We start from the raw sequence: 48,016 nt of genomic DNA, 5'->3' as shown, positions 1-48,016 counted from the left end.
CATTAAAGATTGCTACTGCCAGAGCAAAATCGGAAAGCTGCTTGATCAGCTGTACATCCATTTCAATGATCAATCCAGCATCGCTTTCAACACTCCGAACCAGGACCCCATTTGCATTGTAAAACCGAACGCCTGTGATGCATGCTTCGAGAGTTCCAATCCTTCGGCCATATTCTGGCTGCTGGGTTGTTGCCGATTCGGGAAACTCGGCGGCCCGTTCTTCAGCTTTTTTGCGAAGGAGCTCCTGATAAAGTTCTACCGCTTGGTCCGCCCTGGAACGAATCTCCAAACGTCCCTCTTCCAATACGATGGCTTCATCGCAGGTCTTTTCGATTTGACCCAATTCGTGTGACGCAAGAATCAGAGTCTTTCCGGCTCTGCGAAATTGATCGAGCCGGCCCAAACATTTTTGGCGAAAATTCTCATCGCCAACTGCAAATACTTCATCGATGATCAGAACATCCGGATTCATGTAGATCGCCGCTGAAAAGGCCAAACGCAGGCGCATTCCGCTCGAATAGGTCCTAACAGGCTCATCAATGAAATCTTCAAGCTCAGCAAACTGAATCATCTCTTTTTCCAGACGTTCCACCTGACGCCTTGTAAGGCCGCTGAGAAGTCCAGCTGTACGGATATTTTCCCTCCCGGTCATCAGCTGGTGGAATCCGGAACCCAATTCGAGCAATCCACTGACTTCACCATGACGATGAATGGTTCCGGAAGTCGGGCGCCCGATCCCACAAAGTAAACGCAGCAATGTGCTTTTGCCTGCTCCATTGCGTCCGATCACTCCCAGAGTTTGGCCACCGGACACTTCGAAGCTGACATCTCTAAGCGCCCAAAGACTCCGCCCGGGATCATGTTGCCCGGTCATTCTACGGACCAGCGATTCCCTTAGAGTACTTGGACGGCTGTGATGAATGCGAAATTGCTTGGAAACAGATTCCGCCGAAAGAACTACGGACATCTCATTCTCCCAACATCACAACGCGTCAAACACATCGTCCAACTGCCGAACATAAATTGTGTATCCCAGAATCGCTATTACCAAACTGAAGACCACCGTGTACAGGAATGGTCCCCAATCCGGTGGGCGCGAATAAAACAATATGTCGCGATAACTTTTTACAAGCACCGACATAGGATTGATTTCAAATAGAAACTGATATTTTTGGTCCACGGCATGAGGCCTGTAGAAAACAGGAGTGATCCAGAACATCAAAGTCAGCAGCACGCTTGTAATCTGCTGCACATCCCTGTAGAAGACGTTCCAACTTGCAATCATCAGACCAAGCCCGAAAATCAAAGTGCTTTCTACAAGTATGAGCAGAGGGAAAAGCATCACTGTCCAGGAAACATGATGTCCGTACAAGAAAAGCATCACAAACACCAATGGCAATACAGCTAGGTAAAGTAGAAGATTTGAAAATGTGCTGACGATGATCAGGAAAAAAGGTGGAAAGTTTGGTCGTCTTACCAGATCACGGTTGTTCAAAAACAAACCGCTTGCCGTGGTCAGCGAACTGCTAAACCAGCTCCATGGTAACAATGCCGTAAATACAAATGCCGGATAAGCATCGATTTCCAGCGGAATCACGCGTTTGAATACAAAAACCAGCGTCATCAGCTGCATGAGAGGCACCACGAGAAGCCACAGGGCGCCTAAAATCGAGCCTTTATAGCGCAGGTTAAAGTCGCGCCGCACCAGATGCCAGAGTAAATCAAAATAGTAGCGCCTGGAGTGAGCGATCACGCGCTTCATTTCAGTCATTGCAGTTAAAGTGATAAGAATACCATCAAAGCAGCGACTTAAGCCCAAGAGTGCAGTGTGATATCCAAGAAAGGTCAAGAAAAAAAACGAAATCTGAGCAATAAAGTTGAAAAAAGGAGCCCTCTCCCTTCCGCTGTGGAAGAGTCAAATTAAGTTTTCACAGAGAAAAGCAGTGGGAGGGAGAGGGTAGGGAGAAGGTAGGGCGAGCTACTTGTTAATACTCCTTCGATTAAGTTCTTCACATGCACGTTCGTAAATCTCAAAATAGTAAAACCGCGCGATTCCAGATATCGCTCTCTTTTTTGATCAAGGAGTCTCTGTCTATCAAAATCATGGACGTCACCGTCTATTTCAACAATTAACTTTTTTTCAGCGCAATAAAAATCAACAGCATAATTGTCGATACTAGTCCGCCTGTGGAACTTATGTTTTCCTAGGCGTCGAGATCGTAATTTCACGCATAGTGTTCTTTCCGCCACAGTCATGCGTCTTCTCAGTGATCTTCTTCTGTTCTTTTGGAGTGGGTCGTTAATCATCAGTTACATCCTATCGCTCTCATTAGCCTACCCTCACCCTTCCCCTCTTCTAGGCAACTCGAATCGCGCAGCGTCGAGAGTTGCCATCCTGTAAAAAAAACCAAAGGTTTATTGATGCTCCCTTCCGCAGACACGCTTTTGCTAAAAAGCAAAGTATGTTGACTACGGAAGGGAGAGGGGCTCGCGGACTGACCATTTCAATCAAATGAAAATCTCAGTTACCCATACTTTTGGGACGTTATGAACAAAGTCGCTACTCCGAGCCCGTGCATACCAACATCGTCGTAGTCGGGCTGGTAGTAGCGACTTCAGTCGCTACTTGATAAACTTTCTGTTCGATGAAGTTTCAAGTTGTAGTCGCTTCGAGTTATTGGAGCCTCAGTGGCGTTAATATTTTTTCTGAAAACCTGGTCAGAGGCTTGAGAAGAATTGGGGTCGACGCCCATCTTTTACTGACCGAGCAGCACTCAAATCTTGTCACGATCGGCGATTCGCTGATGCCCCTGCCCTCCGATATTCCCGTTGAGTTTCTTCCCGTAAAGCCGAATGAACAATGGGGATCTCATTGGGGAGCCATGATTCGATACCTTGAGGACCGCGCTCCCTGCGTTTACGTCCCGAATGCCGATTGGCGCCATTCGTGCATCTGTCCAAGATTATCCAGGCGTGTGTCGGTTGTTGGTGTTGTGCACAGCGATGATCCATTGCATTACGACCATGTTAGAAGACTCGGCGATTACTGGGATGCAGTTGCCACTGTGAGCAAAACGGTCGCGCAAAAAACCGCAAAAGTTAACGATTCGGTCAAGCACCGCATTGTGACCATTCCGATCGGAGTGGAGAGTGCTAAGAATTACCCTGAACGGGATTTTTCAAAACCTCGACCTTTGAGACTCATCTACCATGGCCTGCTGATACAAAGACAAAAAAGGATTTTTGATTTACCGCGCATCCTGGAAGCGTTACAGCGCGCTCAAGTGCCATTCGAAATGACAATCGCAGGAGCCGGCGAACAGCAGGACCAATTGTTGAATGATTGCAAGAGTTTTGTAGAAGACGGTACTTTGCATTTTTTAGGTTTGGTGCCCCACAGCGAGATGCTAAAGATTCTGGAGGAACAGGATGTTTTTCTAATGACTTCAGAATTTGAAGGAATGCCCAATGCATTGCTGGAAGCAATGGGACGGGGATGCGTGCCTGTTGTAACAGATATCCACAGTGGTATTCCAGAACTGATCAGGCACGAATCGAACGGATATCTGGTAACTGTTGGAGATATCCGGGCTTTTGCGGAGCATCTCACCTGCTTGCAACAGAATTCCGATTTGTTGGAGAAGATGTCCCGGAGTGCCTATCGAACGATTGAATCGGGACCCTTTAATGTGACTCACATGGCGAAGGAATATCACGCGCTTTTCCGCCGCGTTCTCGTGAAATCAAAATTTCATCTGTACAGAAGGCCGGTGGGACCGATGGTAAGCCCTCCCGCAAGCGTTGATGGCGTTAACATTTTTCCGGTGAAGTACTACAAGAAAGTGAAAGGTGTTGGACAATTCCTATCCGATTGGGACTGGGATGATTTTCGTCGCACGATGTATTTGATGGGAGAAAGTCACAAACCAGAATGGAGAAAGACTCTCCCGCGGTTTCAGGTCATCGCAGCGGTTCCCGGCACAAACCTGTCCGGGATCCCCGTCTTTTCTCAAAATCTTGTAGCCGGTTTGAATGAAAGGGGAATTCAATCCAGGGTCCTTTTGACTGAGCCTGATTACAATTTTCCTTTCGAAGTTCCTGTGGATCGTCTTGCGCTCGAATCCTCTGATTCTCTGGGCGCTCGATGGGGATCCATGATTCAGTATCTGGAGCATGCGGCTACATGCGTTTACATTCCTAACAATGATTGGCGCAATGCTTGCGTAGTTCCAAAATTATCCAACAACATTTCTGTGGTTGGAATTGCGCACAAAGACGACGCTGAATACTACGAGAATGTCACGCGTTACGGACGCTACTGGAATGCAATCGTTGCAGTAAGCCGCAAAATCGCAGCAAGCATTCGAGAACAGAATCCGAATCTTGCAAACAGAATCATTACTATATCCTACGGTACGTCCATTCCGCCAGCTCTGCCGGTTCGAGAATGGAGGAACGGACAGAAACTGAGGATTGTTTATCATGGAAGTCTTTTGCAAACACAAAAACGGATTCTGGATCTTCCCCGGATCTTGGAACGACTCAATCATCAAGGGACCTCGGCCGAATTGATTGTGGCGGGGAACGGTCCCGATATAGAAAGTTTCGTGGAAGCATCGAAAGTTCTAATTGAAAAAGGATGGATACGATTTCTGGGCGCGCTTCCTCACAAAGAAGTGTTACCGCTTCTTGAACAGCAGGATGTGTTTCTGATGACTTCCGAGTTTGAAGGGATGCCACAGGCTCTCCTGGAAGCGATGGGGCGCGGATGCATTCCAGTTGTAAGTGAAGTTGCTTCCGGTATTCCCGAACTGATCAAGAATGGAGTGAACGGTTTTACAGCGCCTGTTGGCGACATTGATACGTTTGTAGAACGTCTTGCCGGTTTAAGCAGAGAACTCGGTTTACGACAGACGATGTCACAAAGGGCTTATGAGACGATCAGGGATGGTCCGTTTCAGACCAAAGACATGATCAAGGATTACGTCGAATTATTCCAGACTACTCTGTATGATGCAAAGTATAAATTCTACCGGCGTCCTCGCGGGACCATTTTCGCGCCTGAATTTCACGCTGCATCATCATCCTATAAAGTTCCGCGGGTTGGAGTATTTCCGTCCCGCGCTGACTATGAGGATTTTTATAACCGCGTTTGGATTGGAACAGAAAACAAACATTTTCACTGGCTGAAAAGATATAGGAGAAAAACAAGAAATCTATATTGGAGAGAAACTCGTAGATTCCGGAGTTCATTTCACGACGTTCAAAATGCATTTTCCAAAATAAGCGAATCGCTGCAAAGAGATAGAACCCGCTTTAGCGAATCGTTCACCGAGTCCAAACGGCTGCTGAGAAAGCGGGTCAAGAAGGCGAGACGTCTCGGTTTCAGCCGGGAACTCTTGAATGCTTTGAAGTCAAAAGGCAGATCCCTTCGCCATCGCCGGCACAAATCTCGCGCGCGCAAATAGGATGAACTACAGATCTCTTTTTATCCGTGTTTCTGCAATCATTTTTGGTCTATCTCTGGGCCTAGGATTCGTTGTGGTTTTGAAATCCAGTCGCGGAAATAACCAACTCCCAACCGTTCATCCTGCTTCGAATCGAGTTCAAGGCCAGATCACCAAGTTCATTTATCACCAGACCCCATTTTATTATCCATTCAAGGCTAGAAGTACTCACATGCACACCCAAGAACCCTTCAGCGAAGTGTCTGAATTTGGAGCGCGGCACAATTCCCAGGGATTTCGCACCCCGGAATATACTTTGGCCCATCCACGAGATACATTTCGAATTCTGGTTCTGGGAGATTCCATTACGTGGGGGCAGGGCGTTAGGCAGGAAGAGACATTTCCACAGGTTTTGCAAGGATTGCTTCGACAGAAATGTCCGGACATCCATTTTGAATTGATCGGATTGGGCGTTCGCGGTCACAGACTTGTCGATAACCTGATTAAACTTCTTGTTCACGGCCAGTCTCTAAAGCCGGACCTGGTTCTCATTCAGGTCTGTGTGAATGACCTGGACTTCTACGACTACGTAGGCATATCGCGTTTTCAAGGCGTCACTGCCAGTAAGATCAAACCGGTACAAATACAAAAAGAGATATGGAAGGAAGGATCACTGGACTGGACTATATTCTCAGAATGTCTCGAAGCAATTGGCGATTGGTCTCGAACAAATTCAGTACCCGTAGGTTTTCTGTTCTTTCCAGTTGTCGATGTCGGCAAGGAGGGACACAACTTCAAACATTATAACATCCAGAAGTTTCCCTGGCTTACCGATTTTGAAAAAGTCATTGCCGAGGTCCGCTCCCGCAATTTTCCCGCAATTTTTCTTATGGATTACTTTCGAGAGAAAGCAGGAGATAACTTTTTGGCTGTTTCAAAAACGGATGGACATCCCAATGTCTATGCGCATCAATTGGCAGCAGAAGCAATCGCTCCGTTTCTTTACCGCGAAAAGCTTGTGCCATTTTCCAGATCCGGTCTCCAGGAAGCTGGCAATCACTGGGAGGTGGAAGAGAAGCTCCGTAAACAAGCAGCCAGGGACTGGTTACAATTTAGTGCCAGTTACGAAAAACAACTGGAATTCTTCAAGGCCTTAAAAAAACTTTATCCGAACGACCCCTGGATTACTATGGAACTTGCACTTGTCTATCATGGACTGCGGAGATGGGACGAAGCATTCCAAACTTATCTATCACTAACCGAGTTCGCTCCTTCGTTCGCGGCACCATGGTATCATATGTCTCTTTGCATCCAGGATCGCGCACAAAAAAAGAATTTTCTTAAACGAATGATTCAAATAGTGCCTGATCATAATTTGGCCATGCAGGATCTTATCCAGCTTTATCTGGCAGAGAATCAAGTTGCACCTGCGTGCGCCCTTTTGAAACGCCTCATGGAGATCCCTCAGAGTCAGGAACTATTCGATAGAAGTAAAGACTTGTATGAAAAAAACCGGTGTCCTGAGCGCCGGTAAAGCGATGGATCTCAACAAAAAATGACCTACAAGCGTTTTTCTCTTGTTGCTTGTGTGTTGTTCCTTGTGCTGAGTATCACTGCTGCCGTACTTACATTTGTGCGAGCCAGTGCCCAGCGTGGCGTGCAACGGAAGATTGGTCCTGTTGAAAAGGAAAGTCGCCGTCAGGCGGCTTCCTACACGGTTTACGAAACGACCTTTCGTTTCCCGTATCAAGCCAGAGCCTCTCTCAATATGATTATGACCTTTCCATTTACAAGAAACTTTGGATTTCATGACAAGCAAAATTCACAGGGATTCTGGACGCCGGAATACACTACCGCTCATCCGCCCAATACGTTCAGGATCCTGGTGATAGGGAACGGAATGACCTGCACAGTAAATTTGCCGCTGGAAGAAACTTACCCGTATTTATTAGCCGGCCTCTTGAACCGGAAATGCAAGAACTTCAAATCTGAAGTAATCTCGCTCTCCATAAACGGTCACAAGATGACAGACGAGGTCGTCAAGCTGTTTGCGCACGGTCAATACCTGAATCCGGATTTAGTTATCTTTCAGGTTGTTCCCAGTGATATTGAGTTTTACAGCTATCTTAGATTTTTTCACGTTCTGCAAAGGGAAAAGGAACACGAGCTTTATACTGCCAAGCAAAATGAAGTTTTTAGTGATCAATCTTTGGATTGGAAAATATTTTCCGAATCTCTGGCTGTGATTAAGAGCTGGTCGGACAAGAATTCGGTACCTGTTGGTTTTATGGTGTTTCCTCCAATTGATACGGGAAAAATGGGACGTAACTTCAATCACTATGACTCCCGGACTATGTCTTCCGGTCCGGTGTTCCAATTTTATCCAAAGTTTGTGACACACATTCAACAGAACGGTTTTCCTACACTGGATCTGCTTGTAACTTTTCGCGAGAAGGCAGGAGATCGATACCTCGCTTCTTCTCAAGTTTTTGGTGGCTTGAATCCTTACGCGCACCGGTTGATCGCTGAAACATTGATGTCTTTTCTATCTGAACAGAATATGTTCGGTTGTGATGCGAAAATACGGCCTGGAGATGGTAACTGGCCAAAGGAAAGTACACTTCGTGACATGGCAGCGAATGATTGGCTGAAATATAACGTGAGCCATGTTGAGCAGCTGAAGTTCTATCAGGAACTGCATCGGATTTATCCAAAGAATCCGTGGATCACCGCCCAGTTGGCGGATGTGAACTTCTTACTTCGAAAACGGGAAGAAGCCTACAATTTGTATAATTCGATGAATGAGATGGCGCCCGGTATTGCGGTACCCTGGTACCAAATGGCTGCCTCTACCCGTTTTCCCAAAAGAAAGGTTGACCTGATGCAAAAAATGCTGCAGACGGCGCCGGATCATGTCCAGAGCATGCAGGGTTTAGCCAGTTACTACACGGTCGATAAGGCCTGCGTGCTTCTAACCAGACTTTTGGAGATTCCGGTATCGAAGGAACAGCATAAAACGAACAAAATTCTCTACGAAAAAAACCAATGCGCACAGGTTCTTTCCTCAGTTAAATGAACGGACGCAACACTGTTCTTATTTTGCTTGCTATAATCGCGGCCGTTTTCCTGTTCCTGATGAATCTTTCCCCTTCTTCCCGTGACCTGGAATTCCTTCCGCAAAAATCACCCCGTTCTCCGCGATTTGTTCTCTTGTATGCGACCTGTTCTCTGAATAAGGACCTCCTGGCTCCCTATAACGGCTCGGTTCGGTATACGCCGAATCTAAAGTCCTTTGCAAAAGGCTCCACAGTTTTCCTGAAACACGAAAGCGAGTCCGGATTTTCAGGAGCGGGCTATGCCGGTCTTTTCTCCGGAACCTATATGTACAGGCATGGAGTTTATTACCATCCGCAAACCCTGGCGGACAGCAATTACTTGATTGCTGAAGCATTTCAGAAAAACAGCTATGAAACGTTTTTCTGGAACGCTCATACCCTGGCTTCCGCTGAACTGAACTTTGCGCAGGGCGTTCTTTCCCGGAATGTGATCCACCATGATCCAAGAATTGGGGCGTTAACAGCAACGGATCAAAGGTTCATGACCATTTTAAGACGACTTCGATCGCGGAAGACCTACAATGCCTTCCTTCAGGTCAACTTTTCGATGACGCATGCGCCTTATTCGGAAAATTCCAGTATCGCTGTTACAACATCATTTTGCGCAGAGTTTCCTGAAGAATGTAGCGGCGTTTCACGAGAGGATCTGATTCGCTATGTTCCCATCTATGCAAAAAACCATATGGATTTGCAGCTACAATTTGCAGCCACAATTAAATCGCTTGGCCTTGCGCCGGCCGAAGTAAAAAAACTGATCGATGTGGTAAGAGTGACTTATGAGTCGAGCGTTCGCATTCTTGACAGACGTTTTGGAGAGACAATTGATCTGATTCGGAAAGAGAAACTCCTGGATGAAAGCCTGATTATCTTCACGGCTGATCATGGCGAAATACTCTATCGCTCTGATTCTCCGTTTCAGTGGACACATGGGGGCCTGGAGCCGGAGGCGCTGGAAATACCACTGATGATTCGCGCGCCTGCTGGAACCGTGTTGCTCGATTACTATCCGAACGTTACCCGGGCCGTTGATGTGTTTCCAACTGTTGCCGGGCTCAGTGAAATCAAAATTCAGACCAGTGAAAAATTGGACGGCCAGGACCTCTCTGACGCGATGCAAGGAAAGGCAAATCCGCCTCAACTGATCGCGCTTGCTTGCACCGGTCTTTCTCATCCAGCTCAAGGAGTGCATAACGATCCGTACAGAATGGGAGTCCAGGCCAGAGAAGAGGATGTTTTTTACAGGCTGTTGACGATGCCAAACGGTTTATCACACATGTTTCCATTTCGTATGGGAGAGTTTCAGCTTGTCACTGAACGTTTTAATCCTGACAACCAGAATCATCGAAAGATGAAGAGTCAATTGCATGAATACAAAGACAAGCTCACGCGCGCGTATAAAGCTCCGACGGACGAATCGAACTGGGATCAAATTCGTGAGCAACTTCGCAATCTTGGCTATCTGAATTAGAATTATGGAGCGCGGACGTCCCGTCCGCATTACGGACCGCAGGCGTCCTCGCCTGCTAACCGAGGAGGCTGAAACATGAAGATCCTTGCATGGCTTTTCGGACTAGGTGGAATTTTTGCCTTTTGCCTGAGTGTGTTGATCAGACTGACGAACCAGAACCCCATTCTCAATGCAAATGCAAGCGGATGGTGGAGATCTTCTGTTGCGCTTATGGCAATCGCTATTTTCTTTTCTCTTCAGATGCGGAATGGTTCGTCAAAAGCCTCGCCCGATTCAGCGAAATAGAACTCAGCTACGTATTCTTGTTGAGCGTCGCTTTCAGTTTTTTTGCAATTTTTTCCGCAGCTGACTTCGTCAACGGCCTTTGGGGGTCGCCATGATAAACGCCCTTCGCAGGAATTTTTATTTGCGCTGTCGTGCCGGCATCTGCATGTTCATAGGTGGCAGTATAGTAGCCACCCGTTGGACCCGTTATGGATTTGAAACCCCAATGTCTTGACATATTCCCCTCCTTTGACACTAGTCAGTGATCAAACGTCACTATATCATTATCCCCTATGAAGATCGTAGTAATTGGTGCAGGTCCGGCCGGCCTTTATTTTGGGATTCTGGCGCGGAAAGCTCTTCCAAATTCAGACATAACAATTCTGGAAAAGAATGCTCCGGATGTGACATGGGGCTGGGGTGTCGTTTTCTCCGATGAGACTCTGGAGAATTTTGAGGAAGCCGATGAGGAGAGTTACCGTCAGATCATAGAGACATTTGCGCGGTGGGACGATATCGATGTGCATTTCAAAGGCCGGATGATCCGGTCCGGCGGGCACAGCTTCTATGGAATCCGCCGCACACGGCTGCTCGAAATCCTCCAGAACCGCTGCCGCCAGTTGGGTGTCCAACTGCTGTTTAACAAAGAAGTGGACCGCGCGGACAACAACGCCGATCTCGTTGTTGCAGCGGATGGAATCAACAGCAAAATTCGCTCGCAATACGCTGAATTCTTCCGTCCCAATATCCTCAACGGTAAAAACAAGTACACGTGGCTTGCCACCACAAAGATCTTTGAATCCTTCAAATTCTTTATCCATGAAAATGAACATGGCCTTTTCATTGTTCACGCTTACCCGTTTGATAAGGACATGAGCACCTTCATCGTGGAAACAGATGAGTGTTCCTGGCGCAAAGCCGGTCTTGCAAACGCAACCGAACAGCAAAGCGTTTCCTATTGTGAAACGTTATTTCAAAATGAGCTGGAGGGGCATTCCCTTCTTTCGAACAAATCTGCCTGGATCAGTTTTCGAAGGGTAAAAAACGAAGCATGGCATCATGAAAACATTGTTTTAATCGGAGATGCTGCGCACACCGCGCATTTTTCAATCGGATCGGGAACGAAGCTCGCGATGGAAGATTCGATTTTGCTTGCTCAATCGTTGAAAGAAAACAGCTCCATTCCCGAAGCGCTGCGCGCTTACTATGATCGCCGCTGGCTCGACGTTGCCAAACTGCAGAGAGCCGCAGAAGTAAGCCAGACGTTTTTCGAGGATCTTCAGCGGTGGAAAGACTTCGATCCGGAGCCATTTGCGTTCAAATTACTCTGTCGCAGCAAACGAGTCACGCATGAAAACTTACGTGTGCGTGATGAGAAATATATTGCGCGCGTGGATCAATGGTTTGCGGACCATAACGGATGCAAAGATGTCAATCCTGCGCCTCCGCCCATGTTTACTCCCTTTCAATTGCGTGAATTACGGTTGATGAACCGGATCGTCGTTTCACCGATGTGCCAGTATTCGGCGGATGATGGGACTCCGGACGACTGGCATCTGGTGCATCTGGGAACCAGAGCGATCGGTGGAGCGGCGCTGGTGTTCGCAGAAATGACAGACGTTTCGCGGGAAGGAAGAATTTCTCCCGGATGCGCCGGAATGTATCTTGCGGAACATATTCCTGCGTGGAGAAGGATCGTAGATTTCGTACACAAGAATTCGCGCGCGCACATCGGTATGCAGTTAGGTCACGCGGGACGGAAGGGCTCTACAAAATTAGAGTGGGAAGGAGGGGACCAGCCTCTGGAAGGGGAGAACTGGCCGTTGATGTCGGCGTCGCCACTTGCCTGGGCGGATTGGAATCAGCAGCCGCGTGAAATGAATCGTTATGATATGGAGCTGGTCATCGGGCAATTTGTGCGCGCTGCAGAAATGTCAAACGAAGCCGGTTTTGACATCCTGGAACTGCATATGGCCCACGGTTACCTGCTGGCTTCTTTTATATCTCCGTTGACCAACATCAGGACCGACGAATATGGCGGCACTGTGGAAAACAGGATGCGTTTTCCGCTGGAAGTTTTTGACGCCGTCAGAAAAGTCTGGCCCGCCGAAAAACCAGTTTCTGTGCGTATTTCCGCTCACGATTGGGTTCCAGGTGGAATGGATCCTGCGCAGGCTGTGGAAGTCGCGCGGCTGTTACGACAACACGGCTGCGACATCGTGGATGTATCGAGCGGGCAAACCTCTCCGTTGGCACAACCTGTTTACGGGCGCATGTATCAAGCTCCTTTTGCGGACCGGATTCGCAATGAGCTGAAAATGCCAACCATGAGCGTGGGGAACATTCAGAACTGGGATCACGTGAATACGTTACTGGTTTCCGGCGCGTGCGATTTATGTTGTCTGGCCCGCCCTCATTTGTATGATCCGTATTTAACGTTGCACGCAGCAGCTGATCAGAATTACGATGTGCCGTGGCCGAATCAATACCTACCCGCCAAACCCGGCCGAAAGAAGATGTAGTTGCAGAGCATTTGCCAAACGAATGTAGAAAACGCTGCTTAGTTGAATCATGCTTCTATCGAAAGCATTGTATGTTTAAGGTGGCAAATGCTCTGCCACTACGGTTATTCATATCTCAATGAAACCAGCGGATCGACTTTCGATGCGCGTACTGCGGGAATATAGCAAGCGAGAGCGGTAACGGCCAGAATCGCCATGGTAACAACCACCAATGTGAGTGGATCTCCGGGCCGGACCTCGTAAAGAAGTTTTGTCATCAATCGACTGAATCCTATTGCGCCGGCCAGACCTGCAGCCGCGCCAACGATCGCTGGAAGCATGCCCTGATTTAACACGAGCTGAATCACATCTTTTTTCTGCGCCCCCAGAGTCATTCGGATTCCAATCTCCTGTGTGCGGCGCGCAGTAAGATAAGAAACGACACCATAAATTCCTGCCATCGCAAGACACAATGCGAGCAGCGCAAATCCACCGAAAAGCATCATCGATAAGCGCCGTACTGCAATGCTTTCTTTTAACACTTCCTCCAATGTGGCAATTTTGAACACTGGAAGTTCCGGATCGAGACTCAATATTTCCTTCCGAACATTTCGAATGAGTGAATCCACCATGTTTCGGTCGGAATAGCGTATCACCAGCGTTACGTAAATCGCATGGAACTGAGCCTGCGGAATATAAAACTGCATCGGGGAATCTGTATCCAGTCCATACTGTTTGACGTCGCGCACCAGTCCTACAACCGTCCGCCACGGAGTTTCCTCATCAGGACCAGGACCGTGGTAAAGACGGATTCGCTTGCCGATTGGATTCTGGTCTTTCCATAATTGTTTTGACATCGATTCACTTACAAGAACAGCGAGCGGCGCTGTTTCAGAATCATTCATCGTCAAATAACGGCCGGCGACCAAAGGAATCTGCATCGCTTCCGTGTAGCGGGGCGTGACCACATACATGTCCGCAGATGGCTGATCGGCTGCTGCGCGGGGTTGTCCATCAACTGCTATGGTTCGCCCATCAAAAGCGGAGCTGAGCGGCAAAACGGTCGTTGTGCCCGCAGCCACGACTCCTGGTAAACGTTCCATCCTTTCAATCATTCGATGAAAAAACTTTGTGCGCTTCAGCTCTTCTTCATATTTGAAACCGGGAAGCCACACGTTCATCGTTAAGACGTTGGAAGTCTTAAATCCCGGATCCACCTGATACAATCGCGCGACACTCTGAATCAACAATCCGGCTCCCGCCAGCAACAGCAGCGCCAATGCGACCTCAGCACCAACCAATGTGTTCCGCATGCGTCCTTGAAAACGCCCGCTTGTTCCACCACGCCCACCTTCTTTTAACGCTTCCGTTAAATCAAATCTTGAAATTTGAAATGCAGGCGCAAGTCCAAACAGAAGACCTGCAATCAAAGAGGTCACAACGGTAAAAGTGATGACCTGAGAGTTTAATTGCGTGTTTTCAATTTGGGGAATGATTTCGGCGCCGACGTTTTTGATTGCATCCATGCCCCAATAGGCGAGAAGGATTCCGCAGATTCCGCCGGCTACGGTTAGAAAGGCGCTCTCGGCTAAAAGCTGGCGCACGAGGCGCCACCGCGGAGCGCCGAGGGACGTTCGGACAGCAATTTCCCGGTGACGCGTCGCGGCGCGGGCGAGGAGCAGATTGGCGAGATTCGCGCAAGCGATCAACAAAACCAATCCTGCTGCGCCGGTCAATAGAAATAAGGACGTGCGAAGATTTCCTACAGTATCCTCCGATATGTTGACAACATTAATTCCACGAGCGGTGTTGTCATCGGGATATTGTTTCTCCAAACGCGACGCGATGGCGTTCATCTCCGCCTGCGCTTCGGAAATAGAAACACCTTTTTTTAAACGTCCGATTGCGCGCAGGTGTCTTGCGCCGCGCTGAGTCTGATCATACGGTTCGGCAACGGGACGGTACAACTCAGCCTTTGAATCGATCAATGTTGTAGGCAAGGAATGCACTTCAGGTTTGAGAACTCCAACGATTGTGTAAACACGCAAATTCAGTTTGACGGTTTTACCGATGATGTTCGGATCACTTCCAAATTTGCGTTGCCATAAACCATGACTGAGAACAACAACGAAGTCTTTTCCTTCGTTTTGTTCCTCCGGCCGGAACACACGGCCCAGAACGGGTTCTGCTTTCAACGCTTTGAAATAACCGTCACCCACCTGCATTGCAGGAACGCGTTCCACTCCGTTGCCTGCGCCCGAAATAATCGGACGCCACCCTGTGAAAGTGCTGATTTCGTCAAAACTTTTGTTTTGCGCGCGGTAATCGGCAATGTCCGTTGCAGATACCTGATTTCGCAAGTTCAGAATCCCGCTTTTCTCCGTTCCCCAGACCACAACCAGCGTTTCAGGATCCGTATAAGGCAAGTCTTTTAAAAGAACGGCATGGACGATGCTAAAGATTGCGCTATTGGCGCCAATTCCAAGAGCGAGGATTACAATTGCAATCCAGGTAAACCCCGGATTCTTTTTGAGCATCCGAAAACCGTAACGAAAATCTTGCAAGATTCCATTCATGTCTGGTTAGACTCCGCCTTGATTCAAATGGTAGTGGCAGAGCATTTGCCAATGTTCGTGCATGGGCTTGTTATCGCGATGATGCCTGCGATAGCACGAATAATTTTCCTTGGAGCAAATGCTCTGCACCCTAAGGATGGAGCAGAGCATTTGCTGGACACATAGAACGTTGCCTACACACAAATTCTCCTGCTCGAAGAAGTTCAAATCCGAATTTCTGGACAATACTCTGCCACCACCAGTTCAACAGGTCCTACAGCAAAGCCTGTACCATCAGCCTCGACGGCAATGCGAAGTTCGATTGTTCGAAAACGGGACGAGACTGTCACCTCCGAACGACTTGGCGCCTTGGCGGTTTTACTAAAAACGGACTTGTAGGATGGAAAAATCGTCTTCGAAATTATCCGAGTTTTGCAAATCGCGAACGAACTGGAAGATCTGTTTCAGCGCGGTATCTTGCTGAACCGGCTCCGAAAGTTTTGCGATGAATTCATCCCGTTCCAGCATGGTGCCATCCGGTTTGTTAACTTCATAGACACCATCACTGTAGAGGAACATTTCAGCGTAAGGTTCCAGGTCCAGCGATGCGCTCTTGTAGGGAATGCCTGACATGGCGCCGACAACAAGACAGGGTGTCGAAAGTTGGACCGGCCGCGCCGAGGCGCGGTCTGCTCCGTTCAGAATTACTGCCGGCGGATGACCTCCGCTCGCATAAGTCAGCTTGCGGCCGGATTTATCGTACACCCCGTACCACATTGTGAAATACATCCGGTTGTTGTTTGCCATGGGAAATGCTTCGTTGAGCCCCGCCAGCACCTGCGCGGGCTCACGGAAATTTGTATCCGGCAAAGATTGGGACCGCACTACATTGATGACAGATACGGAAAGCAACGCCGCTCCTACACCGTGGCCGCAAACGTCCAGCAAGTAAATCGCAAAATGATTCTCATCAATCCAGTGATATCCGAAAGAATCGCCTCCTAATTGTGTAGAAGGAATAAACATCCAATCGGTTTGAATCTGCCCTTCCATGCGTGCAGGAAGCAAAGATTTGACATATTCAGCGGCTTCTGCAAGTTCCGCTGCGAGCCTCTGCTGGCTGCGAAAGAGTGCCTGATAAGCTTCGTTGCGCTGAAGAAGATTGATATAAGCCCGCGAGTGATACCGGATCCTGGCAATCAATTCAATTTTATCCGGCAGTTTTACCAGGTAATCGTTGGCTCCCAGTGCGAAAGCTTCCGCTTTAATGACAGGTTCCTCTTTTGTGGAGAGCACAATCATGGGAATGTCCCTGGTTTGTTCCTGAGCCCGAAATTGCCGGACCAGAGTCAGACCGTCTACTTCCGGCATAACCAGATCCTGCAGGATTACGGTGGGTGAAACGCTGAGAGCGGTATCAAGAGCTTTCGTGGGGTCGTTGCAAAAGTGGAACGAAATGTCTTTCTCGCCAGAAAGCATTCGCCTTACGGCTTCACCAATCATTGCCTGATCATCGACAAGCAGCACAGTGATACTATGCTCCGTCATCGGCGTTTCATTTTCCATTACATCCCTCCTTTTTAACGCAGAGGCGCAGAGATCGCAGAGAAAAAAATTATAACTCCGCGTCTCTGCGTCTCTGCGTTAAATGAAGCCATTCCAAAAGTGCAGCAGCGATTTCGTCGTCCGGAAGAATTTTTTCTGCTGCTTTTAGTTCTGCCGCCGCTTTGGGCATTCCATAAACAATACTCGTCTCTTTGTCTTGAGCAATGGTCATCCAGCCGCTTTTCCGGAGTCTCAACAATCCTTCTGCGCCATCGCGACCCATTCCGGTGAGTAGGACCGCGGCGCCATAACCTTTCCAGTTTTCCACAAGACTGCGGAAGAATACATCAGCCGAAGGGCGGTACGGATGCTCTTTTGGCTCGCTCGTGTAAATCAGATTTCCAGAAGCCGCCAGGATTAAATGTTCATTGGTTGCTGCCAGCAGGACCTGATGTTTGTCCGGCTTGTCGTAAGCGCGAACCAGTTTTACCGGCAGCGATGTTTCATCCGTTAACCATTCCGCCAATCCTGGCGCAAACTCCGCGTCGACATGTTGAACAATCACAATCGGCGCAGAAAAGTCCTTCGGCAGCTTACGCAAAATTTTCGCTACTGCGAGCGGCCCGCCTGTGGAGGCCGCAATCGCGACAAGAGTTTGTTTCACTTCCTGACGCGCTGCCGCAAAGGCCCCCGAAGATTTCAAATCCTTCCAGGGATGTTTTCCTATCAACTTTGCAATGGTGTCGATTTTTGATAGCAGATTGTTCGCGCCTTCCAATCCACCCGCGGTTCCCAGAACCGGTGTATTCACAGCATCGAGGGCCCCAAATCCCATCGCAGCGAATACTTTAGAAGCATTCCCGCTTACGGTTGCAGTGACAACCAGAATTGCGCAAGGCGAATTCTGCATGATCTGCTTCGTGGCTTCCACACCATCGAGAACCGGCATGATCAGGTCCATTAAAATGAGATCCGGAGTATCCGCAGCGCATTTACTGACCGCTTGCGCGCCGTCATATGCAATCCATGCGATCTCAAAGCGTTGCACAGTAGAGACAACTCTGCGCAGGGCTTCGACAGCAAGAGGCATGTCATTGACGATCGCAATCCGCATTTCAGGCTTCTCCAATCAATTCAATGATTGCGTTCAGGAACGTTTTGTCATGAAAACTTGTTTTCGACAGAAATCTATTCGCTCCTGCCTGCAAAGCGGCCTGTTTCTCTTCTTCGCGTTCTTTGTAGGAGACCATCACCACCGGTATCTGCTGGAGTTTTGCGTCTGCGCGGATCCGTTTGATTAATTCGGTTCCATTCAGGCGCGGCATGTCCAAATCGGTGACCACGAGAGCATAACTCCCGGTCTTGAGAGCATTCCATCCATCCATTCCATCGACTGCTACTTCTACTGCATACCCGTGGCTCTTGAGAAGTTTCCGTTCCAGTTCACGGACCGTTAGCGAGTCTTCCACCACCAGAATCCGCTTTTGCGAGGTCTCTGTTTCCGCATCTCCCGAAACTTCCGATGCTTCAAGCAGCAGCTGATCGATGCTGCGGAGCATATCTTGAACATCCAGAATCAAAACGGGAGAGCCATCTTCAAGAATGGATGCTCCATGAAGGTCCTTCACTTTTCCGAGTCTTGCATCGATGGGCCGCACCACAAGATCCTTCTGCATACGAAATCGATCTACCACAATGCCATAACGGCTCAATGCATCGCTCACAAGAACCACGGAAACGCTTCCGTCGATTTTTACGGGGTTCAGTTCGAGAATTTCTGTAGCGGGAACAAGCCGTATTCTCTCATCATTGTATGGTAGAAATTGCTCGTTCTCCGCCTTTTCCAATTCATCGATTGAAATGATCAGCGTTTTATCGATCCTTGAAAGTGGAAACGCATACAATTCACCGGAAATTTCAACGATTAACGCGCGAAGAATAGAAAGCGTGATGGGAAGCTGCATATGAATGGTCATACCTTCACCCTGCCGGGAAAACGCCTGCACCAGCCCGCCAACTTCGCGCACCATGTTATAAACAATATCCAGTCCCACTCCCCGGCCTGATAATTCCGTGACCTGATCAGTTGTGGAAAATCCAGGAAGGAACAGGAACTCCAACATCTCCTTTTCCGAGAGCCGATCCATCATTTCCACAGTCACGAGTTTTTTGTCTAACAATTTCTGCCGCAACCGTGAAAAATCAACGCCGCGTCCATCCTCTGATATCTGAATGTGAAGGACTCCGCCTTTGTGAGATGCTTCCAGCAAAAGCGTTGCTTCTTCCGGTTTTCCGGCTGCGATTCGTTCTTCAGGCGTTTCAATTCCGTGATCGATCGCGTTGCGTAGAAGATGATTCAGTGGAGCTTCCAGTTTTTCTAGAATGTCGCGATCAACCTTGGTTGATTTTCCCGCGATCTCAAATCGCACCTTCTTGCCGAGTTTCCGGCTGGCATCGCGCACCATTCGCGGAAAGCCTTCAACGCCGTCACGGAAAGGCCGCATTCTGCTGTCCAGCACTTCACGATACAGGCGTTTTGTGATGTTCACAGCCCGGCGCGAATAAGTTTCTAATTCGGAATAGCGAAGGCCGATGTTCCGGTGAATTTCTTCCGCCTGTCGAAGCAATTCCTCCGCAAACGCTTTACTGCCCGGCTCTTTTGACATTCCCTGAAAGAGAGTGACTTCGTTCATCAATTCCTTCTGCTGATTTTTCAATAATCTCAAAGACTCCACGAATGTCTGGAGAGTGCTTGCGGCAACAGAAGTTTCGGCTGCATATGCCAGTAGCCGGTTTAAGTTTTCTGCCTGAACGCGCACGGTTCGAGGATCTGAATCCCTGGCAACCTCTACCTTCGGCGCGGCCGGCTCTACCGGACGTTCCGCTTTGCCGCTGGCCAGATCAACAATTCGTGCAACAAGCGAATCCGTTTCGGCACCTTGTTCTTGGATCCAGGAGGGTAGTTCCTGTTCTTTGAGAAGTCTGATCCGGTTCAAGAAATCGATTCCCTGCAAGACAACGTCCATCTGTTCCGGCCTGAGTACAATCTTTCCTTTTTGCGCAGCTACAAAACAATCTTCCAGCGCATGCGCAACCTTCACTGCGGGATCGATCTGGACAATTCTTGCGGCTCCTTTCAGCGAATGAGCCGCTCTCATCAACGATTCAAGAACTTTGGTTGACGCAGGATCCTTTTCGAGTGCCAGCAATCCTTCATTCAGAATCGACACCTGGTTTTCCACTTCGGTGCGAAACAAATCCAGCATTGAAAAATTGCTCAGATCGTTGTCCTGATTCACTCTAACCCCTGCTCCAATTTTTGAAACAAAAGATTTTCGTCCAGAACGTCGAAAGTTCTTCCTTGCCATTCCAGGATTCCACGCGATGTTCGTCCTGCATCTTTGAGCGGAACAACTTGATTGGGAGGAAATCGATGCAAAGCGACCACCTCGTCCACGACAAAAACCCATGACTTTGCATCTTTCTCCACAACCACCATTCGGGAGTAAATCCGCGCTAATCTTCTTTCTGAATCCGGTTCAAGTCCCAGCAAGTTACGAAGATCAACACATAGATGAAGCATTCCATGTATGTTAACGATCCCAAGCAGAAGCTCATCCGTGCGATGAGGAATTTTGTGCACCTTGCGAAGATCAACGATTTCTCGGACGATCGGAGCAGGCAGCGCGAGCCAGATGTTTCCAAAGCGAATCACTACCGCGGAGAATGTGTTCTTCTGCCTTGCTTCCTTTTCGCGAGCAAGACGGGCGCTCCATTCCTTTATGTAATTCTTAGCCGGCTCCATAGTTAATCGTGGATCATAATCGTGATCTTAATCATGGTTCTATCGATCATGAATTTCGATTGCGATTACGATCACGATCAAGATTACGATCCATGATTAAGCTTTTGCGATGCACAAACGCGTTTAAAGGAGTGATCGGGCGAAATAACGGGCTTAGGAAGGGACCTGCTTCCGCATGTCCGGTAAACAGTAAGCCATCCTCGTCCAGAAGCCGTCTCAAGGTCAGCATCATTTTGTTTTGCGCCTCTGCGTGAAAATAGATGAAGAGATTGCGGCAAAAAATAATATCGTATCTTGTTTTCAATACTGCCGGAGGTTCTTGATGAACATTCCAGAGACAAAAATTCACCATCGACAGAATATTTTTCTTTAGCTGAAAATCTTGCTGATGCTTTTCAAAATACCTGTCCTGATGCGTGAGAAAGAAACCACGAAACGAATTCGGTGTATAAGTTCCGGTTCGCGCTTTGTCGAGCGCTCTAGCGTTGATATCAGCTCCGTCGATTACGAATTGTTCAGGCAAAAGACCGGCATCCAAAAGTGTCATCGCAATTGAGTATGGTTCTTCGCCCGTAGAGCAGGGCACGCTCAGGATTCGCAATCGATTCTTCCGTGATGTTTGATCCTGAACCCAGCGTTTCAAATAATGGTACGCCTCCGGATAGCGAAAGAACCAGGTTTCGGGAACGAGCACTTGCTCCAGTAAGTAGTCGAATTCGGCTTCCGAGCTTTTCAAGATTTCCAGATAGCACGCAGCGTCATCGATCCGTTTCTCCGATAGGATCCGGTCGACCGCCCGACCGATCATTCGGGGAGTGGAATCCGGATCCAATCCAACCGAATCCCGCAGATAAGATTCGATCTCCGGAACAATGTCAGTCACGGAATGTGGCGCGGACGTCTCGTCCGCGGAGCTTGCGGGCGGGACGCCCGCGCTACTTTGTTTCATACTTTAAATCGTTCCACTTCTTCTTTGAGCGTTGACGAAGCCGAGTTGAGCTGGTTTGTAATTTGATTCAACGACCGGACGGATTCTGCCGTGTAGTGAGCGGCATCACTCAAATGAACCATGGCTTCACTGATTTGCTCGGCTGCCACATTTTGCGAAAGGATTCCCTGTCTTACCTGTTCATATTGAGGCGTTAACGCTTGAACGCGTTCAATAATAAGCGAAAACTCGCGGCTCACTTTTTGAACCTTATCCACACCCTTATGAACTTCCTGTGTGAATGATTGGACGCTTGTGACACCTGCATCGACGGCACTCTGCATCTCTTTGACGATTTGCTCAATGTCCATCGTTGCGTAACCGGTTTGATCGGCCAGCCGGCGGATTTCCGAAGCGACCACGCCGAACCCGAGTCCGGCATCTCCCGCTTTTTCCGCTTCAATTGCGGCGTTCAAGGAGAGGAGGTTGGTCTGGTCAGCGACAGTATTGATGGTAGTTACGACTGTGCTGATTACCGCCGCTTTTTCATTCAACGTTTGCAGTTTGGCCGAAATCGAACTGGTTGCAGTCACAAGTTTTTGCATCGCCGATTCCATTTCTTCCAATCCCGAGCGTCCGGATTCCACGAGCGTCGTGGTCCTGATGGATTCCTGTGCAACATCAGTAATCGTACGTACAAGATCTTGAGATGTGGTAGAAATCTGTTTGCTCGTGGCAACCACTTCATTCGTGGATGCTGCCTGTTCGTTTACAGTTGCCTCCAGCTGACGGGCGGCGGCTGCAATCTGACTGGAAGAAGAACTTACCTCCGAGCCGGAATCTTTTACACCGCTGATCAATCGTAATAGACTCCCGGTCATCCTGGAGAATCCGCGGGCCAGTATGCTCACTTCATCCTGCGCTTTTTCTTCGGCGGTAAGCTTTACAGTGAGATCTCCATCTGAAACGGTGCGAGCGATTTCCGTGAGCTGAACAACCGGCTTAGAAAGGGAGGATGCGATTGTCAAGGCAAGAAGTAGAACAAACAGTAGAACGACGATTCCACAAAACAACATCAGGTTTCGCTGGTATGTTAAAGGCGCAAAGAATTCGCCAGTATCCATTTTGACGACCATTCCCCAGTGGAAATAAGGCAGATAGCGCCAAACCCCCATCACTTCCTTGCTCCGGTAATCCAGCAGGATTCCATCCCCGCGCTCTCCTTCTGAGGCTTTGACAATGGGCACGTCTCTGCCGAGCCCGATCGGTATACGGTACTGAAACGCGGCGTCCGGACGGTACCGGGTGGGGGCCACGAAAAGGACTTCGTTTCCTATGAGCGTCCCCAGCACGGTTTCCCCTGTGTCTCCCAGACCTGTGTAGTCCTCTACAATATTAGAAATGAGCCGGTTATCCATTTGGAGAACGACGACACCCTGAATGATTCCATCGGTAAAAACAGGAGCGGCGATATAAGCGACGGCTGCTTCGTTCTCCGTGTCATACTCAAAATCCGAGAACTCGGTTTCCAGAAGTGTTTTGGCGCGATCAAAGACTCCAGCCAGCTCAGAAGCTCGAAGATTGGGATCGTAGAGATTGGCTCCGGCAAGGGATCCGCATTGGAGGCAAAAGAGAATATTGCCGGCATTGGAAATCAAAATGAGATCATTGTAACCGTAGGTAGTAGCGTAGGCCTGGAAGAAGGGACGCACTTCGCCCAGCATCGTTTCTATTGAATCCGGGCTGCTTGCCTGAAATCTTCTAAAGGTCCGGAGGATATCGGGCGTCGTTGCCAGTGTCGTGACGTCCTTATTTCGCTCGGACGCAAAGAATGCAACTTGACTGACTTTGTTATTAGCGATTGTAAGAAGATGGTCGCGCAGCGCTTCTGTTACAGATTTCTTTGAGATGCTGTAGGTCAGATAAAGAATAACTGTGAGCGGTACCAGCGCAATCACAAGAAACCAGAATACAAGCTTTGAAGCAATCGATCTTTTCGTTAGATTACGCCACATACTTTTTCAACCAAGCGACGCGAAAGACGCATCGACGCGCCGCGCGAAGACGATTCATTTCCCCCATTTTCTTCCCCAGCCCCGATAAAGATGGTCCAAAAAATTCTCCCATTGCACTCGCGATCGATATGCCGGAAAGGGAATCGGTCTTACCGAATGCTCCGAGCTCCAGACCGTATCAAGCTGACCATCTTCCCGGATTCTGCCGATGCGCACCGGCTTCCAGGTATGTCGCGTCGTACCATCGACGTAAACAATTCCTCCGGGAGCTTTATAACTTTGATCAGTGATTCTCTTGCGAATGCTGCTCACATTGTCACTTTCTCCTTCTTCGACCGCCTGTGCCCAGAGATAGACACTGAAATACGCTGTCTCAATCGGATCAGCGGTAACCCGCGTGTCGCCGTAACGGCCCTTAAACCTTTTAACGAATTCACGATTTTTGGCGTTGTTCAGGCTTTGAAAATAATTCCAGGTTGCATAATCACCTACGGTGTCCTGGATATTCATGCTACGCAGTTCTTCCTCTGCGATGCTGAAGGACATGATTGGTATTCGATCGGAAGAAATGCCCGCGTTACGCAAGGCACGGAAGAAAGCGATATTGCTGTCACCATTGATCGTATTCAAGATCACATCAGGGCCGGCTTGCACTATCTTGTTAACGATTCCATCCACATTTTTGCTTCCCAGGACTAAATATTCCTCACCCACGACCTGCCCTTGCAGCGAATTCAGCTGATCCCGAATCATTGCATTGGCAGTGCGCGGGAAAACATAATCCGAGCCCACCAGAAAGAATTTCTTGCCGAGATGATCCAGACACCATTTCACAGCCGGGATGATCTGTTGATTGGGGGCTGCGCCTGTATAAATGATGTTGGGAGAATCCTCTAGTCCTTCGTACTGAAGCGGGTAGATCAAAAGATGATTGTGTTTCTCAACAATCTCTTTTACACTCTTGCGGCTAGCGGAAGTCCAGCATCCCAAAATTGTGCTCACTTTTTCTTCAAGAATGAGACGCTCTGCTTCGCGCGCAAAAGTGGGCCAATCGGAACGCCCATCGGCAATAATTGTCTGGATCTTTCGCCCTGAAATTCCACCCCGGTCGTTGATTTCCTCTACCGCCATGTTTACCGCGTCTACCATCGATCTTTCGCTGATCGCCATGGTTCCGGTCAGGGAATGAAGAACACCGAGTTTGATCGTTGACCCTTCCTTTTTTCGAAGGAACTGCCACCATACTGCGAAACCCACCATCAGTACCAAAAGTACGGTCAGTATCTTACGGAACATATGAGTCTTTCATTTTCATGATTCTGCGGTTCTGAAGCGGGAGACTTCGGTTTGCAAGGATTTTGCCGCTTGATTGAGTCGATCTGTGATTTCATTCAGCTCGCGCACCGATTGCGCCGTCTGCTGGGCGGAATCATTAAGCTGCATCATGGACTCGGTGATCTGTTCTGCTCCAATGGTTTGCTCCTTCATCGATTCGGTAACAGCATCAAAGCGGGGAGCCAGTGTGTGGACTTGCTGGATGATGCGGGAAAGTTGGATGCCGACAGTGTCAATACTTTCAACTCCCGTTTGCACTTTTTCGGAGAACTGTTCGACGCCGGAGACGCCTGCATTCACAGCGTTGTGCATCTCTCTCACCATTCGTTCAATTTCCAAAGCGGAGACCGATGTTTGATCTGCGAGCCTGCGGATTTCTGAAGCAACCACCGCAAATCCCGGTCCGGCTTCGCCCGCTTTCTCCGATTCAATCGCTGCGTTCAGCGAAAGAAGGTTGGTTTGATCAGCGATTTTTGTGATCGTTTTTACCACTCCATTGATTTTGTCGGCCTTTTCACGGAGCAACGCAAGGCGGGAAGAGATCATGCCGGTGCTTTTCACGAGATCACGCATGGTCATTTTCATTTGTGCCAGACCGGTCTGTCCTGTTTCGATCAGAATGCCCGTATCGTCTGTTACGGAACGAACTTCCTGCATTGTGTTTGTCAGTTCGTGGGAAGTTGACGAGATTTGTCGCGCTGTGGCAACCACGTGGGTCGTGGAAGCCGCCTGTTCATTCACGGTTGCTTCCAGTTGTCTGGCCGCGGCGGCAATATGCGTCGAAGATGAGGTCACCTGAATCCCGGATGTCCGCACACCTTTCAAAAGTTCTAATAAGTTAGAAGACATATCGCGGAAAGTACGGGCAAGCGTTCCGATCTCATCGCGTGAATCGATTTTGAAACTGCTGTTCAGATTTCCTTTACCGACTTCCAGTAACGCCTCTTTCAAACTGGTGACCGGCCTGGTAATGGATTTTGACAGCGTATAAAAAAGAAAGATGCCAAGCGTTAGGGAAATTCCGGTTACCAGAAATGTTGCAAGGCGAAAATCTTCATGAGACTGATTGGATTCTTCTACCGCGGAACGAACCACCTTTTCCATAATCGGTTCGACACCCTCGGAAGCTTGTTGCATGATTCGAAGGAGCTCTTCCTGTTCCTGCTGAGAAGTTCCGGACCGGACCGCTTGCAAAAGCCGTGTAAATGTCTCTTCGTAGGTATTTACAAGATTTTGTAACGCTCCCACGTTCACTTCACCCGGCCGCGCGAAAGCCCTCAACTCGGCAAGGTAACTGTTCATGGCTTTCATGGATGCCTGGTGCTTTCTCACATTCGGGCTCACTCCTCTTTGCAAAAATTCCGCTGAAGAAAGGTCGTCCAATCGGGCCTCCTTTTCCGATCTCAACGCCTTTAGCATTTCGATTTGAATGCTGTACGCCAGACGTCTGATTTCTGTACTTCGATAGCTTTTCTTCCAGTAATGTGTCTCCAGCAAAATTTCAGGAACAGCGATCAATAAGAGGGTGAACAATGCGCTGAGCAGGATTTTTGTGAGAAGGCTCCAATCCTTGATCGATTTCATCGGGAAAGGAAATTATACACGTGATACAATCACTCCTCCCATGTGGTCCGTTATCAAACGTTTACTGCTTGGACTGATTCTCATCACCATCGCATCCTCCGTCCTCCTTCTATCCGACCTGCATCATCGTAAATCTTCTTCGGAACCCACTAAGAAATGGAGAATTCTCCTGACTTTGCTGGTGGAAGCTCCTCCGATGGAGGAAGCGCATCAAGGGATGATGGAAGGGTTAAGACAATCAGGGCTTGTTGAGGGTCAGGATTTTGAAGTCGTAGTCCGGAATGCTCAGGGCGACATGCCCACTCTGAACAGCATTCTGGACACCGCTGCGGTTGAAAAAACCGATATGATTTTTACGATTACTACACCGGCTCTTCAAACCGCAGTGAACAAAATCAAGAACAAACCCATTGTTTTTAGCCTCGCTGTGAACCCATCCAGTTGGGGTGGGTCGAAGAATGATCAGGATCACACACCAAACATGACCGGAGTCTATGTCAGCAGTCCCTTTCAAAAGATGATTGATGTGATCCGTGAATGTTTTCCGAAGGCACGTCGAATCGGTACGCTCTTTTCGCCCGGGGAAGCGAACTCAGTTTATGTAAAGGATCTGTTTACTACTCTTGTTCAGAAAAACGGACTGGAGCTCGTTGTGCTTCCTGTGAATTCCAGCGTGGAGATTTCTGAAGCCGCAGCATCTCTAATTGGTCGCGGAATTGATGTCTTCTGCCAGATTGGTGACAACGCATCTTCTGCGGGCTTTCCGAGCATTGTGCTTGCAGCGCGAAAGTCAAAAATTCCACTTTTTTGTTTCAGCACATTTCAGGCGCGTCAGGGGGCATTGATCAGCGTGTCAAACGATCATTTCGACAGCGGACGCGAGGCAGCATTGCTTGCAGTACGGATCATGCGCGGGGAGAGTCCCGCATCCATTCCGCTTCAGCCGGCTCGAACAGTGACAATCGCAGTAAATACGAAAGTGGCAAAAGAAAATGGTTATACACTGCCGGATGCTCTGGTCAACAGCGCGGATGAAATCATCGGCGAAAAAGTTAAAGAACGATCTCTCAGCAAGAAGTGGAATATTCAACTCGTGGAGTATTCGAACATATTAGATGTAGAAGATTCGGAGAAAGGAATTCGAGATGGTTTCAAAAAAGCAGGATTGATGGAAGGTCGCGATTACACGTTGAAGGTTCGCAACGCGCAGGGAGATATGGTGACTCTAAGCACGATGATAGACAGCGCAGTTTCAGAAGGAGCTGATCTCCTGATGACGATGTCCACTCCCACGTTGCAGGCTGCGATCAAACGCGCAGGAAAACGTCCCATCGTCTTTACACTTGTTGCCAGCGCTGTTGCCGCCGGGGCCGGTAAATCGAATGAAGATCACCTCCCGAACGTGACTGGTGTGCTGACAACAAGCGCTTATGAGGAACTGGTTGCTGTGATTCGTGAATCCATGCCCCATGCAAAAAGGATTGGAACGCTCTTTGTGCCATCCGAAATCAATTCGGTATACAACATGGAGCAGACAGCAAAGGCCGCCTCAAAGTCGGGCATGCAGCTGATCACAGTTCCAGCGAATACAAGCGGCGATGTCTCCGATGCTTCTTTGTCATTGATGAGCCAGCGGATCGATGCCGTCTGTCAGATTGCAGGAAACTTAACTGCATTTGCTTTTCCGAGTCTTGTTCAAGCTTCTCAACGTTCCCGGCTTCCGATTTTTGCTTTTCAAACTAATCAGGCTTATGAAGGCGCTTCCATTGTGGTGGCACGGGATTATTATGATGGAGGACTGGACGCGGCTGAAATTGCGACGCGAATTATGCGCGGTGAAAGTCCTGCGAAGATTCCTTTTCAACCGCTGCGGACAACCCGGTTGCTCGTAAATCAGAAAGCAGCCGCTCAATGTGGATTGAAAATTCCCGAGACGATTTTGAAACGCGCAGAAAAAATAATAGGAGAATGAGAATTAACCGCCAAGACGCCAAGTCGCCAAGTTAAAATAAATTCATTTATTGGCGCCTTGGCGGTTCAATAAATATGGAAATACGGAAGCAACAAAAAGGCGATGTAGTTGAGTTTAAGATCGATGGAAGACTGGATGCATACTGGTCAGACCATTTATCCGGTGAGGTCGGTTCAGCGATCCGTGCAGGCATTCATCATGTTCGGTTGGATTTGTCCGATCTGACTTATATTAGTTCAGCCGGCATTCGCGTTTTGCTGAATTTCTATCAGCAGTTGAAAGCAATCCAGGGTTCACTGATTGTTGTTCGTATATCGGAACCGGCACGCGCAGTTCTGGATCTGGCCGGCTTACTGCAATTCTTGAGCCCTGCCGAAGCGGTAACCTCTGCCCTGCAGATGCCAGGAAAATTACTGGAGCGCGGGAATGCCACGTATGAATTCTTCTCGTTAAAGGAGAGCGCAGTTTTGCGTTGCAAAATTCTCGGTGACCCATCTCTGCTGGAAGGTTGCCGTTATGACGAATCGCATGCGCGCAAAGTTGCGTTGTCGCCATCAACGTTCGGTCTGGGATTGGGCGCGTTCGGCGGCGGTTATCAAGAATGCCGCGATCGTTTCGGTGAATTCCTGGCCGTTTCAGGCACGGCTGTCTATCTTCCGACCGATGGAACGAACGTTGCCGATTATCTTGTCTCCTCCGGTAAATTCGTGCCGGAGCTGACTATCCTGTACGGTCTCTTTTGTGAGGGGAACTGGCGAAACCTTGTCCGTTTTCAAGCCCGCGGGGAGTCCGGTTCGGTCAAGTTGTCGGAAATCGTTTCTTTCGCGCTTGAATTTACAAAAAAGGAATCGCTGGCGATGGTGATCGTTTCTGAAACTGCAGGTCTTGTGGGAGCCGCTTTATCGAAACCGCCTGTTGGATCCGTTTCCGCTTCAGCTCCCTATCATTATCCGGATACGGTCGAGTGGCTATCGTTTACAGCAGAACGAGCTCACGCGAAGTCTCTCACACTCGTTTGTGGCGTCATCACCAAAGGCCGGGAGGCCGCTTCCATTTTGAGATGGATGGATCAGACAGAGAAAGTTGCAGGTCATTTTCATGCTGCAGCATTTCCTTACTCACCGTTAAAGAAAGGAAGGATCGATATGGCGGAAACCGTCAGCCGGCTCTTTGAATCGAATCGAGTGGAAGGCGTACTTCATCTGATTCAGGATGACCGTGAAATTAGCGGAGTCGGCGAAAGTGAATTTGTTCGCGGCGCGTGTTGGGTCAGCCCGATAACAGAATTTTTGGAAGAACGATGACACTATTGGTCGGGGCTATTACGATGGGACTAATCCTGTCATTGCTGGCAATCGGCGTCCTCATCAGTTTCCGGATTTTCAGTTTTCCCGATATCACTGCTGAAGGTTCAATCACTTTTGGCGCCGCGATCGCCGCGATCCTGCTCGTTCACGGATTCAATCCATGGTTCGCGAGCGGGGCCGGCTTCGCCGGTGGTTTTCTGGCAGGAATTACGACGGGGGTCCTGCACACTCGTTTCAAGATCAATGGTTTGCTTGCTGGAATCCTTGTGATGACCGCGCTTTATTCCGTTAATCTTCGCGTGATGGGTAAAAGCAATGTACCGTTGCTCACAGAAACCACGATGGCCACTTATTGTGAAAAAGTTGGACAGGCTCTGTTGCCCGGTGGGATTGGTATTATGATCGCCGGCTGGGAAATCTCCATCCGGGATGCTTTTGTTTTGCTGTTTGCGTTTCTGGTGGCCCTGTTCATGGGTGGAATTCTGTTTCTTTTTATGCGTACAAATCTCGGCACTGCAATGAGAGCCACAGGAGATAATCCCCAGATGATGAAAGCTCTCGGTGTGAATGTAAATCACATGATCGTACTGGGTCTGGGAATTTCAAACGGTTTTATCGGCCTCTCCGGCGCTTTGCTCGCTCAATATCAGGGTTTTGCGGACGTGCAAATGGGAATCGGTATCGTTGTTCTTGCACTTGCCAGTGTAATCATTGGCGAAGCGCTTGTGGGGAGTCATCGTTTGGGTTATACGATTGCAGGGGCAGTGATGGGTTCCGTTTTGTTCCGGTTACTGGTGGCGATTGCGTTGCGGTGGGGACTCAATCCAAACGATCTGAAATTGATCACCGCCATCTTTGTTTTCATCGCTCTGATCTTGCCGCAATTGCTGGGGAAGCTCAAGAAACATGCTGGAAGTACAAAAAGTATCTAAGACTTTTTATCCGGGAACCGCTAATGAAGTGCCGGCTTTGCGTTGTGTGGATTTTGTTTTGGAGAAAGGTTCTTTTGTGATCATTATTGGAACCAATGGCTCCGGCAAATCGACTTTACTCAATGCTGTTGCAGGCACGTTCCCCATTGAGGAAGGTGCAATTCATTTAGGTGGAAGAAACATCACGAATTGGCCGGAACATCGTAGAGCAAAGATGATCGGACGGGTTTTTCAAAATCCTTTTACCGGCACGGCGCCCAATATGTCGATTGAAGAGAATCTTGCGCTTGCGGCAAAGCGCGGCTTTCCGCGCGGTTTGAGTTGGGCTCTAGCCAGTTTGCTGAGGACACAGTTCAAAGAGCGTGTTCGCAAACTGAACATGGGCCTGGAAAACCGTCTGGACAATTCAATCGGCACTCTTTCCGGTGGCCAGCGCCAGGCGTTGACGCTTTTGATGGCCACGTGGGTACGGCCCGAGCTTCTTTTGCTGGATGAACATACCGCGGCTCTCGATCCCAAAAGCGCCGATCAAGTGATCCAGCTCAGTCAGGAAATTATTTCTGAGCAAAAGTTGACAACCTTGATGGTGACACATTCGATGCTTCAAGCCGTGAGTCTCGGGGACCGTCTGATCATGATGCATAAAGGAAGGATGATTCACGATTTCCAGGGAGCGGAAAAGAAGCGGTTGAAAGTGGAGGATCTGCTCGCGCGCTTTCAAGACGTTCGCCGCAAAGATCAAATGGATGAATCCACCGCAGAAATGCTCCGCAAAAAATACATTTGATTTCACCGCAGAGGACGCTGAGAACGCAGAGAAAAATCGGATTTTCTTTCCTCCGCGCTCTCCGCGTTCTCTGCGGTGAAAAATGTCGAAATCTTGGGCTCCCGTTCGTCTTACCGGTACAAGGAGGAACTGAAAATGGCAACGTACATGCTTCTTTTGAAAAGTGGAAAGTTCGATAACTACTCTCCGGAGGCAATGCAGGAGATTGTGGAACGTTATATCGGTTGGGCGAACAAACTGCGGGAGCAGGGCCGTCATCGCGGCGGAGAGGAATTGAAACCAACCGGGCGGGTTTTACGAAGGGAGAAGAATAAGGTGCTCGATGGACCCTATACCGAAACAAAAGAATCTGTCGGCGGGTTTTTCCTGATCGAAGCGCGCGATTATGACGATGCCGTGGAAATCTCGCGCGGTTGTCCACATCTGGATTACGAAGGCGAAATTGAGCTTCGGGAAATCAATCCACATTGATATGGAAACCCCACAACAGGAGGTGCGCGAGCTGGTTGCGCACCTCTTTCGTCATAAAGCCGCTCAGATTCTATCGGTGCTTGTGCACGTACTCGGATTGAAGAATATCGATGTAGCAGAAGATGTTGTTCAGGAAACGCTGGTAAAGGCGTTGCAGCAATGGCCTTTTTCCGGCATTCCCGCGAATCCTTCCGGTTGGATCTTACAGGCCGCTAAAAACCAGGCTTTCGATATTCTGCGAAGAAGAACAAGTTTTCATGAGAAAGAACCTGAGATCATCCGCCAACTTGAAGAACGTTTTTCAAACGAAGCCTTCTTGCAGCCAGAACCATTTCAGGATGAACAGCTGACATTGATTTTCACTTGCTGCCATCCGACATTCTCCGGTGAAGTGCAGGTTGTATTGATTCTAAAGACGCTTTGCGGTTTTCATACGTCCGAGATCGCGCGGGCTTTCCTGACTTCGGAGACGACAATTGCGCAAAGAATTGTGCGGGCCAAAAGAAAGATACGCGAAGAGGACATCCGGTTTGAAATTCCACCGGAAAAGGAGCTGATGCAGCGGCTCGATGCGGTCTTGCAGGTGATCTATCTAATGTTTAACGAAGGCTATTCCGCAACAGCAGGAGAGGATCTTGTCCGGAAAGATCTCTGCGCAGAAGCAATCCGCCTCGCTACAATATTAGTAGACCATCCTGCCGGCAACCAGCCGGAGACACACGCGCTTCTGGCGCTCCTTTATTTTCAATCTTCCAGACTGAGTGCCAGGGCGGATGAGGCGGGCAATCTCTTTTTGTTAGCCGAACAAGATCGTTCCGCGTGGGACCAGAAGATGATTTCGCGCGGTTTCTATCATCTGGATCGCTCTGCCGGCGGAGAAGAACTGAGCCGGTATCATCTGGAGGCTGGAATAGCATCGTGCCATGCCGTAGCAGCTCAATATGATGCGACGGACTGGAAGAAGATTCTTGATTTCTATGATGCGCTCATGGAGATGGATCCTTCGCCCGTCCTTTACCTGAACCGGGCGGTTGCCATTCTGATGCTGAATGGACCGGAAGCCGGCCTGCGCGAATTGGAAAAGATTCAGAATAATCCTTTGCTGAAGGAGTACCATTTGCTGCCTGCGGCTTTTGCGGAAATGTATGCCCGGTTGGGTGAAACGGAAAAAGCGCGTTCGTATTATCAACGCACGCTGCAATTGGTGAAGACGGAGCCGGAGAGAAAATTCGTGTGCCGGAGACTGGAGGAGTTGGATCCAGACGGCTAAGGCACAAACGACTGGACCGCATGATCAAGATCATCGTGCAATTCAAGAAAGCGATCGTATCCGGAAGTGGTCAGAATCTGCCGGACGTTTTCGTTCGGCTTTACAAGTTTCAGTACGTTGGATCTAAAATTCTTGTCTGCGAGTCTTTCTCCCAAAGCTTTGTCGCTTTCCGGGGGATAGTCGCTTCGCAAAAGATTGAAGATCGTGTGAATGGCGCGTAATCCTGCGCTGCTGATGTGCCGCGCATCCGATAAATCCAGAATGATTCTCCGCGCGCCCTGTTTGTAGATTTCTTCGCCCTTTTTTTCCAGTTCGCTGAAAGTCATGGTATCGACGTCGCCATGGATTTCGATAATTGTTACCGGCACCTTTCCATCGTTTCGTTCGAAAATGAGAATTTCCATAGTTACTCTATACAACAATCGGGCACATGTTTACAATCAATTGGGATGCGCGTGCAAATAAAGAATGACCTTGCTGAGATGGCGAAACTTCGTGACGCTGTCATGAATTTCTGCAAACAGAATCAATTGCCTGCGGATACTGTATTCGTGATCGATCTTTGCCTGGAAGAGCTGATCACGAATGTGATCAAGTATGGATACGAGGATTCTGCTGAACACGACGTTCAAATCGATCTTTCCTTGCAAGAGAATCTGCTGGTTTTAGAAATAACCGATGATGGACGCCCCTTCGATCCTACACATATTCCGGAACCGGACCTCGATGTGCCACTGGAGGAGCGGCGAATCGGCGGTTTGGGAATTCACCTTGTCCGAAACTATGTCGATTCTATGCATTACAAACGGGAAGGAAATCAGAACATCGTCACGCTTCAAAAGCGAATCGCAAATGTGCCACATTCCTGAAGTTGGTGCCCAAAATTGTGAAATCCTGCCGCCAAAATTGTGACAAGAATTGGCACCAAAATGGACTCTCTCCTCAGGAGAGTTCCGGGCATGGGTTTTGCTGAAGCGGCGACCGTTCTCAGTTCAAAAAAAGGGGGGAATGCATGCGCATTCGGTATATCGGGACGATCGTCCTTCTTTTCTTCTTCACGATTCTCAACAGCACGTACGCATCCCAAAAGGATTCGGCGTCGCATGTTTCAGAGCTAAACGAGGGTCTTTTGCAGTTGCTCGAACGGGCGGAGTCAGGGGGTCCGTCTGCCGATCAAGCAGCTGAAATCATCAAGAAACGAAATGCTCATCTTTACGATCTGATCCAAAAGAATCCTTCCAAGGCAGTTGGTCTTGCCTTTTCTTCTGATATTTTGAAGAGGCTCGCATCAGCCTTTCCTGATTCTGCTTCCTATCTTGAAGAACAAGGCACATGGAAAGGCGATAACACCTGCTTCATGATTGATGACCCAACGATGACCCGGAGACAATGGGTTCATCGTTTGAAAGTCGGGGATCAAGATCTCGATGTGAATTTTGATGGTCTGGAACCCGGTGGACTTAGAAGCGGCGTCATTCTGAAAGTGAAGGGTGTAAAGGTTGGCAAACGAGTCGCGGGAAAAGGTGAAATTCTTGGTGAATCGGTTGCTGCGGCTACGACCTGCAGCACTTCAGGAAACCAGAACACTGTTGTTCTCCTTGTTACTTTTCCAGGAATCAGCCCTCCTTCCGGAGTCACTACGCAAACAGTTTATGACGCATTCTTCGGTGCCACCGGTCGTACGGTTGATAAATATTGGAGAGAAGCTTCGTACAATCAGGCATCCGCTTCAGGAGCAGTCTACGGCTGGTACACACTGAATCAGCTCTACACTTGTGATCAGTACGACGCGATTCGCTCTGCGGCTATTGCAGCAGCAGATCCGGATGTGAATTTTACGCAGTACACCCGGCTATTTATTATCATGCCAAATCCAGGATCATGCGGATGGGCCGGTCTAGGTAGCCTTGGCTGCTGGAGTAACAGTTCACAGGATGGCAACTTTAGCGCCTCAGTATCCTGGGAGCTTGCGAACTATTTTACAAACCGCGATAACGCTGTGAAATTGTCCTGCCATGAAGGCGGACACAATCTCAGTTTGCACCATGCCAGCACGCGCGATTTCGGAACAGAAACGCTGGGACCGCTGGGAACTCAAGGTACCTTGAATGAGTATGGTGATGTGTTCAACACAATGGGATCCTGGAACCTCGGACACTATGGCGCGCCACACAAAGTAAGACTCGGTTGGCTCGCAAGCGGTTCCGGTTATCAGACTGTTACAAACGACGGGACCTTTACCATTCTGCCGATCGAATCCAGCAGCGCCGGCCTGAAAGGACTCAAGATCCAAAGAGGAACGGGCAACAATGCTTATCTCTGGGTCGAATATCGCCAGTCGATTGGTGACTATGACACGACGCTAAACTCAAACGTTTTTCAAGGAGCGTTGATCCATTACGAGGATTCCTTCACCAGTTCCTATACACATCTTCTGGATTTTACGCCGGATAATGTTTGGACCGACACCGTATTGAGACCGGGACTTCCGTGGACAGATGCTTATTCAAACGTGACACTGAACGTACAATCGGCAACGTCTTCCGGGCTCACATTGAATGTCGATTTTGGTCCTGTGCCGTGTGTTCAAGCAAATCCAACAGTAACAGTTTCGCCATCGAATCCAAGTGTTTATCCTGGCAATAGCGTGAACTACACAGTCAATGTAAAGAACAACGATTCTTCCGGTTGCTCCTCCGGTACATTTAACCTGAGTTCCACTTTGCCTTCCGGATGGGGTTCCAGTTTTTCGAATTCTTCGATTACGCTTTCCCCCGGCGCAAATGGAAACGTAACGATGACGAAAACTGCGCCGGGAGGCACAGCGGTTGGCACGTATGGAGTCAACGCAACTGCAACAAGTGGCAGCTACACCGGCACCGGAACAGCCAATTGCACGGTGACGAATCCGCCACCTCCTTTGAACGTCTCAGTTTCTTCACCCGCTGGACCTTTCAGCGTGCGACAAACGGTCGCCATTACTGCAACTGTGCTTTCCGGCTCTAATCCAGCATCGGGCGCCAGCGTGACATTTACCATGACGAAAGCAAATGGCAAGACAACAACAAAAACGCTAACAACCAATTCATCCGGAAAGGCAGTGTGGAATTACAAGATCGCTCAAAAAGATCCTAAGGGACAATATTCGGTAAGTGTGACGGCTACCTTTAACGGACAAAATGGTAGCAGCACTACACCGGCAACGTTTACGGTTCAATAAGAAATATCGGGGGGCAAAGCGTCTTTGCGTCGCGTGTCTACGCGTCTTCACGTAGACTCGCTGACGCGGAGACGAGTCAGGAGTAGACGCTACTTTTTGCTACAATTGTGACAATTATTGGCTTCCGCTTGCCCCTCAATCGTCGAGACCCGTCCGGCACAAGTTTTGCTAAATCCACGGGTGTGTTCCCAACACCAGCTCTTTTTGGCCATCAAAATCCCAATATTTTTCCTGGCAATAGCGTGAACAATTCATAAGGGGGCAGTCCCACTGCCCCCTTAAAGCTTTGCGTGGCGATTCTTGGTAAAGTGAAAGTATGGGGAGCGATCCTGGAATAGTTCGGAAGCCGCTAATTCTTCCTGCATCATTTCCCGTTCTTCCTCTCGGGTTCATCGAAAATTCCCTTAAATCCTGGGAGCGTTACGAATTGATGGGTTGCCTGGGGGAGGGAGGAATGGGCCGTGTCTACAAGGCTTTTGATCCGGTCCTGAAGCGTCCGGTCGCTCTAAAATTCTTGCGCCGTGAAGATCCCGAGTTGCAACGTCGCCTGATCTGCGAGGCGCAAGCACAGGCCAGGATAAGGCATCCGCATGTTTGTGAAATTTATGAAGTCGGCGAGTTTCAAAATCATGGTTATATCGCGATGCAATTCATTGAAGGGAAGAACCTTTTAGAAATAGGAGAAACGCTGACTCAAGAGCAAAAAGCGAATATCGTCAGGGAGGTTGCCGAAGCTTTGCATGCAGCGCACAGGCTGGGTTTGATTCACCGCGATGTCAAACCAGCCAACATTCTTATCGAAACAAAAGAGGATGGAACGCTTCATCCATACATCCTCGATTTCGGATTGGTGCGAGAAATGGAAGTGCCTGGCCACACAGTGACAGGAGTAGTGGTAGGTACGCCATTCTACATGGCACCGGAACAGGCCCGCGGTGAGGCTGGGAAGATTGATCGCAGAAGCGATGTGTACAGTCTTGGCGCTACCTTGTATGAAGTCTTGTGTGGATCTTCGCCATTTGAGGGAAACACCGGGGTGGACATCATCCTCAAGGTGTTGCAGGAAGAACCGCAGTTCTTGCGGCAAAGGAATTCTTCTATTTCTCCGGATCTGGAAAGCATCGTAATGAAATGTTTGGAAAAGGAACCGGAACGTCGCTATGATTCGGCCCGCGCGTTTGCAGAAGATCTCGAAAGGTTCCTGGATGCTGAGCCGGTTCTGGCCAGACGGGCAGGATTCAGCTACCGGCTTAATAAGAAGATCCGGAAGAATAAAGCTATTTTTGCGGTATCGGGCGCATCGCTTGTGTTGATTCTTATTTTTGCGATTCTGGGCTTGCGGATCCGTTTCAATGCAGCTCAGCAGGCGCGTTTAGCGCAACAGTTCGGTCAGGAAATCGAGAAAATGGATTCCACCATGCGGTATGCATATCTGTTGCCGCTTCATGATATCCGCATGGAAAAGCAAATGGTAAAACAACGGATGCGAGCCATCGAAATGCAGACCAAACAGATGGGGAAGGTTGCGAAAGGGCCGGGGGAATATGCACTGGGCCGCGGTTGGATGTCTTTGCACGAATACGAAAAGGCTCGAAAACATTTGGAAACGGCATGGCAGGAGAACTATCGCGCGCCGGAAGTTGCTTATTCCCTGGGGCACACTCTGGGTGTGTTATATCACAAGGAATTAGAAAACGTGGAACGGATCACGAGTCTTGAGATGCGAATTTTTCAAAGAAAACATATTGAAAAGGAATACAGGGATCGCGCGATTCAGTTTGTCAATGAAAGCGGCGGGGCATGGGCGGAATCGCCTTCTTATGTCCGTGGAAAAATCGCATTTTATCAGAAACGCTATGAGGAAGCTTTGCGGCGGGCTCACGAAGCCTGGGTCCTGGTACCCTGGATGTACGAAGCAAAACTTCTGGAAGGTGAGATCTGGAAAGCCATAGGAAATGGTCTGCGGGACCGTGGTGACACGGCCAGCGCGCTTGCGCACTATGACAAGGCTGAAGTTGCCTACCGCGAGGCGGTCGCCAAAGCGGCAAGTGACAACACCATCTACGAAGCTCTTTGCGGCCTTTCTGTTGACCGGATGAATCTTCAATTGTACCAATCCGGCGAATCGGTAGAGTCCGATTTTCAGGAAGGACTTCAGGTCTGCCACGATGCCATCAAAACGAACCCTGAAAGTGAAGTGGCTTTCAACAATCTCTCAAATCTTCACCTCCGGCGAGGGGAGTTTCAGATGCTTCACGGCGGAGATCCGCTTCCGGACTGGAAACTAGCGGACGAGTTTGCGGGCAAGGAGCTTCAGTGGAATCCCACAAGTGTGAATGGCTACACCAACAAAGGTAGAACCTACCGGCTGCTTGCTGATTACGAAATGGAACATGGCACCAATCCTGTTCCTCATTTGGATAAGGCAATCGAAAGTTTTCAAAATTCAAAAAAGCTTGATCCCGGTAACATCTTTACCTATCACAACATGGGGAACGTATACTGGACACTTGCCGAATATCAGGCAAACCGCGGATTAGATCCGCGCAGTACGCTGAGCCAGGCATTTCATCATTATCTTAAAGTGATCAGCCTCAACCCCACCTACATGTATGCTCATCACAATCTTGGAGTGGCTTATTGGACTCAGGCAGAATATGAAAACAATCACGGGAAAGACCCGCGACCTTCCCTGGAAAAGGCGAGCCGGTGCTTCCAAAAATCCCTTGAGCTGAATCCGGATTACACACTCGCATACAATAATCTTGGTGGCGTAACACAGGGTTTAGGAGAATATCAGATCGCAATTGGCATAGATCCTACGGCAACTCTGCAAAAGTCTATTGAATATTTTCAAAAAGCGATTCAGATTAACGCGGAATATTCCTATGCGTACAGCAATCTTGTGGAAGTTTATCGAGGCCTCGCAGTCTTCACGCTTTCTCAGGGGAAAGATCCTTCTTTCTATCTGAATCAGGGTAAGCCATTTGTTAGGAGAGCAGTTGACTCCAATCCCGACTTTTTTGAGCCGTACTTGATGTCGGCACGACTGAATTTAGTCGAAGCACAGTTTGCGATCTCCCAAAATGCATCTCCGCTCGGCGCATTGAAAGAGGCTGAAGAGAGTCTTCAAAGTGCCTTGCGTATGAATCCGGAGGAAGCAGAAATCTACAACGCCGCAGCCGAAATGTATCAGTTGCTTGCCTCCTGGAAAATTCGAAAAAGAAAGAGCGCGGATGTGGAAATTCAAAAGGGTTTGGAAGCCGTAAACAAAGCCTTGCAATACCATCCGCATATGTCTCGCGCGCTTGCAACACGAGCCGGTCTTGGATTGTTACTCGCTCGAGCCGATACAAAGTTCGCCCGCGATGCCCATGCAGATTTGCTACAAGCCCTCCATACAAATGCGAACCTAAAACGACAATACACACCCCTGCTACGAGACATCGAAAAACTCCTGGTAGTGGCAGAGCATTTGCCATTGAAGTAAAAAGACCTGAACTTTCAGAAATGCTTGTAAATTGCACTGACCAACTTCTGAAGAGCAAAATGCTCTGCATCCCGCGAACAGAGCAGAGCATTGTCTCAGCAAACTAGAGATGTTGCGGGTTGCGGATCTAATTGCCCAACGTGTTCAAAACCAGAAACGCGGACAATGCTCTGCCACTACCCATGACTAAAGTAATTGTTATCGGGGCAGGAATCAGCGGCCTCTGTGCAGCGTACGAGCTCACGCGAAACGGCTTTGAAGTGGTGATTCTGGAAGCGAGACACAGAATCGGGGGCCGTGTCCACACAATCAGAGAGCCCTTCGAATTCGGACAATTTGCAGAAGCGGGAGCGATGGTTGTGCCGGACAGTCATTCGCTTACGAAAAAATACGCTGCTGAATTCGGCATCCAGCTGGATCCGGCGCCTTCCAACCTTCCTGCAGTCTATCGTGTTGCGAACCGGAAATGGATTGGCACGGGTGAAGATTCTGATTCACCGGGCTCTCTTCAGAAAAAATATTTGGGACCCTATATCCATCAAGTTGCAGCTTCCTTAACTGCAGACCCCTGGCCCCCGGATGGCGTAAGGGCCTGGGACCATTCGACCCTTTATCAGTTTTTGACGGAACAGGGAATCTCTTCTGAAAAAATCTCCCGTTTACGAATGGAATACATCGATGAATGGGGTGATGGAATCGAAAGCTATTCCGCTCTCAGCGGATTTTACGATCTTGCAAGAGGCCGTTCCAGCTCATTATTTCGAATACAGGGGGGAAGCGACCGGCTGCCCTCTGCCTTCGCATCGCGACTTTCCAGTATTTCCTTGAACACTCCCGTTCATCAGGTGAATCAAATAGACAACCGGATCGAAGTGGTGTTTTCGAAGAATGGTGAGTTTCAGAAGCAACAAAGCGATTTCTTGATTTGCACCATTCCTTTCTCCGTTTTGTCCAAAGTGCAGATCGATTTGCCTTCCGAGAAAAGGAACGCAATACAGGAGCTTGGATATACCTCTGTCGCGCGCGTCTATGCGCAATTCAAAGAACGTTTCTGGATACAGCAAGGCTTATCAGGATACGCTTATACGGACCACGATTTTTTGAGCTTATTTCACAGCACCGCGAATCAGGAAGGAAAAGCCGGAATTCTGGAAGCCTATATTTCCGGACCCCTTGCGCGAAGGATCTCATCATTGAATGAAACAGAACGAATTGAGACAACACTTTCATTCCTGGAAGAATTGCATCCGGAAATGAGGAAGCATTTGCTCAAAACAACATCCGTCTGCTGGGATCACGATCCGTGGGCCGGAGGAGCTTATTCCTGGTTTAAACCGGGACAAATGACGAATCTGTTGCCTGTTCTCGGACGTCCCTTCGGACAAATCCACTTCGCAGGCGATCATACATCTTCACTGCCCGGATGGATGCAAGGCGCCCTGGAATCCGCCCACCGAGTTATCCAGGAAATAATGCAGAAAATTTAACGCAGAGGCGCAGAGTCGCAAAGAAAAAAATTAATTAAATTCTTTCTCTTTTCTCTGCGTCTTTGCGTCTCTGCGTTGAAGAACTATTCGAAGCTGCCGCTCACTCCCTGGAATCCGCGCATCGCCTGCTTCGCAAGCCATTTCATGACTCGCGTGTTGTCGTAGCAATACGAAAGAATGTAATTGCATGTTGACAGACAATGTTGAGAACATTCCTTTTTCATCTCATTCAATTGGCCTGCTTCAAACTTGTGATTTGCCACAGTTCCCCAGTCGTACGTTGAAGAGTACATGGGGAAGCAGGGAGCCAGTGAACCATCCGTCCGGATGATGCAGGAATTTTGACCGGCACGACAGGGCCACGCATCCACTTTTCCCCGCATGAGCTTTTTCATTTCACGCAAATGAAAAACAGGATTCGGCATTTTGTAACCGTTCTTGTGTTTTTCAATCACCCATTCGATCAGCTCATCCACTTTCGGATGATCCTCCGGAAGAAGATATGTGGTGTTGCCATCGAGATGCTTGAAATGATCCTGTTGCAGCATCGGAGCTTCGTTGATGTGGTAATCGGTGGCCAGATCATTGTCATGCGCTATTTGAGTAAGCTCCTTCACATCTTCTTGATTGATGTGAGTAATATTGATATTGATCATGGCCGTGTAGCCGTAATAATGTTTCTTCTTCACCATGTAGTCGAAGTAGGATTGAATCCGGTTGAGCGCTTTCGGCAACCCCGGCTTTTCATTGACTGCATCGATCGCAAGATTGATATTCGCTACACCCGCATCCCCTAAACGATCCAGAACATCCGGATTCATCAACCGTCCGTTCGTTGGCAAGTAGACAAAGAAGTCCTTCTTGGATGCGTAATAAACGACTTTATGCACAAAGTCCGGACGCAGCAGAGGCTCGCCTCCCATGAGAGCCAGAACGCGACATCCGATATCATGCAACCAGTCAATCGAGCGGCGCGCCATATCTTCCGTCATTCCTTTGACTTTGTTGTTATAAGACCAGCAATAATGACAATCCACATTGCATTTAAATTCCGTAAAAAGGTAAGCAATGATGGGACGAAGTTCTTTGCTGTGCCATCGGGATTTAAAGTAGGGCACTGCCCAGCCTTTCCATCCGCGAATGGCGTTGAGTTTGTTGTATTCTTTGTCCGAGTAATCCGGTCCGGGTTGACGTTGTGGAAATACCGGTTCCGGCAAAGTCAAAACTTCGGCTCCGACCGGTGCGGCGTTTTGAGGCTTGGGGCCATTCATCAGCAATTGATGAAGGGGAACATCGATGCGGAACTGCTGTTGAGGTTGATCCTTGTAACTTTCTTCTGGTTTCTGTTCAACGTCCATTATTCGGCCTCCCTGCATTTTGAATTTTCAAAACCCAAAAAACATATTAGATAGAATATGTACTTTCCGAGAAGATTGTCAAAGCCGGGCAACAGATGAAACGAAAACTGCTGATCCTTCCTCTTCTTCTGTGTTATTTCTGTTTCTCTTTCGCGGCTACCGATATGCTGCATTTTGCGGCGATCGGCGACATGGGCTGTGGCTGTGCGGCGCAGGAAGCCATTGCCGAAGAGATGCTGGAATGGCACGCGAAATACCCGTTCCGTTTCGTCCTTACCACGGGAGACAACATTTATGGTGATGGTTTGCAGCGTATTTGGAACAGACGAAAGGGTGGGAGCAAGGCGCTTTTTTATGAGCATTTTGACCGGTACTATAATCCTTTGCGAAAGCGCGGTGTACTCTTCTTTGCTTCCCTGGGCAACCATGATTTTGAAACCCGTCACGGCCGAGACCTGATCGACGATAGAGTCCGGTTCAACATTCTCTCAAATACGGGTTACTACTACTTTTCACCGGATCCCGCTCTCGTCACATTTGTTGCTTTGAATACGGAAAATATTCTTGTGCAAAATGCAAATCCTTCACAATTGAAATGGTTGCAGAAAGTGCTTTCCGAATCGAAGTCGATATGGAAGATTGTTTATGGCCATCACGCGATTTACAGTCCGCCTGGAAGCCATCCAGTAGATGTGTCCTTCAGAAAAGCCCTTGAGCCAATCCTGGTTAAGAATGGTGTGCAAATCTACATTTCCGGTCACAACCACTTTTACGCTCGCATGAAACCAAAGCATGGAGTCATTCACTTCACCACAGGCGGAGGGGGCCGGCATCTGAAGACACCTCGCGCAACTTCCGAAACCGATGTCGTGGCCCGCGCCCATCATTTCATGCATTTTGAGCTTCGTGAAGGAAAACTGAACTTCTGGGCCATCCCAATTCAGGGCCCATTTCTCGATCGCGGCACCGTACGCATTAGCAGCGAATAGTCAGGGCTTCCACAATCTATGCTCTTGAGCATGTTTTTACAATGATTCTTTTTGAATGCGTTCATTGTTTTGCTCTGGAACACAGGCATGTTCCATATCGAAACAACGCGCCGCTCCTATTGGCCGCAATTCTTTCCTTTTCCTGACGAAGGATGGCTTCCCGCAACAAGCAACAAGCATGGCAAGGTATTTGCCATTACCGAATTGGTACAAAACTGAAGGAGGAAATATGGAAACAATTTTCAATAGTTTCGCGAATTGGAGATTTCTTTCCGCACTTTGTGTTGTCCTGTTTGCAATTGGTTGCACCCAGAACCCGGAACAAGGTTCCGAAAATCCGGTCAGCCCAAACCAAATACAGGCACCGGACGTGAGCGCATCGGCCGCCACAAAGACTCTGATCTGTCATAGCAATAGCGATGGTGATAATGCCGGGGTTGTACTAGATGTCGGAACAACCAAACTGGAAAAGCACTTCGTCCATGGAGACTGCTACTATCCGGTATGTACACCACCGAAAGGCGTCGATTGTTTATTGCTCGATGACACTAACAACGACATTTGCGACTTTTGCCCGTAGCGAATTCGGAGCAAAAAAAACCGCAGTACGTTTAAGGCTACGATTAACGGAAGCTGAACTACTGGGCCACAAGAGGCTCTTTCTCGATTCGTGCATTCTCAGCATCAGCGTCGAGTAATCGGGGCGCCTGTATTTATGCGTGACAAAAACGTCATGTTTGTGTTACGATTATTGCGAAAGGGCGCGATGAGTCGCGCTCCTACGGTTTTTTTAGAGGTTAGGGGCGCGTTCATTGCGCTTTTTTTTATGAACAATCTCGAAGTAGATCGTGTTCTGCAGACGATGCTTTCCTTCAAACCGAACATATCCGATTTGCATTTCTTTGTCGGACGTCCTCCGCAAATCGAAGTCTCCGGAACCTTGGTGCCGGTTCCTATTAAGGGATTAGAACGACTGAATCCGTTTCAGCTGGACGTGATTGCCATGAACATCATGGGGCAGGATCGTGAAGCATTGCGAAGGTTCATACGGTTGGGATCCGCCGATCTTTCCTACAGCATTCCGGGCGTTACCAGATTTCGCGTTAGCATCTATAAACAGCGGGGAACATTCGCAGTCGTTATGCGTGTGATTCCTTATGGTGTCCCCAGTATAAAAGAAATGAATCTGCCGGATGTTTTGTACGAAGTCGCAGATGAAACGACGGGAATAGTTCTTGTCACAGGTCCCACAGGCAGCGGTAAGTCAACGACGATTGCCGCCATCATTGATGAAATCAATCAAAAAAATGCCTTTCATATCATAACGATAGAAGATCCGATCGAGTATTTGTATCGCCACAAGAAATCCAGCATCTGCCAGCGTGAACTAGGATCGGACACGACATCATTTGCCGTCGCTCTTCGCGCGGCCCTGCGGCAGTCTCCAAAGGTCATTGTGGTTGGTGAAATGCGTGATACGGAAACGGCCGAAATCGCCCTGGAAGCTGCTGAAACCGGGCATCTTGTTTTCAGCACACTTCATACCATCGATGCTTCAAAAGCAATCGATCGAATCATAGGCATCTTTCCACAATCGGAAGAAACATCGATTCGGAACCGGTTTGCGCAAACGTTTCGCTATGTCATCGCCCAGCGTTTGATTCCAAAGAAGGGTGGCGGAAGAGTAGCAGCCGTAGAAGTGTTGAAAGCGACTCCCCGCACGCGTGAATACATCATTAAAGGGGAAGGGGAAAACAGATCGCTCCTTGATGCAATGCGGGATGGATTCCTGGAAGGGATGCAACCGTTCGACAAAGATCTGGAGCGAATGGTCCGTGCAGGCATTGTGGAAAAGGATGTTGCTCTGCGTTATGCCTCGAATTCAAATAATCTGGCACTCGCTTTGCAGACGGCCCCGGCGGAAGAACAGATTGGTAGCCTGTGGAGCGATTTTGTCGAAAAGGAAGACCTGACACCGAGCGATATTTTGCGCATACCCGATGCGATTCAACAGATGATTGAAGAAGTGGATGAGAAGGAAGTTGATGAGGTCGTGAAGAAGGTTCTCAACTGTTTAAGCAAAGGCGATGAGCGGCAAAGGATGTCTGTCATCAGCATTGTTCAAACGCTTGTGGCTACGCTTTCCGCTTATGATCACTGGAAGAATATGGATTCTGCTGTTATGGCGATAACAAGCCGTTGTTTTCAGAAAGAGACGGAAGATGAGATCGTTTTCGCTTATGTGAGCTATTTCCAATCCGAATTCTTTACAAAGTTCCGGAGCAAGAAATATGCTCAGGCCATGGAGCTTCTCCGGACGATCAATCTTCAAGTCGACAAACATGATCGTTTGAGGCGGCATCTTTCCATGTCTCTCGAGTCTTCCGGGGATTTTTTCATGGAGGAAATCCGTGTGGGCGCTGAAGGCGCAGACGTAGCCATCGAATATTGCAAGATGTCGGGAGAAAAAGGAGCGGAATTTTTGTTGAACTGGCTTGCAGAGGAAGAGGACAGGTCTACGCGGGTACGCCTGCTGGGTTATTTTGATCGCTTGAATCCGAACCATCTAGTTCCTGGAGTCGAGCGAAAACTCAGTCACTACAAGTGGTATGTGGTCAGAAATATGGTAACCATCATGACCAAGGTAAAGCTTCCGAAAACGTCGGAGATGTTGCGGCAGGCCGTCAAGAATGAGGAGGTTCGCGTTTCAAAAGAGATTCTGAAGCGCCTTTATCAGGGTTGTACTCTTACCGATTCTGAAACAATTCATGAGCTGTTATGCAATCCGGATAAGACCGTTCGAATTCAAGCGGTGCATCTGGTTCCGATGGCGAATCTGGATGGAGAAATCCAGATGTTGCTCAACTATGCTGGAAGCGCGACGCCGGCGGACACAGATTTGCGGGCCGCGTGTTTTCAAGCGCTGGCCAAAATGAGGGTTCTGCAGGCTGTGCCGCTGGCAAAACGTGTTCTGGAAAAGAAAGCCGGGTCAAAGCTGGAGATTGCAGAAAGGAATGCGGCCGTCAAAGTGCTGGGGGATCTAGCGTCGGAGGTATCCTTACCTCTCTTGCAGAAACTGGCAACCGGTGATTCCTTTGCCGAAACGCGTGAAGCTGCGCGGGTTTATGTTTTGTAGGACAAAACGATGAATCTTACATGTAATGATTGTGGCCATACGTTCCAAATTGATAAAGCAAAGATTCCTTCCCCAACCTTCAACGTAAAATGTCCTAACTGCAAGAAAGTTTTTCAAGTAAACATGCCATCAGGAAGCGATGCCGTCAAAACCCCTGAGAAAGCCTCTGCTGAGTCCTCTTCATGGGAACAATGGAAGCCGGAAATGGAAGCCGCAGTGAAGAAACAACTGGAAGATGTCCGAAAAGATATATTGCTCTCTTTAGTTACGCTCGTAGGACATTCTTCACAAGCATCGCAAGTCAATGCATTGGAATACAGCGAAAAGCGCGCGCTTGTTTGTGAATCGGATCCGGCCGTAGCGCAACAAATCCTGTTTGTTCTGCAACGATTGGGCTATTCAGTGCAAACCTGCTCTCATTTTGCCGAAGCTCTGGGTCGTCTGGAAAGCGGATTTTACGATGTCATTACCACCGACTCTGGATTCTCGGACGATCCGGAAGGGGGTCAAAAGATACTGGGCAGGGTGAACGGAAGGAAAACCGTGGAAAGGCGAAAAATGTTTGTCGTAATGGTGTCGGATCATTGCAAAACTTTACCTGCACAGGCGGCATTTTTTCAAGGTGTAAATATTTCGGTTCACAAGTCCGATCTGCGAAACTTTGAACGATTGATTCAGGATGGTATCCGGCAATTCAGTGAAATGTATGGCACGTACTACATGATGTTGGAAGAATCCGCGGATCGTTTATAAGCTTTTCATTACGAATTGGAACGAGTATACATGCTGAGCCCGCGGAAGAACTGGATTCCACCATACAGAATGGCGCCCCAGGCAACCACGTAAACACCGCCATTGGCCGCTAAACTGAAAGTAGCGATCGTGATGATAAGGAAACAAAATAGGTCAGTAAGATCTTTCTTACTTACGTTGAAGAGCCGAAAGTAGTAACTACCCGGTCCTTTCTAGGCTCCATCCCGGATGTTAAAGAGTAGCAGAAAGCAAATCAGATGAACAGTGGAAAGGAGAAGCGT

At 48.7% G+C, this 48,016-nt stretch carries 34 protein-coding genes; 20 read left to right on the top strand and 14 right to left on the bottom strand.

Annotation, left to right across the window (positions count from 1 at the left end; translation table 11 throughout):
• Together L0156_03675 and L0156_03670 are read right to left on the bottom strand one after the other, a co-directional pair.
• The coding region (locus L0156_03675; GenBank protein MCI0602088.1) for a polysaccharide ABC transporter ATP-binding protein at positions 1–967 on the bottom strand (967 nt) is incomplete at its 3' end.
• Positions 968–982: 15 nt separating this feature from the next.
• Positions 983–1,771: an ABC transporter permease gene (locus tag L0156_03670; GenBank protein ID MCI0602087.1), complete on the bottom strand. Its 789-nt coding sequence runs from the start codon at positions 1,769–1,771 to the stop codon at positions 983–985.
• 874 nt (positions 1,772–2,645) lie between these two features.
• Between L0156_03670 and L0156_03665 the strand changes: the two genes are divergently transcribed.
• From L0156_03665 to L0156_03645, 5 genes are all read left to right on the top strand, one after another.
• Positions 2,646–5,468 carry a glycosyltransferase family 4 protein gene (locus L0156_03665; GenBank protein MCI0602086.1) on the top strand — a complete coding sequence of 941 codons (2,823 nt, stop codon included), beginning with the start codon at positions 2,646–2,648 and terminating at the stop codon, positions 5,466–5,468.
• 1 nt (position 5,469) lies between these two features.
• Positions 5,470–6,981: a GDSL-type esterase/lipase family protein gene (locus L0156_03660; GenBank protein ID MCI0602085.1), complete on the top strand. Its 1,512-nt coding sequence runs from the start codon at positions 5,470–5,472 to the stop codon at positions 6,979–6,981.
• Positions 6,982–7,002: 21 nt separating this feature from the next.
• Positions 7,003–8,523 carry a hypothetical protein gene (locus L0156_03655; GenBank protein ID MCI0602084.1) on the top strand — a complete coding sequence of 507 codons (1,521 nt, stop codon included), beginning with the start codon at positions 7,003–7,005 and terminating at the stop codon, positions 8,521–8,523.
• Positions 8,520–10,031: a sulfatase-like hydrolase/transferase gene (locus L0156_03650; protein MCI0602083.1), complete on the top strand. Its 1,512-nt coding sequence runs from the start codon at positions 8,520–8,522 to the stop codon at positions 10,029–10,031. Before L0156_03655 ends, L0156_03650 begins: the two co-directional genes overlap by 4 nt.
• 75 nt (positions 10,032–10,106) lie before the next feature.
• Positions 10,107–10,316 carry a hypothetical protein gene (locus L0156_03645; protein MCI0602082.1) on the top strand — a complete coding sequence of 70 codons (210 nt, stop codon included), beginning with the start codon at positions 10,107–10,109 and terminating at the stop codon, positions 10,314–10,316.
• 7 nt (positions 10,317–10,323) lie between these two features.
• On the opposite strand, the gene L0156_03640 is transcribed toward L0156_03645, so the two are convergent.
• Positions 10,324–10,533, bottom strand: a complete 210-nt coding sequence (locus tag L0156_03640) for a hypothetical protein (GenBank protein MCI0602081.1) — start codon at positions 10,531–10,533, stop codon at positions 10,324–10,326.
• 55 nt (positions 10,534–10,588) lie between these two features.
• Here L0156_03640 and L0156_03635 point away from each other — a divergent pair, with 55 nt between their 5' ends.
• Positions 10,589–12,817 (top strand): bifunctional salicylyl-CoA 5-hydroxylase/oxidoreductase, encoded by a 2,229-nt coding sequence (locus L0156_03635; GenBank protein MCI0602080.1) that lies wholly within the window; start codon positions 10,589–10,591, stop codon positions 12,815–12,817.
• A gap of 104 nt (positions 12,818–12,921) precedes the next feature.
• Here the strand turns inward: L0156_03635 and L0156_03630 are convergent, their stop codons facing one another.
• From L0156_03630 to L0156_03590, 9 genes are all read right to left on the bottom strand, one after another.
• Positions 12,922–15,372, bottom strand: coding sequence for an ABC transporter permease (locus L0156_03630; protein MCI0602079.1), 2,451 nt, complete (start codon positions 15,370–15,372; stop codon positions 12,922–12,924).
• 360 nt (positions 15,373–15,732) lie between these two features.
• Positions 15,733–16,917: a SpoIIE family protein phosphatase gene (locus L0156_03625; GenBank protein ID MCI0602078.1), complete on the bottom strand. Its 1,185-nt coding sequence runs from the start codon at positions 16,915–16,917 to the stop codon at positions 15,733–15,735.
• A gap of 49 nt (positions 16,918–16,966) precedes the next feature.
• Positions 16,967–18,010: a chemotaxis response regulator protein-glutamate methylesterase gene (locus tag L0156_03620; GenBank protein MCI0602077.1), complete on the bottom strand. Its 1,044-nt coding sequence runs from the start codon at positions 18,008–18,010 to the stop codon at positions 16,967–16,969.
• 1 nt (position 18,011) lies between these two features.
• Positions 18,012–20,195 carry a hybrid sensor histidine kinase/response regulator gene (locus L0156_03615; protein ID MCI0602076.1) on the bottom strand — a complete coding sequence of 728 codons (2,184 nt, stop codon included), beginning with the start codon at positions 20,193–20,195 and terminating at the stop codon, positions 18,012–18,014.
• Complete coding sequence (locus tag L0156_03610; protein ID MCI0602075.1) at positions 20,192–20,701, bottom strand: chemotaxis protein CheW; 510 nt, start codon at positions 20,699–20,701, stop codon at positions 20,192–20,194. Before L0156_03610 ends, L0156_03615 begins: the two co-directional genes overlap by 4 nt.
• A gap of 46 nt (positions 20,702–20,747) precedes the next feature.
• Positions 20,748–21,650 carry a protein-glutamate O-methyltransferase CheR gene (locus L0156_03605; protein MCI0602074.1) on the bottom strand — a complete coding sequence of 301 codons (903 nt, stop codon included), beginning with the start codon at positions 21,648–21,650 and terminating at the stop codon, positions 20,748–20,750.
• Positions 21,647–23,644, bottom strand: coding sequence for a methyl-accepting chemotaxis protein (locus L0156_03600; GenBank protein ID MCI0602073.1), 1,998 nt, complete (start codon positions 23,642–23,644; stop codon positions 21,647–21,649). The genes L0156_03605 and L0156_03600 overlap by 4 nt, the downstream gene beginning before the upstream one ends.
• A 54-nt stretch (positions 23,645–23,698) precedes the next feature.
• Entirely contained in the window at positions 23,699–24,940 is a 1,242-nt protein-coding gene (gene urtA, locus L0156_03595; protein MCI0602072.1) for an urea ABC transporter substrate-binding protein, read from the bottom strand.
• 15 nt (positions 24,941–24,955) lie between these two features.
• A complete protein-coding gene (locus L0156_03590) occupies positions 24,956–26,563 on the bottom strand; it encodes a methyl-accepting chemotaxis protein (GenBank protein MCI0602071.1) in 1,608 nt (535 codons plus the stop codon).
• Between L0156_03590 and L0156_03585 the strand changes: the two genes are divergently transcribed.
• The 6 genes from L0156_03585 (at position 26,532) to L0156_03560 (ending at position 33,302) form a co-directional block, all read left to right on the top strand.
• Entirely contained in the window at positions 26,532–28,535 is a 2,004-nt protein-coding gene (locus tag L0156_03585; GenBank protein MCI0602070.1) for an ABC transporter substrate-binding protein, read from the top strand. The two genes, L0156_03590 and L0156_03585, sit on opposite strands and share 32 nt — an antisense overlap.
• Positions 28,536–28,609: 74 nt before the next feature.
• Positions 28,610–29,839, top strand: coding sequence for an STAS domain-containing protein (locus tag L0156_03580; protein ID MCI0602069.1), 1,230 nt, complete (start codon positions 28,610–28,612; stop codon positions 29,837–29,839).
• Positions 29,836–30,774, top strand: a complete 939-nt coding sequence (locus L0156_03575) for an ABC transporter permease (protein ID MCI0602068.1) — start codon at positions 29,836–29,838, stop codon at positions 30,772–30,774. The genes L0156_03580 and L0156_03575 overlap by 4 nt, the downstream gene beginning before the upstream one ends.
• Complete coding sequence (locus L0156_03570; GenBank protein MCI0602067.1) at positions 30,749–31,561, top strand: ATP-binding cassette domain-containing protein; 813 nt, start codon at positions 30,749–30,751, stop codon at positions 31,559–31,561. Before L0156_03575 ends, L0156_03570 begins: the two co-directional genes overlap by 26 nt.
• A 135-nt stretch (positions 31,562–31,696) precedes the next feature.
• On the top strand, positions 31,697–32,032 hold the full coding sequence (locus tag L0156_03565) for a YciI family protein (GenBank protein MCI0602066.1): 336 nt from the start codon (positions 31,697–31,699) through the stop codon (positions 32,030–32,032).
• Between the two features lies 1 nt (position 32,033).
• Positions 32,034–33,302 carry a sigma-70 family RNA polymerase sigma factor gene (locus L0156_03560; protein ID MCI0602065.1) on the top strand — a complete coding sequence of 423 codons (1,269 nt, stop codon included), beginning with the start codon at positions 32,034–32,036 and terminating at the stop codon, positions 33,300–33,302.
• Here the strand turns inward: L0156_03560 and L0156_03555 are convergent.
• Positions 33,299–33,706 carry an STAS domain-containing protein gene (locus L0156_03555; protein ID MCI0602064.1) on the bottom strand — a complete coding sequence of 136 codons (408 nt, stop codon included), beginning with the start codon at positions 33,704–33,706 and terminating at the stop codon, positions 33,299–33,301. The genes L0156_03560 and L0156_03555 overlap by 4 nt on opposite strands.
• A 51-nt stretch (positions 33,707–33,757) precedes the next feature.
• On the opposite strand from L0156_03555, the gene L0156_03550 reads away from it, so the two are divergent.
• The 4 genes from L0156_03550 to L0156_03535 all read left to right on the top strand — a co-directional run bounded on the left by L0156_03550 (position 33,758) and on the right by L0156_03535 (position 41,499).
• Positions 33,758–34,171 carry an ATP-binding protein gene (locus tag L0156_03550; GenBank protein ID MCI0602063.1) on the top strand — a complete coding sequence of 138 codons (414 nt, stop codon included), beginning with the start codon at positions 33,758–33,760 and terminating at the stop codon, positions 34,169–34,171.
• A gap of 143 nt (positions 34,172–34,314) precedes the next feature.
• Positions 34,315–36,522: an NEW3 domain-containing protein gene (locus L0156_03545; GenBank protein MCI0602062.1), complete on the top strand. Its 2,208-nt coding sequence runs from the start codon at positions 34,315–34,317 to the stop codon at positions 36,520–36,522.
• 316 nt (positions 36,523–36,838) lie between these two features.
• On the top strand, positions 36,839–40,012 hold the full coding sequence (locus L0156_03540) for a protein kinase (protein ID MCI0602061.1): 3,174 nt from the start codon (positions 36,839–36,841) through the stop codon (positions 40,010–40,012).
• A 182-nt stretch (positions 40,013–40,194) separates the two neighbouring features.
• Positions 40,195–41,499 carry an FAD-dependent oxidoreductase gene (locus L0156_03535; protein ID MCI0602060.1) on the top strand — a complete coding sequence of 435 codons (1,305 nt, stop codon included), beginning with the start codon at positions 40,195–40,197 and terminating at the stop codon, positions 41,497–41,499.
• Between the two features lie 83 nt (positions 41,500–41,582).
• Here L0156_03535 and L0156_03530 read toward each other — a convergent pair whose 3' ends face one another.
• The gene (locus L0156_03530) at positions 41,583–42,857 is read right to left on the bottom strand and encodes a radical SAM protein (GenBank protein ID MCI0602059.1); all 1,275 of its coding nucleotides are present in this window, start codon (positions 42,855–42,857) and stop codon (positions 41,583–41,585) included.
• A gap of 95 nt (positions 42,858–42,952) precedes the next feature.
• Here L0156_03530 and L0156_03525 point away from each other — a divergent pair, with 95 nt between their 5' ends.
• From L0156_03525 to L0156_03510, 4 genes are all read left to right on the top strand, one after another.
• Positions 42,953–43,846, top strand: coding sequence for a metallophosphoesterase (locus L0156_03525; protein ID MCI0602058.1), 894 nt, complete (start codon positions 42,953–42,955; stop codon positions 43,844–43,846).
• A 229-nt stretch (positions 43,847–44,075) separates the two neighbouring features.
• Positions 44,076–44,426, top strand: a complete 351-nt coding sequence (locus L0156_03520; GenBank protein ID MCI0602057.1) for a hypothetical protein — start codon at positions 44,076–44,078, stop codon at positions 44,424–44,426.
• Between the two features lie 246 nt (positions 44,427–44,672).
• Positions 44,673–46,982, top strand: a complete 2,310-nt coding sequence (locus tag L0156_03515; protein ID MCI0602056.1) for a PilT/PilU family type 4a pilus ATPase — start codon at positions 44,673–44,675, stop codon at positions 46,980–46,982.
• 9 nt (positions 46,983–46,991) lie between these two features.
• A complete protein-coding gene (locus L0156_03510; GenBank protein MCI0602055.1) occupies positions 46,992–47,735 on the top strand; it encodes a zinc-ribbon domain-containing protein in 744 nt (247 codons plus the stop codon).
• The last annotated feature ends 281 nt before the right edge of the window (positions 47,736–48,016 follow it).

This window comes from bacterium, assembly GCA_022616075.1.
GTDB lineage: Bacteria > Acidobacteriota > HRBIN11 > JAKEFK01 > JAKEFK01 > JAKEFK01.
Note: the sequence above shows the minus strand (reverse complement) of the source record. Positions and strands in the feature narration are given on the sequence as shown.

Coding starts and splice junctions, on each gene's coding strand:
- L0156_03670 (MCI0602087.1), bottom strand. CDS start 1,771: ATGACTGAAATGAAGCGCGTGATCGCTCACTCCAGGCGCTACTATTTT.
- L0156_03665 (MCI0602086.1), top strand. CDS start 2,646: ATGAAGTTTCAAGTTGTAGTCGCTTCGAGTTATTGGAGCCTCAGTGGC.
- L0156_03660 (MCI0602085.1), top strand. CDS start 5,470: ATGAACTACAGATCTCTTTTTATCCGTGTTTCTGCAATCATTTTTGGT.
- L0156_03655 (MCI0602084.1), top strand. CDS start 7,003: ATGACCTACAAGCGTTTTTCTCTTGTTGCTTGTGTGTTGTTCCTTGTG.
- L0156_03650 (MCI0602083.1), top strand. CDS start 8,520: ATGAACGGACGCAACACTGTTCTTATTTTGCTTGCTATAATCGCGGCC.
- L0156_03645 (MCI0602082.1), top strand. CDS start 10,107: ATGAAGATCCTTGCATGGCTTTTCGGACTAGGTGGAATTTTTGCCTTT.
- L0156_03640 (MCI0602081.1), bottom strand. CDS start 10,533: ATGTCAAGACATTGGGGTTTCAAATCCATAACGGGTCCAACGGGTGGC.
- L0156_03635 (MCI0602080.1), top strand. CDS start 10,589: ATGAAGATCGTAGTAATTGGTGCAGGTCCGGCCGGCCTTTATTTTGGG.
- L0156_03630 (MCI0602079.1), bottom strand. CDS start 15,372: ATGAATGGAATCTTGCAAGATTTTCGTTACGGTTTTCGGATGCTCAAA.
- L0156_03625 (MCI0602078.1), bottom strand. CDS start 16,917: ATGGAAAATGAAACGCCGATGACGGAGCATAGTATCACTGTGCTGCTT.
- L0156_03620 (MCI0602077.1), bottom strand. CDS start 18,010: ATGCGGATTGCGATCGTCAATGACATGCCTCTTGCTGTCGAAGCCCTG.
- L0156_03610 (MCI0602075.1), bottom strand. CDS start 20,701: ATGGAGCCGGCTAAGAATTACATAAAGGAATGGAGCGCCCGTCTTGCT.
- L0156_03605 (MCI0602074.1), bottom strand. CDS start 21,650: ATGAAACAAAGTAGCGCGGGCGTCCCGCCCGCAAGCTCCGCGGACGAG.
- L0156_03600 (MCI0602073.1), bottom strand. CDS start 23,644: ATGTGGCGTAATCTAACGAAAAGATCGATTGCTTCAAAGCTTGTATTC.
- urtA (MCI0602072.1), bottom strand. CDS start 24,940: ATGTTCCGTAAGATACTGACCGTACTTTTGGTACTGATGGTGGGTTTC.
- L0156_03590 (MCI0602071.1), bottom strand. CDS start 26,563: ATGAAATCGATCAAGGATTGGAGCCTTCTCACAAAAATCCTGCTCAGC.
- L0156_03580 (MCI0602069.1), top strand. CDS start 28,610: ATGGAAATACGGAAGCAACAAAAAGGCGATGTAGTTGAGTTTAAGATC.
- L0156_03575 (MCI0602068.1), top strand. CDS start 29,836: ATGACACTATTGGTCGGGGCTATTACGATGGGACTAATCCTGTCATTG.
- L0156_03570 (MCI0602067.1), top strand. CDS start 30,749: ATGCTGGAAGTACAAAAAGTATCTAAGACTTTTTATCCGGGAACCGCT.
- L0156_03565 (MCI0602066.1), top strand. CDS start 31,697: ATGGCAACGTACATGCTTCTTTTGAAAAGTGGAAAGTTCGATAACTAC.
- L0156_03560 (MCI0602065.1), top strand. CDS start 32,034: ATGGAAACCCCACAACAGGAGGTGCGCGAGCTGGTTGCGCACCTCTTT.
- L0156_03555 (MCI0602064.1), bottom strand. CDS start 33,706: ATGGAAATTCTCATTTTCGAACGAAACGATGGAAAGGTGCCGGTAACA.
- L0156_03545 (MCI0602062.1), top strand. CDS start 34,315: ATGCGCATTCGGTATATCGGGACGATCGTCCTTCTTTTCTTCTTCACG.
- L0156_03540 (MCI0602061.1), top strand. CDS start 36,839: ATGGGGAGCGATCCTGGAATAGTTCGGAAGCCGCTAATTCTTCCTGCA.
- L0156_03535 (MCI0602060.1), top strand. CDS start 40,195: ATGACTAAAGTAATTGTTATCGGGGCAGGAATCAGCGGCCTCTGTGCA.
- L0156_03530 (MCI0602059.1), bottom strand. CDS start 42,857: ATGGACGTTGAACAGAAACCAGAAGAAAGTTACAAGGATCAACCTCAA.
- L0156_03525 (MCI0602058.1), top strand. CDS start 42,953: ATGAAACGAAAACTGCTGATCCTTCCTCTTCTTCTGTGTTATTTCTGT.
- L0156_03520 (MCI0602057.1), top strand. CDS start 44,076: ATGGAAACAATTTTCAATAGTTTCGCGAATTGGAGATTTCTTTCCGCA.
- L0156_03515 (MCI0602056.1), top strand. CDS start 44,673: ATGAACAATCTCGAAGTAGATCGTGTTCTGCAGACGATGCTTTCCTTC.
- L0156_03510 (MCI0602055.1), top strand. CDS start 46,992: ATGAATCTTACATGTAATGATTGTGGCCATACGTTCCAAATTGATAAA.